Source organism: Mesorhizobium sp. AD1-1, assembly GCF_020164655.1.
Taxonomy (GTDB): domain Bacteria; phylum Pseudomonadota; class Alphaproteobacteria; order Rhizobiales; family Rhizobiaceae; genus Mesorhizobium; species Mesorhizobium ciceri.
Genome location: NZ_JAIUGP010000025.1, coordinates 1 through 53,114, shown reverse-complemented (window position 1 = coordinate 53,114; position 53,114 = coordinate 1). Strand labels below are relative to the sequence as shown.

The window sequence follows — 53,114 nt, the reverse complement described above, 5'->3', positions numbered from 1 at the left end:
CGCGGCGCGCCCGGCCTAAGGCCCCGGGCGCGCCGGAACTATTCCGCAGCAATCGCGGCTGCTTCGCATCCGTCCATCTCGCACTCAGCCGTGGCAAGGCTGCGCTGGCCAAGCAGCACCGTGGCCAGCGCGATCATGCCTGAAGCCACAGAGACCCAGAACCCGTTCTGGGCACCGAACGCATCGACCACCGCGCCGGCCGCGAACGAGCCGAGCGCCATGCCGATGCCGATGCCGGTCATGACCCAGGTAATGCCTTCGGTCAGCATCGCCTCCGGCACATGCCGCTCGATCAGGCCGAAGGCGGTGATGAAGGTCGGCGAGATCGCCACGCCGCTGATGAACACGGTCAGCGCCAGCAGTGGCACGGTGTCGGCGGTGAGCGGCAACAGCGTGCCGAGCGCGACGAGGGCGACCGCGATGGCCAACTGGCGTTGCAGCGGCGCCTTCAGGCTGAGCGCGCCGACGATGATGCCGAGCACGAACGATCCCAGCGCGTAAACGCCGATGACAAGGCTGGCGGCGCCGGGCTGGCCAAGCTCCTTGGTAATCGCCACGGTGCTGACTTCCGTCGTCGCGAAGGTCGCGCCGATGAAGATCAGGGCGAAGGTGATGATCTGAACCGGCCGCAGGCGGATCGCCGAGCCGCTTGAGCCATGGTCCACCGGCCGCACTTGCGGCTCCGTCGAGCGTTGCAGGATGAAGGCCGCTGATCCGAATGCGAGAAATAATGTGCTCACCAGAACGCCGGCTTCCGGGAACAGGGCAGCACTGAGACCGACCGATAGCGATGCCCCGGCGATATAGACCAGTTCATCGGCCGCGGACTCGAAGGCGAATGCGGTGTTCATCTGCGGCCGTCCGCGGAAAATCTCTGTCCAGCGCGCCCGCACCATCGCCGGCATGCTTGGCATGGCCGCGGCCAGTAGGGCCGACACGAACAGCGTCCACACCGGCCAGTCCTGGTTGGCCGCCGCTATCAGGACGGCGAAAGCCAGCACCGCGACGATGGTGGTGGGCACGACGATCCGTGTCTGGCCCAGGCGGTCCACCAGTCTGGATATCTGCGGCGCAACGAAAGCGTTGGCCAGCGCGTATGTTGCCGAGACGGCTCCGGCCAGCCAGTATTCGCCACGCGTCTGCGACAGCATCGCCACGATGCCGATGGGCGCCATGGCGATCGGCAGGCGCGCCATGAATCCGGCGGCCGCAAAGCCCTTGGCTCCGGGGGCACGAAAGATTTCCGAATAGGGATTTTGCATGGGTGGTTCCTCGACAAAGGACGATTCGGCAATTACATACGAAGCGTATGATTGTTAAATAGAGCATACGCCGCGTATGTCAATTGGCATACGTTACGTATGTGAATAGGGCCAGAAGCCATGCACAGACCCCGCAAGGAGATGATCGCCGAGACGCGCGCAAAGCTGATCGCGGCGGCCCGCCATGCCTTCGGCACAACAGGCTATGCGGAAGCCTCGATGGATGATTTCACCGCTTCGGCCGGGCTGACGCGCGGCGCGCTCTATCATCATTTCGGCGACAAGAAGGGGCTGCTGCAGGCGGTCATAGCCCAGATCGACGGCGAGATGGCGGCGCGCATCAATGAGGTCGCATCGAGAGCGCCGACCCGCTGGCAGCATTTCGTCGACGAGTGCTCGACCTATATCGAGATGGCGCTGGAGCCGGAAATCCAGCGCATCATGTTCCGGGATGGCCCGGCCGTGCTGGGGGATCCAGCGCAATGGCCGAATGCCAGTGCGTGCATCGTGTCAATGACCGACCATCTGACCGCGCTGCAGGAGGAGGGGGTCGTTGTCTCGAGCCTCGACCCCGAGACGGCCTCGCGACTGATCAACGGAGCGAGCAGCCAGGCAGCGCAACGGATCGCCAATTCGAGCGACCCCGAAGCGACGTCCAAGAAGGTGGTGACGGCGTTCAAGCAACTGCTCGAAGGCCTGCTCAAGAAGCCGGATCCGCAGTCGAATTGAAGTTCCCACCGGAGCTTCGTGCCGGCAGCTGTTCCCGATAGGAATTTTTTCTTGACGCCTGCCCTCAGCTAAGGTACATATTCGTCCATGGTGCTGATTTGCGCCGGTGACCCGCCGCACAGGCGGGTTTTTCGTTTGATGCTCCGTCAGACAATGCGCCGGCGAAAGGCTGCGAAAGAAAACCGTTGCCCAGAATTCGTCGCCCTGTGGTGCTAGGGCCGGCAATTGACAATCGTCGGGTTGAGTTCATCCTCTTCCACCATCTCTGAGGCGGAGATTCGGGGCACATGTGGGATTTCGAGATCGGCCGGTCGGTGTCCATCATGATGCGGACCTGGCCGTTCATCGTCTTTCGTATGATCGTCTATTTCGGCATCACGCTGGCCTACATCATGGCGACCGGCACCGGTGCCTCGGTCGGCTATGGTGTCGGCCATATCTCCACCGATCCCGACGGGCCCATGTCCTTTGCCCTGTGGGGCGGCGTGGTCGGGTTTGGCATCGTCTCGATCGCGGTCTACTGGATCCGCGAATACATCCTCTATATCGTCAAGGCCGGCCACATCGCCGTCATGGTTCATCTGATCGACGGCCGCGACATTCCCGGCGGTCAGGACCAGATCGCCTACGCCAGGGATGTCGTCACCCAGCGTTTTGCCGAGGCCAATATCCTTTTCGTCGTCGACCAACTCGTCAAGGGTGCCATCCGCGCCATCACCGGCCTGCTCGGCGGTATCGCCGCCTTCCTGCCGATACCGGGCCTGAGCGGCCTGGTCTCCTTCATCAACACGGTGATCCGCCTGTCGCTGACCTATGTCGACGAGATCATCCTCGGCTACAACATCCGCATCAATTCAGCCTCACCCTTCGAGACGGCGCGCCAAGGCGTCGTGCTCTATGCCCAGAACGGCAAGGTCATGGTCAAGAACGCCGTCTGGCTGGCGGTCATCATGTGGGGCGTGTCGTTCGTCATCTTTCTGATGATGCTGGCGCCTGCCGGCGCCATTCTGTTCCTGATGCCCGGCCAGCTCGCCGGCTGGGCCTTCGTGCTCGCCATCGTCTTCGCCTGGGCATTCAAGGCGGCCTTCATCGAGCCTTTCGCCATCGCTTGCCTGATGCAGGTCTATTTCAAGACCATCGCGGGCCAGGTGCCGGATCCGGCCTGGGACGCCCGGTTGGCCGAGGCGTCGTCGAAGTTCAGGGAGCTCAAGGACAAGGCGCTCGCCTCCTTCGGCGGTTCGCGCTGGGGTACGGCCGGCGCCACACCCTGATCGGCCGGGCAGGTGGTGTCTGGTGAGGCAGAAACGGTGTTGAGGCGCGCCACGGTGGACTTCAGCTGTGTCTCGCCTTGCCCGGAAAACGTCTCGCTCATGATCAGTTCCGGCAGCGGCAGCCGCCGTCCCCAACCATGCGTTTCAAGGTCCGGTTTGGAAGCGAACTCGGAAACACGGCCGACGCAGAGATAGGCGATTGGCGTTACGTGATCCGGAATGGCCAACAGCCGCTTCAGCGCCTCAGCCTCGATGATGCTCACCCAGCCGACGCCAACGCCCTCGGCACGCGAGGCCAGCCAGAAATTCTGCACTGCGCAGACGGTGCTGTAGAGATCCATCTCCGGATTGTGCCAGCGTCCCAGCGGCGAACCTTTCGAGCGCTGCCGGTCGCAAGTGATGCAGATGTTGAGCGCGCTTTCGCAGATGCCTTCCAGCTTGAGCTTGCGGTACAGCGCCTGTTTTTCCGCCTCGATCGCCGGCAGTTCCTGCTCGCGCGCGGCCAGGAACAGGTCGCGCACCCTTTCGCGTCGCTCGATGTCACGAATGACAATGAAATTCCATGGCTGCATGAAGCCGACCGATGGCGCGTGATGGGCGGCAAGCAGCAGCCGCGCCAGCACGTCGTCATCGATCGCGGTGGGCAGGAAATGGCTGCGCACGTCGCGCCGCGTGAACATGGCGCGATAGACCGCATCGCGCGCATTCTGGTCAAATCCATCGTCAATGGCAGCGGTCATATGTTCCGGCATCGCTTGTCCCCTTGCGATTGCAGATTCAAAACGGTCAGAGCGTACGTTGTGCGTCCAAATGGACGCACGTCGCTCTGATGTCATCCGCCTGACCATGCGGATGACGATGCCTGCCAGGCCGGTCTTCTGGCTTGGGATCAACCCGCGTCCGGTGCCTTCCCGTCATCGACAGTGGCATTTACCGGCGCGGTCCCCCTCACAGCGTTGGGCACGCCACGGAATTCAACCGTGTTCCCGATTCTCCCGCTTGCGGCGGGCACCAGGCAGTGCCAAGGACTTTACGCCGAAGCGCCGGCGAGGCCAATGCCTGCGGCGACACGAATGGACGCAGGCGCGATTTTCCCCAGTCATCGGCCGGCCGTGCATGGCCTTTGTCGATCCGGGTCACTAGATTAGGACGATGACCACCCGTCTCTACACGCATCCGATCTTCCTCGAGCATCTCACGCCGCCCGGACATCCCGAGCGGCCCGACCGCCTGCGTGCCATCGAGCGCGTGCTCGATGAGGAAGCCTTTGCCGGGCTCGATCGTATCCAGGCGCCGGAAGGCGACGAGGCCACCATCCTCTACGCGCATCCCGCCGATTTCGTCGCCCGCGTGCGCGCCGCCATTCCCGACGAGGGGATTGCCCGCATCGATGCCGACACCACTGCCAGTCCGAAGAGCTGGCAAGCGGCGATCACCGCGATCGGCGCCGCCAACGCCGCCGTCGATGATGTCTTTTCGGGCCGCGCCGACAACGTCTTCGTCGCCGCCCGGCCGCCCGGCCATCATGCCGAAAAGACCACGGCCATGGGCTTCTGCCTGTTCAACACGGCGGCGATCGCGGCGCGTTATGCGCAGAAGAAACACGGTGTCGAGCGCGTTGCCATCGTCGACTGGGACGTGCATCACGGCAATGGCACGCAGGATATTTTCTGGGACGATCCCTCGGTGCTCTATTGCTCGACACACCAGATGCCGCTTTATCCCGGCACCGGAGCGAAGACCGAAACGGGCGCCGGCAACATCGTCAACGCACCGCTGGCGCCGCAGACCGGCAGCGAAGTGTTTCGCGATGCCTTCCTGTCGCGCGTCCTGCCCGCGCTCGACAATTTCGCGCCCGACCTGATCATCATTTCGGCCGGGTTCGACGCGCACCACCGCGATCCGCTGGCCGAGATCAATCTGACCGAGGATGATTTCGATTGGGCGACCGGCCAGTTGATGCAGCGCGCGGCACGCCACAGCGGCAACCGGCTCGTAAGCCTGCTCGAGGGCGGCTACGATCTGCAGGGATTGGCATTTTCGGTCGCCGCCCATGTCGGGCGACTGATGAAAGGATGAATGATGGCTGGTGAGACCAACGAAGACGTCAAGGCGATGAGCTTCGAGCAGGCACTCGATGCGCTGGAGAAGATCGTCGATGATCTGGAGCGTGGCGACGTGCCGCTCGACCAGTCGATCAGGATCTATGAACGTGGCGAGGCGCTGAAGGCGCATTGCGACCGGCTGCTGAAGGCCGCCGAGGACAAGGTCGAGAAGATCAGGCTGTCGCGCGACGGCAAGCCGGTTGGAACGGAGCCCCTCGACGCGGATTGAGGCCGGTCCGAACGATGGCCTCGCCTCACCGGTTTTTGGACATGATCATGATCGAGGCTATAACTCGTTGCGATTGAAACAGCTCAAGGACAAGAGGAGATACGGAAGCGATGTGCAGAAACATCAAGACCCTGTTCAATTTTGATCCGCCGGCAACCAATGACGAGGTGCGCGACGCGGCCCTTCAGTTCGTCCGCAAGCTGAGCGGAACGACGCGACCCTCGAAGCAGAACCAGCACGCCTTCGATCATGCCGTCGACGCCATCGCGGCCTCGGCGCGCGAACTGCTCGATTCCCTGGAAACCCATCAGCATCCGCGCAATCGCGAAGAGGTGGCGGCCAAGCTGCGGGCAAAGGCGGCCATCCGCTTTGCCTGATGCGGCCAGGCGGCCTTCGACCACCGACAAGGAGAGTCCATGAGCTTCTTCCCCGGGAAAGACCCTGAGGTGGGCGATGCGTTCGCCAGCGATCAGATCGAATTGATGGTCATTCCGAACGCCAAGGACATCGGTGGTTTTCAGGTGCGCCGTGCCCTGCCAACGGCAAAAAGGCGGTTGGTCGGTCCGTTCATCTTCTTCGACCGCATGGGTCCCGCGATCCTGCGGGCCGGCCAGGCGCTGGACGTCCGTCCGCATCCGCATATCGGACTGTCGACGGTCACCTATCTGTTCGACGGCAAGATCCGGCACCGCGACTCCCTCGGCACCGAAATGGTCATTCAGCCCGGCGACGTGAATTTGATGACCGCCGGCCGCGGCATCGTCCATTCGGAGCGTACGCCGGAGGAACTGCGTGGCGCGCCGATGTCGGTATCCGGCCTGCAGACATGGCTGGCGCTGCCGGACGACAAGGAAGAGGTGGCTCCTGTGTTCGAGAACACAGGAGCGCTCAGGCTTCCCGAGATTGATGCCGAAGGCGTCAACGGGCGCCTCATCATCGGCGATTTCCAAGGATTACGGTCCCCGGTCAGGGCCGATTCGGAGACGCTCTACGCCGACCTGCGCCTGGCGCCCGGCGCCAGCGTGAAAATCCCTGCCGATGCGGAAGAGCGCGCCATTTACACGCTGGAAGGCGAGGTCTCGATTTCGGGCGATGTGTTCCCAGCCGAACGGCTGCTGGTCTTCCGTCCCGGTGACGAGATCGTCGTGTCGTCGCAGACCGGGGCGCATTTCATGCTGTTCGGCGGCGCCTCTCTTGGTTCGAAGCGTTACATCTGGTGGAATTTCGTCTCGTCGTCGAAAGAGCGTATCGAACAGGCGAAAGAGGAATGGAAGACAGGCCGCTTCGACATCGTTCCAGGAGACGAGGAAGAGTTCATTCCGCTGCCGGAAAGCTGATGCCTGTCGCCCAAAGTGGCCCGGTTTTGGGGAAACGACCTGCATAGAAGCAAAAGACCACAGTCTGATCCGCGTCACTGACACGCATTTACTTTCGCCGGCCGGCGGCCTATTTCGCCCATCAACCGAAAGCCTGAGCACCGTGAACGCAACGCCGCATACGCCGCTTCTCGACAAGGCCCGCATCCCGGCCGACCTGCGCATGCTTGCCGAGAGTGAGCTGCCGCAACTGGCGTCCGAGCTTCGCGCCGAACTGGTCGACGCGGTATCCCGCACGGGTGGTCATCTGGGCGCCGGCCTTGGCGTGGTCGAGCTGACGGTGGCGCTGCACTATGTCTTCAACACCCCGGACGACCGGCTGATCTGGGATGTCGGCCACCAGGCCTATCCGCACAAGATCCTGACCGGCCGCCGCGACCGTATCCGCACGCTGCGCCAGGAAGGCGGCCTATCCGGCTTCACCCGCCGCGCCGAGAGCGAGTACGATCCATTCGGCGCTGCCCACTCCTCGACATCGATATCGGCCGGCCTCGGCATGGCCGCGGCCCGCGATCTCTCCGGCGGCCGCAACAATGTCATCGCCGTCATCGGCGACGGCGCCATGTCTGCCGGCATGGCCTACGAGGCGATGAACAATGCCGGCGCGCTCGATGCACGGCTGATCGTCATTCTCAACGACAACGACATGTCGATCGCGCCGCCAACCGGCGCCATGAGCGCCTATCTGGCGCGGCTGGCCTCCGGCAAGGCCTATATCGGCCTGCGCGATTTCGGCAAAAAACTGACGTCTTATCTCGGCAAGCGTGCGGATCGTGCGATCACAAGGGCGGTCGAGCATGCACGCGGCTACGTCACCGGCGGCACGCTGTTCGAGGAACTCGGCTTCTATCACATCGGCCCGATCGACGGCCACAATCTGGAGCATCTGATCCCGGTCCTGAAAAATGTCCGAGACAATGGCGAAGGCCCGGTGCTCATCCATGTCGTCACCCAGAAGGGCAAGGGCTATGCGCCGGCGGAAGCCGCCGCCGACAAATATCACGGCGTCAACAAGTTCGACGTCATCACCGGCGCGCAGGCCAAGGCGCCGGCCAACGCACCGGCCTACACCAAGGTGTTCGCCGAAAGCCTGGTCCAGGAGGGCCGCGAGGACGACCGCATCGTCGCCGTCACCGCAGCCATGCCGAGCGGTACCGGCCTCGACCTGTTCGGCGAAGCGTTCCCGTCGAGGACCTTCGATGTCGGCATCGCCGAACAGCACGCGGTCACCTTCGCCGCCGGCCTCGCCACCGAAGGCTACAAGCCGTTCGCGGCCATCTATTCCACCTTCCTGCAGCGCGCCTACGACCAGGTCGTCCACGACGTCGCCATCCAGAAATTACCGGTGCGCTTTCCCATCGACCGCGCCGGCTTCGTCGGCGCCGATGGCGCCACCCATTGCGGCGCCTTCGACACCACCTTCCTGGCGACACTGCCGGGCTTCGTGGTGATGGCGGCGGCCGACGAGGCGGAGCTGCGCCACATGGTACGCACCGCGGCAAGCTATGATGACGGCCCGATCGCCTTTCGCTATCCGCGCGGCAATGGCGTTGGCGTCGACATGCCGGAGCGTGGCTCCGTGCTCGAAATCGGCAAGGGCCGCATCGTCAGGGAGGGCACCAAGGTAGCATTGCTGTCCTTCGGCACACGGCTGCAGGATTGCCTGATCGCCGCCGAGGAGCTAGGGGCTGCCGGGCTTTCCACCACGGTCGCCGACGCCCGTTTCGCCAAGCCGCTCGACGAGGATCTGATCCGGCGGCTGGCCCGCTCGCATGAGGTTCTGGTGACGGTGGAGGAGGGCGCCGTCGGCGGCTTCGCCAGCCATGTGCTGCAGTTCCTCGCCCATGAAGGCCTGCTGGAAAGCGGCCTGAAGGTGCGCCCGCTGGTGCTGCCCGACGTGTTTACCGACCACGCCAAGCCGGAAAAGATGTATGCCGATGCCGGGCTCGATGCTGCCGGCATCGTGCGCACCGTGTTCGTCGCGCTCGGGCATACGGTTCGCGCCCAGCGCGCCTGAATCAAAGTCTCAGTGACTTGAATCAGTTTGCCGGCCAACGTTCTTAACGCGTTGTTTACGCTGCCGTTTGGCGCTTTGCTTACCGTGTCTCTTGGCCGTTTTTCAACGGCGCCCTGCTAGATCGTGATCAGGCAGGGAGACAGCAACAATGAAAACGCTTCTGTGGGGCGCAGCGCTTTGCGGCGTCGTCGTCGCGCCGGCCACAGCCGAAACGCGCTATGATCGCAGCCTCGAAAAGGCGGCCATGGGCATCGTCGCCGGCAAGATGGGCGACATCCGCGGCGGCTTTTCCTTCAAGCAGGTGCCGCAACTGGTGGTTCTGCCGGCCCCCGTTCCCGCACCTGCGGTTGCCATCGAGCCTTCACGCGAGCAAGCGTCGGGAGGGCGTGCGGATGGGTTGTCTCCGGCCGTCGAGCGCCCGGTTTCGCGAAGCGTATTCTGAGCTAGAGACCAGCAAGCCCTGATCGGGATTGCCCGATCGTTTCATCGTGCTTTGCCGCTGTGCGGGTGATCTAAAGGCGTCGGCACTGCTACTCCGCCGCCACCAGCTCCGCTTGTTGCGCCGGTTTCTCGGGGCGCCAGGATTGCGCCGCGTGGCGGGCGCGGTCTGCCAGGGCGGCAAGGCGTCCGCGCAGGTTTCGTCCACCCACCACTGACGACAAGATCACCGAATGCGTCGCAAAGCGGCGCTTGAAATCCTCGCCGCCGCAGAGAAAATCGATCGTGGTCAAGCCCCTGTCGAACGACCACTGGATGTAATCCATCATCAAGACCATGCCCGGCGAGGCCCGTTCGAAGGCCGGATCATAGGTGGTGACGAAAGCCATCATCGTTCCATGCTGCTCGAAATTGATCGATATGGCGATGATCTCGTCTTCGCGTTCGAGCACGAAAATGCGCAGCAACCCAAGCCCGGCCAGAACCGAGATCAGTGCCGGCAGCGCGGGGGAACCTTCGTCGAACAGGTCCGAGACGCGGCCGTGTTTTGCGAGCCATAGCCGTTTCAGCGCGGCGACGCGTTCCAGCACCGGCTCGCGGGCTTCGTGCGCATCCATCAGGCGGAAACGCAGCGCGCCGCCTTCCTCCATGAATTTGTAACCACGGCGATAGTTTTGCCGGGTTTTCTTCGACTGGCTTTCAAACCATTGTGCGCCGCGTTGTCCGGCGCTGGAAACTCGGTAGCTGACCTCGCTGCGGTGGCTCGGCTGCAAAATGCTGCCCTGGCCTGGGGCGGCGGGACCAAGCAGGGTCCGGAATCGAGCATCGGGCAACAGCCGATTGAGATACGCAAGATCGAAGCCGCCATCGTCGAGGATATGTTGCCAGAGTTGCGGCAGGATCTGTGGCTCTGCATCGGGAGCAAGCAGGACATCTCCATAGTCGCAGTGATCCTTCGCCGCCCATTCCAGCATACGGATGCCCGAGCGCCAGAAGGTCGCGAGCGCAATGACCGCCTCGAGGCGCTCGCCGCTCCAGACCAGGCCGATCCTGAGGCCGCGGCGGTCCTGATGCGGTGTGGTGTGCCACCAGGCCGATATCCAGTCGGGATGCTGGAAAACGAGGCCGCCGGCGCGTTGCCAGAGCGCTGCCCAGGCGGGCGCGATTTCTGCCAGTCGCTCTGGCGAGGTTGCAATTTCGATCCGGTGCGCTTGCTGCATCCGGAACACGGCCGGTCCGTTCATGGCTTGCCCCCCTGCGGCGATTGCTGTGGCTCGGGCTTGTCGGCGCGGAAATGTCTGGCGATCTGCCGCCACATCCGCTGCAGCGGCATGACATAGAGGCCTGCGAGCGACTGGTAGTCGCGCACGTTGCGTTCGATCAAACCGAATTTGAAGTCCTCGTCGGGTCTCGGAACGCACAGAGTTCCGAAGAGCCGATCCCAAAACGAGAAGAGCAGCCCGAAGTTCTTGTCGTAATGGCGCGGGTCGGTGCTGTGGTGCAACTGATGCCAGTGTGGGCACAGGATCAGATTGTTCAACGGCCCAAACGAGATCTTGAAATGCGTGTGCCTGACGAAATCCATCATCAGGATGTTGCGTATGATGTAGACGTTGACGCCGAAGACCGTCAGTTCAACCAGGTTCAGCGACACCAGCGACCAGATGCCGAAGCAGATGCCGGGAATGACGCCGTCCCAGGCCCGGTTCATCAATTCGTCGAGCGGGTGGACGCGATCCTTGGTGATGCCGACCATCACCTCGGCCGAATGGTGCACCTTGTGCAGTTCCCAGAGCACCGGGTAGCGGTGCTGGGCGACATGATAGAGATAGTACGAAATGTCGTAGGCAAGCAGCATGGTGAGGGTGAAGATCGTCACCGTCACAGGCCCCGCCGGCCCCTCGATCAGAGGCGGCTGGATTGCCAGCAGCGTGGAGAGCAACCAGTTCGTCGCATAGCCGACGGCGCTGACGAAGACGACGCCGGCGGGCAGCATGAGGAATGGCATCAGCGCCTTCCGCGTCACCCAGAACAAAAGGTCGGCTTTCGCCGAAGGATGCGTGATGACCTCATGCGGGACCGCGAACTCGAAGAACTCTTTCCAGCTCTTTTTCTCGACCGTGCGCCAATAGGCGACCAGGGCACTGGCCAAAGCAGTCAGCAACAGAAGTCCGGTCGCCAGCAGGCCGGCGCCGGAAATCCGGTCAAGAACCTTGTAGACGATGTCGCTGGCCATTTCCAAAGTTGCCGCCTCTCCATCCGGGTTTTCCGGTCGTCGCGGTCATAACATTGAAGTCCTCAAGCAAATGCGATGAAAATTGGTTAAGAAATCATGAGGCTTTCTAGATTGTTGGTATTTACCCGCAGGCGGTGAGACCTCATGCTTCGGCGGTCATCCGTCTCAACCGGCGTAACGCATGGGTATTCATAAGGATGGTCGGCGGGACGGGACGCCTCACCATCGTCGCCGTGCAAGATGCTGAGCGTGATGATGGGAACGGCAGACGAAATGCTTCCATGTGGCGCTCTTGCCATCGTCGTCGGCTTTCGCCATGAAGGCCGATGAATTCGCCTCTGCCAGCCAGCGCACGCCAGCGGCTCGACGACCTGCTCGTCCAGCGCGGGCTGTTTGCCAGCCGCTCGCGTGCCCGCGACGCGGTCGAGCGCGGCACTGTGACCGTCGACGGCGTCATTGCGCGCAAGCCCGGCCAGAGCGTTTTGCCGCAATGTCACGTTGCCATCGATGATCCGGCGCAAGGCTATGTGTCGCGCGCGGCACTCAAGCTGATCGGCGGGCTCGATCATTTCGGCCTCGATCCTGCCGGCCGTGAAGCGCTCGACATCGGCGCCTCGACCGGCGGCTTCACCCAGGTGTTGCTCGAGCGCGGCGTGGCCCATGTCACCGCCGTCGATGTCGGGCATGGCCAGATGCATCCTGATATCGGCGGCGACCCGCGTGTGACGGTGATCGAAGGGCTGAACGCCCGCGACCTCGCCGTCACCGATCTCGGCGGGCGTATTCCGGATTTCATCGTCTCCGACGTCAGCTTCATCTCGCTGAAACTGGCGCTGCCGCCGGCCCTTGGTCTGGCCAAGGCTGGCGCAAAGGCCATGTTTCTGGTCAAGCCGCAATTCGAGGCCGGCAGGGAAGCGATCGGCAAGGGTGGTCTGTTGAAGGATCCCTTCGACGCCGCCCGTGTCGCCGGCCTGCTGCAGGATTGGCTGGACTCCGTTCCCGGCTGGCGCTCGCTGGGGCTGCATCTGTCGCCGATCGATGGCGGCGACGGCAATCGCGAATTCCTGCTCGGTGGGATCAAGGACCGATGAGCGCGCGCTTCAGCATCAGGAAACTTGGCGCCCAGGGCGACGGTGTCGCCGAGACCGAGACAGGCGATCTGTTCATTCCCTTCACACTGCCCGGTGAAACGGTCACCGCCGCGCGCGAAAGGGATCGCGCCATGCTGATGGCGGTGCTGGAAGCATCGCCGCTGCGCATCGATCCCGCCTGCCGCCACTTCACCGAATGCGGCGGTTGCGCGCTCCAGCATTTCGAAGCCGAAGCCTATCGCCAGTGGAAACGCGAAAAAGTGGCGCACATCCTGAAGGGCAAGGGCATCGATTGCGAGATCGGTGACCTGGTCGCCTGCGCACCGCAGACGCGCCGCCGTGTCGTGCTTGCCGCCCGGCGCACCGAGACAGGCATGCTGCTCGGCTTCCATCGCCATCTGTCGCCGGAGATCGTCGCCATATCGGAATGCCCGATCTCGCTGCCGGAGATCGTTGCCGCGCTCGATCGCTTGAAGGCGCTCGCCGAATTGGTCTGCGCAACCACCAAATCGTTCCGGCTGGCGGTCACCGTGACCGGTTCGGGGCTCGATGTCGCAGTTCACGAATCCGGCAAGCTCGGGGAGCACCAGCGCCGGATCGCGGCTAACTTCGTCATGGCGCAGGGCTTTGCCAGGCTGTCCATCGATGACGAAATCATCATCGAGCCGAAAAAGCCGGTGGTCATGTTCGGCAGCGTCGCTGTCGCCTTGCCGCCGGGCGCGTTCCTGCAGGCAACCGAGGCCGCCGAACAGGCGTTGGCCGACATCGTCGGCGGACATCTGAAGCGTGCCAAGAAGGTGGCGGATCTTTTCGCCGGTTGCGGTAGCTTTGCTCTGCGCCTAGCCGCGAAGTCGGAAGTCCATGCGGTGGAAGGCGATGCGGCAGCGCTTTCGGCGCTCGACCGTGGATCGCGCTTCGCCACCGGCTTGAAGCGGGTGACGGGCGAACGCCGCGACCTGTTCCGCCGGCCGCTGACGTTCAAGGAGTTGAATGCGTTCGACGGTGTGGTGTTCGACCCGCCGCGCGCCGGCGCCGAGGACCAGTCGAAGCAGATCGCCCGCTCGGATGTTCCCTACGTTGCTGCGGTATCCTGCAATCCGGTGACGCTGGCTCGCGACCTGCGCGTCCTCATCGACGGCGGCTACGCCTTGAAGAGCGTGACGCCAATCGACCAGTTCCTGTGGTCGCCGCATGTCGAAGCGGTGGCACTGCTGGAGAAGCCGAAGAAGCGGCGATAGCCTGGAGGCTTCGGCCCTACGAACTTGGCGACAGTCGTTTAGACGTGCCGCCGCGTTGGTTGATCGACACCCAGGTGTTTGGGTTCTGCTGCGACTGACGTTTCACGAAGTAATAGCCCGTCGCGTTCCAGGGCCTGATCTCATTGACCAGATTGTCCAGGACAAGATCGCCCTTGTCGGTTTTCACCGTCAGAATGGTGTGGCCTTCATTGTCCAGGTCGCGCACCACGGTCATCAGCAACGCCTGCCGGGGGAATCCCGCTGCCAGAAGAAGCTTGCGCTTGTAGAGCGCGTAGATCTTGCAGTCGCCCTTGCCGTCCACCGGATAGTCCCAGTGATCCGCCATCGTACCCCAGTGATCGAAATTGCTGACGGGTTTGATGGCGCTGTTCGCCTTGTGATTTATCCGCTTGAGGATGCGTAGGTTCTGCGCGGTCAGCTTGATATTCGCGGCCGGCAGAGCGGGCACCTTGCACTCCTTTGGCCGGCGATGGCAGAAATCGACCCAACCGTAGGGGACGCTGGTGCTTCCACCAACTGCGGCAGATTGCGTCGATCGCGACTTGAACAATGTCGACTGTGCCGCCGCCGGACTGGCTTGCAACGATGTCGCGCCAATCAACGAAACGAAGCCAAGCAGGAAAGAGGAGGTCAGGACGCCGGGGAAATGCCGCATTGCCAACACCACCGCAACCAGAGGGCCGGCACTGCGTTCGTGCGGAAACGGCAGCCCAGGCAGTTAAACACCTAACAATTTCCTAATGCCGATTGTGTTCACTTCAAGGTGCAGCCGGGAATTCAAACTGGAAAACGCAAGCATCAGCCGGCGCATTCGGTCTGACGCGACCATCAGGCGCCAGCGACGGACCTTTGTCATGCTTCCTGCACGCTGTCATATCCCGCCGTCTTTGCAGCCTTGGCAAATTACGATCAAAGGTTGCAAGCCAGCGCAATGAGCTGATTTCCCCAGATGCAGAGCATCTGCGAAATCCATTCCCTTCTTCGCGAGGTCGAGTGCGGACGACACCACCGCGCTGTCCGCGACCTCTACTGTTGGGAGCCCGCCAAATGTCCGCAGCGCGATGTCAGGCGCCGCATAACCGTAAGCGCCGGCGCAGCTCTCATGATGGCGCTCTCGGGTGCGCACGTCGCCTGGATTTTGCGAAAGATCGCTCGAACCGGGCTATTGCCGTCCTATGCACTTGGCATCGCGGCCATGACGTTTGTCACAGCTGCGCTGTATGTCTCCGGCCACGACGGGACCGTCGACTGCCTGAGTGCTTGGGTCAAATATGCGATCGGTGGCGTCATCGCCTTCCTGATTCTCTACACGACTTCGCGCCGGTCTATCGGCAAGGCATAACGGCCCGGCCAGCGGGGCCGTTCGCTCAGACCCGCGTGCCGCCCACCGTCATCTGGTTCATGCGCAGATGCGGCTGGCCGACGCCGACCGGCACGCCCTGTCCGGCCTTGCCGCACATGCCGATGCCGGTGTCGAGCTTCATGTCGTTGCCGATCATCGAGACGCGATGCATGGCGTCCGGACCGTTGCCTATCAGCATCGCGCCCTTGATCGGCTGCGTCACCTTGCCGTTCTCGATCATGTAGGCCTCGGTGCAGCCGAACACGAATTTGCCCGAGGTGATGTCGACCTGGCCGCCACCGAAGGAGACGGCATAGATGCCGTTCTTGACCGAGGCGATGATTTCGTCCGGCTCCATGTCGCCCGCCGTCATATAGGTGTTGGTCATGCGCGGCATCGGCTGGTGTGCGTAGCCTTCGCGGCGGCCGTTGCCGGTTGCCTTCATGCCCATCAGCCGAGCGTTCTGGCGATCCTGCATGTAGCCGACCAGCTTGCCGTCCTCGATCAGCACATTGCGGGCCGAAGGCGTGCCTTCGTCGTCGACTGTCAGCGAGCCGCGCCGCTCGGGCATCGTACCGTCGTCGACGACGGTCACCCCCTTGGCGGCGACCTGCTGGCCGAGCAGTCCGGCGAAGGCCGAGGTCTTCTTGCGGTTGAAATCGCCTTCCAGCCCATGGCCGACGGCCTCGTGCAGCATGACGCCCGGCCAGCCGCTGGACAAGACGATGTCGAAAGTGCCGGCCGGCGCCGGTATGGCCTCGAGATTGACCAGGGCTTGCCTGAGCGCCTCCTTGGCGGCGTGCTTCCAGCTGTCCTCGACCAGGAATTCGCCAAACGCCTTGCGGCCGCCCATGCCGTAGGAGCCGCTCTCCTGGCGGTCGCCATTGCCGACAACGACGGAGACGTTGACGCGGACCAGCGGGCGGATGTCGCGCACCACCTGGCCGTCGGCGCGCACGATCTCGACATGCTGCCAAGATGCGGCGAGCGATGCCGAAACCTGCCGCACGCGCGGATCCTCGGCGCGCAGCCAGGCGTCGATTTCCTGCAAGAGCTTTGCCTTGGCCTCGAAGGAGGGCGAGGGGATCGGGTTCTCTTCGCCATAGAGATGACGGTTGGTGCGGGCGGGTGCGGCGGCAAGCGTGCCGGAATAGCCGCCCTTGACGGTCGAAACGGCATCGGCCGCGCGCAGCAGCGAAGCTTCGGAGAGATCGCTGGAATGGGCATAGCCGCTGGCTTCGCCGGCAACCGCGCGCAGGCCAAACCCTTGGTCGGTGTTGAAGTTGGCGGTCTTCAGCCGGCCATTGTCGAACATCAGCGCTTCGCTCTCGCTGTATTCGAGGAACAGCTCGCCGTCATCGGCGCCGTTGATGGTTTCGGCGACGATCTGCTTGATGCGATCGTCTGAAATGTCGAATTGGCCGATCAGGCTGTTCATGGCGCGTCCGTTCACAGGAGGAATGGGTCTTTGCCACGATGTAGGCGCGAAGGTGCGCCGAGACAATCGCTCAGCCGCATTGTGAAGACAAAAGCGGTTTGCCAGCAGACCGTCGACGTCACTTCTGGTTGATGAAGCCGGTGATGTCGCCGGGCTTTCAGGGGAGGGCGGCGAAGCCGTCGGCAAAACCCTTGAGGTCGACCGGGATGCCGATGCCTTCTTCCGGGGTCTGGAAGACAATGAAGGTGGCCGACGTGCCGGTCTTCAGCGTGTCGAGAAGCGGCTTTTCGAGGATAACCTCGGCATAGCAGCCGTCCTGGAAACAGCGCACGAAATAGGCGCGACCGATGTCCTTGCCGTCGACATTGAGGCCAAGCCCGTTGGGCAAAAGCACGCCGAGCGGCGCCAGCACGCGCAGGATCTCCGCCTTGTTGTCGGCGGTGCGCAGCACGACGACCGACAGTCCCATCTCCGGACGGTCCTCGGCGACGACGTTCTGCATCATCACGCATTGTTCCGAGGTGGCACCGGCCGGCGTGTCGCAGATGATCGACCATGCGCCATGCGTCGAGCGAACGGTACCGCTCGGTTGCGCGGCGTTCGCCGTGCCGGACACGATCGCGGACAAGCCGATGCCAGACAGGGCGGCGAAAAAGATGACCTTCGCCCAGTTTCTCGAAAACCGAGAGTTTCTCGAAAGCCAGTAATTCATGACGGCTCCATTGCGAATCACGGCACTTTAAGCCGCGCCAAAGCCAAGTAAAGGACGAGACCGCACCAGGTCTGCCCCGAAAAAGCCAATACGGCGCTTTTCCCTGCCAATTTCGCCCGAATTGCGACGTTCGGCACGTGCGACCCGCGGGAATGCCGCTGTGGGTTCAATGTAGGCGATTCGGGGCTGCCGCGGCTGCCTCCAAAGGCACATCCGGGCTTGCGCGCAAAAATGCCGCACGGTTTCGTCCGCTCCTTTCTTGCGGAGGGAAAAAGAGTATGGTTTGAACCAGCTTGAAACTGTCGGGATTCCCGTCCCGGCATTGTTCGTTATTCTCGTGGGTACCACAGCGAGGAACTGGGAGACGATGAGGGCGATGAGAAATTTCCTGGCAAACGCCAAGGTTCCAGCAAGTGCCAAGTTTCTAAGTGCTTGTGCCGCTATCACGTTTTTCGCCGGCGCATCCGCCCATGCCGACCAGCCCAAGAACTGGGAGACAACCTTCCAGGCGCCGGCGACCGACATGATGCGGCAGATCGAGTGGTTCGGGAACTACACAATGTGGTTCATCGTCCCGATCACCATCCTGGTGCTGATTCTTCTCGCCTATTGCATCATCAGATTCCGCGCGAGCGCCAACCCGGTTCCATCCAAGACCAGCCACAACACGTGGATCGAGTTGATCTGGACGATCGGACCTGTCGTCATCCTGCTCCTCATCGCTATCCCCTCGTTCCAGCTGCTGACCGCGCAATATACGCCGCCGGAAGAAGCAAAGCTGACCGTCAAGGCGACCGGCAACCAGTGGAACTGGGACTACGAGTACCAGACCGACAACACGCTCTCTTTCAACTCCGCGATCCTCCAGGACGCCGAACGCGCCGCTGCCGGCAAGGAGGACCGCAAGGTCTACCCGCGCCTGCTGGCCGTCGACAACGAGCTGGTCGTGCCGGTCAACACCATGACCCGCGTGCTCGTCACCGCGACCGACGTGATCCACTCCTTCGCCATGCCGTCGTTCGGCATCAAGATCGACGCCGTTCCTGGTCGCACCAACGAGACCTGGTTCAAGGCGGAGAAGGAAGGTATTTTTTACGGCCAGTGCTCGCAGCTCTGCGGCAAGGACCATGCCTTCATGCCGATCGCCATCCGCGTCGTCTCCGATGCGCAGTTCAAGACCTGGCTGGCGGCAGCCAAGACCGATCTGCCCGGCGCCAACAAGACGCTGATGGCCGAGGTCGACGGCCAGAACAAGGTAGCGGCCGCCGGCAACTGATGCCGCGGGTTAGCAAGATTTAGGGAACGGAGCGGAACATGGCAGACGCTGCAGCTCACGACGGGCACGACCACAAGCCTTATCACGGCTGGGTGCGCTGGGTTTATTCGACCAACCACAAGGACATCGGCACGCTCTACCTGATCTTCGCGATCATGGCCGGCATCATCGGCGGCGCCTTGTCGGTCGCCATCCGCATGGAACTGCAGGAGCCTGGCATCCAGATCTTCAGCGGTCTGGCGCAGATGGTCTACGGCATGAACGGTGACGCCGCGATCGACGGCGGCAAGAGCATGTACAATGCCTTCGCCACCGCGCACGCCCTGATCATGATCTTCTTCATGGTCATGCCGGCGCTGATCGGCGGTTTTGCCAACTGGATGGTCCCGATCATGATCGGCGCGCCCGACATGGCGTTCCCGCGCATGAACAACATCTCCTTCTGGCTGCTGCCGCCGGCCTTCATCCTGCTGCTCACCTCGATGTTCATGCCGAGCGCTCCGGGTGCCTATGGCGTCGGGGGCGGCTGGACGCTTTATCCGCCGTTGTCGACCTCGGGCCAGCCCGGGCCGGCCATGGATCTGGCGATCCTGTCGATCCATATTGCCGGTGCCTCGTCGATCCTCGGCGCCATCAACTTCATCACCACCATCTTCAATATGCGCGCGCCTGGCATGACGCTGCACAAGATGCCGCTGTTTGCCTGGTCGGTGCTGATCACCGCCTTCCTGCTCCTGCTGTCGCTGCCGGTTCTGGCCGGCGGCATCACCATGCTGCTCACCGACCGCAATTTCGGCACCACCTTCTTTGCGCCCGATGGCGGCGGCGACCCGATCCTGTTCCAGCACCTGTTCTGGTTCTTCGGTCACCCTGAAGTGTACATCCTGATCCTGCCGGGCTTCGGCATCATCAGCCACGTCATCTCGACCTTCTCGAGGAAGCCGGTGTTCGGTTACCTCGGCATGGCCTACGCCATGGTGGCGATCGGCGCCGTCGGCTTCATCGTCTGGGCGCACCACATGTACACGACCGGCCTGTCGCTCGATACGCAGCGCTATTTCGTCTTCGCCACCATGGTCATCGCGGTGCCGACAGGCGTGAAGATCTTCTCCTGGATCGCGACGATGTGGGGCGGGTCGATCTCGTTCAAGACGCCGATGCTGTGGGCGCTGGGCTTCATCTTCCTGTTCACCATAGGCGGCGTCACCGGCGTCCAGCTGGCCAATGCCGGCCTCGACCGCTCGCTGCATGACACCTATTTCGTCATCGCCCACTTCCACTACGTGCTGTCGCTGGGCGCGGTGTTCGCCATCTTCGCCGGCTGGTACTACTGGTTCCCGAAGATGACCGGCTACATGTATTCGCCCGTCATCGCCAACACCCACTTCTGGGTCACCTTCGTCGGCGTGAACCTGATCTTCTTCCCGCAGCACTTCCTCGGTCTCGCCGGCATGCCGCGCCGCACCATCGACTACCCCGATGCGTTTGCCGGCTGGAACTATGTGTCGTCCATCGGCTCCTACATCTCGGCCGTCGGCGTCCTGATCTTCCTCTATGGCGTGTTCGAGGCCTTCCAGAAGAAGCGGATCGCCGGCGCCAACCCATGGGGCGAGGGCGCAACGACGCTCGAATGGCAGCTGCCTTCGCCGCCGCCCTTCCACCAGTGGGAACAGCTGCCGAAGATCAAGTAAGGCGGCTGCCCGCTCGAATACGAAACCGCCGGTCCGCCGGCGGTTTTGGCCAACGGATGATGGACTTAAGTACGCATGGCCCTTGTCGACGACCCATTGATTGACGAAGCGGGCTTTCGCATGTCGGAAGCGACGGCGGGCGATTTCTTCGCGCTGCTGAAGCCGCGCGTCATGTCGCTGGTGGTGTTCACCGCCTTTGTCGGCCTGGTCGCCGCCCCCGTGACCATCAACCCTCTGCTGGCGGTGATCGCCATCCTGGCTATTGCGATAGGTGCTGGCGCCTCCGGCGCGCTCAACATGTGGTACGATGCCGACATCGATGCCGTGATGACCAGGACCGCCAGCCGCCCGGTCCCGGCCGGTCGCATCCAGCCGCACGAAGCGCTGACCTTCGGGCTGGTGCTGTCGGTGCTGTCGGTGATGACGCTCGGCGTGCTGGTCAACTGGCTGGCGGCGACGCTGCTGGCCTTTACCATCTTCTTCTACGCCGTCGTCTACACGATGTGGCTGAAGCGCTGGACGCCGCAGAACATCGTCATCGGCGGGGCCGCCGGCGCCATTCCGCCCGTGATCGGCTGGGCCGCGGTGACCGGGACGGTCAGCCTCGAAAGCGTTGTCTTGTTCCTGATCATCTTCCTTTGGACGCCGCCGCATTTCTGGGCGCTGGCGCTGTTCAAGTCCGAGGACTATGCCAAGGCCGGCATTCCGATGATGCCCAACGTCGCCGGCCACGCTTCGACGCGCCGCCAGATCTTCGCCTATGCGCTGGTGCTGGCCCCGGTCGGCGTGCTGCCGTGGATGCTCGGCTATACCACGCCCTTCTATGGCGTGGCCGCCCTGTTGCTCGGGGTCGGTTTTGCCTGGTACGCGTGGAAAGTGCTTGGCATGGCCGACGATGACCGCGTCATGAAACCGGCCAAGGCCCTGTTCGCCTATTCGCTGCTTTATCTCTTCGCCATCTTCGCTGCCTATCTGGCCGACAGCGTTGTCGAACGCGCGCTTGCCATGGGTGGAGCATGACCATGATCGAGGAAAAGCTCGAGACCGTCACGTTGACCAAGCGTCAGAAGAAGGCGCAGCGCAGCCGTTCCATCGCCATCGGCGTGGCGCTGGCGCTGCTGGTGGTCATTTTCTACATCGCGACGATCGTGAAGTTCGGCCACAATCTGGGCACGATGTGATGAGCGTCGAGAAGTCCAGGAAAGCGGCGGGCAAGAACAGCAACGTCATCGTCGCGGCTGTCTGCCTCGCCTTCTTCACCGGCATGATCGGCATGGCCTATGCCGCGGTGCCGCTCTACAAGATGTTTTGCCAGGCGACCGGCTATGGCGGCACGACGCAACGTGCCGAGAAGCAGTATGCCGGCCGCGTGCTCGACCGCGAGATCACCGTCCGCTTCGATGCCAACGTCGCCGGCGTGCCATGGGAGTTCCAGCCGGTCCAGCGCTCGATGACGATGAAGATCGGCGAGACCGTGCAGGCGCACTACCAGGCGACCAACAAGTTCGATCGTTCCGTGACCGGCCGCGCCACCTTCAACGTGCAGCCTGAGCTGGCGGGACCCTATTTCAACAAGGTCGAGTGCTTCTGCTTCACCGACACGACGCTGAAGCCCGGCGAGACGCTGGACATGCCGGTCCTGTTCTACGTGGACCCCGACATCGTCGATGTGCCGGAGCTCAAGGACGTGAAGACGATCACGCTGTCCTACACGATGTTCCCGGTCGAGAAGACCAAGCCGGTCGCCTCCTCGGCGCCGGCCGATGGCAACAGCAAGACAATTTCGAATACCGAAGCAAATCTCGGGGGTTGATATGGCAGACGCGCACGCAAAACCACAGCATGACTATCATCTCGTCGACCCGAGCCCATGGCCTTTCCTAGGCTCGGTAGGGGCGCTCGTCATGGCCTTTGGCGGTGTCGCCCTGATGGAATATCTGAAGGGCGGGTCGTTCCCGGTCTTCGGCTTCAACATCGCCAATCCGTGGCTGTTCTTCATCGGCCTCGTGATCGTCCTCTACACCATGTTCGCCTGGTGGTCGGACACGATCAAGGAAGCGCATGAGGGTCATCATACGCGGGTCGTGTCGCTGCACCTGCGCTATGGCATGATCATGTTCATCGCCTCGGAGGTGATGTTCTTCGTTGCCTGGTTCTGGGCCTATTTCGATGCCAGCCTTTTTGCCGGTGAGGCACAGAACTACGCGCGCGCCACATTTACTGGTGGCGTCTGGCCGCCGAAGGGCATGGAGGTTCTCGATCCCTTCCATTTGCCGCTCTACAACACCGTCATCCTGCTGCTGTCGGGCACCACGGTGACCTGGGCGCACCATTCGCTTCTTCACGGCGACCGCAAGGGGCTGATCAACGGCCTGGTGCTGACCGTCGGCCTCGGCATGCTGTTCACCATGGTGCAGGCCTACGAGTACATGCACGCTCCGTTCGCTTTCAAGGATTCCATCTATGGCGCCACCTTCTTCATGGCGACCGGCTTCCACGGTTTCCACGTCATCATCGGCACCATCTTCCTGTTGGTCTGCCTGATCCGGGCGATGAAGGGTGATTTCACCCCCAAGCAGCATTTCGGCTTCGAGGCGGCCGCCTGGTACTGGCACTTCGTCGACGTGGTCTGGCTGTTCCTGTTCGCCTCGATCTACGTCTGGGGATCGGTCGGCGCGGTGATCGAGGGCCACTGATCCAGGCCTGAGGGATTTTCATTTCTGGAGGCGGCCGCGGCAACGTGGCCGCCTTCTTCTTTTTGGCGCAATGATCGCTGATCGATAGCCAATGCGACTGACAATCTTCCGGGCTATTTGCGCATTGATGATCGGGGCACTCCCGGCCTTTGCCGGCGAGAAGGTGGACCTGGTGCATGTTCACAAGGCCGAACGCCGGCTGGAACTGATCGGCGACGGCAAGGTCCTGCGAAACTACGGCATCGCGCTCGGCGGCGATCCCGTCGGGCACAAGCACCAGGAGGGCGATCAGCGCACGCCCGAGGGGAACTATGTCCTCGACTGGCGCAACCCGAACAGCATCGCGCACAGATCGATCCATATTTCGTACCCCAATGCCGACGATGAGGCCGCCGCCAAGGCGCGCAATGTCGGCGCGGGCGGCATGATCATGATCCACGGCCAGCCGAATGGTTATGGCTGGTGGGGCTGGCTGCTTCAATTGGTCGACTGGACCGACGGCTGCATTGCGGTTACGGACTCCGACATGGACGAAATCTGGGCGCTGGTGGCCGATGGCACACCGATCGAAATCGAGCGGTAAGCAATGAGCGACGACGCTCCCATGAGTGAAGACAGAGCGATCTGGCCGCCGATCGATCCGATCTCGGCCGGCCTGCATGGCCGCTGCCCGCGCTGCGGCGAGGGGCGGTTGTTCTCCGGCTTCCTCACTGTCGGCAAGCGCTGCGTCAATTGCGGCCTTGATTATTCCTACGCCGATGCCGGCGACGGGCCGGCGGTGTTCGTCATCCTGATCATAGGCTTCCTTATCGTCGGCCTGGCGCTCTGGGTTGAAGTCACGCTTAGCCCGCCGCTCTGGCTGCATCTGCTGGTCTGGATTCCGCTGGCTGTCGTGCTGTGCCTGGCGGCGCTGCGGCTGATCAAAGGCGTGCTAATGACGCTGCAATACCGCAACAAGGCGGCCGAAGGCCGGTTGGATCGCGGCGAATGAGCGAGGCAACCGTTAAAGCCGATGGCCGATCGCGGCCTAGGACGGCATTGCTGCTCGGCCTTGGCCTTGTGCTGTTCCTGATCCTGCTGGCGCTCGGCACTTGGCAGGTCCAGCGCCTGTATTGGAAGGAAGGCCTTCTGCAGACCATCGACCAGCGCACTCATTCAGCGCCGCGGCCGCTGGCCGAGGTCGAGAAAGAATTCGCAGCCACCGGGGACGTCGATTATACGCCCGTCACCGTCACCGGCACGTTCCTGCATCAGGGCGAACGGCATTTCTACGCAACCTGGGAGGGTGATGCCGGCTTCAATGTCTACACGCCGCTGGCGCTCGACGACGGCCGCTTCGTCCTGATCAATCGCGGCTTCGTGCCTTACGATCTGAAGGACGCCGCCAAGCGCGCCAAGGGACAGGTGACCGGCAGAGTGACGGTCACGGGGCTCGCTCGCAACCCCCTGCCAGCAAAGCCGTCGATGATGCTGCCCGACAACGATGTGGCGAAGAACATCTTCTACTGGAAGGACCGCGACGTCATGGCGGCGAGCGCGGGCCTGCCGGCTGGGTTCACGCTGGTGCCGATCTTCATCGACGCAGACAAGACGCCAAATCCAGGCGGATTGCCGGTTGGCGGCGTCACCATCATCGACCTGCCGAACAGCCATCTGCAATATGCCGTCACCTGGTACGGGCTTGCCGCAGCGCTCGCCGCCGTGCTCATCCTGCGGCTTCGTCGCCCCGCGAAAAAGGAATGAACGCGAGCGACGCCCCCTTTCTACCGATGCCCTTGACAGGGCAGGGGTGCGCACCTCATTTCGGCTTTGATCAACCGGCCCGGATTTAATGCTTCAGACAACCACCAAACCACCTCTGACGATCCGGCTCTGCCAGCCGCGCGGTTTTTGCGCCGGTGTCGACCGTGCCATCCAGATCGTCGTGCTGGCGCTGAAGAAATATGGCGCGCCGGTCTACGTCCGCCATGAAATCGTGCATAACCGCTACGTCGTCGAGGGGCTGCAAAGCCTTGGCGCCGTCTTCATCGAGGAACTCTCCGAGATCCCGGCCGAACATCGGCAGTCGCCCGTCGTGTTCTCGGCGCATGGCGTGCCGAAATCGGTGCCGGCGGATGCGAAGGCGCGCAATCTCTTCTATCTCGATGCCACTTGCCCGCTGGTGTCGAAGGTCCACAAGCAGGCGATGCGCCATCAGCGGCTCGGCCGTCATGTGCTGTTGATTGGTCACGCCGGACATCCCGAGGTGATCGGCACCATGGGCCAGCTCCCGGACGGAGCGGTGACCCTGATCGAAACCGAAGCCGATGCCGCAAAGCTCTCGCCCGTCGATCCGCAGGCGCTAGGCTTCGTTACCCAGACCACATTGTCGGTCGAGGACACCGCCGGCATCATCCGCGCCTTGCAGGATCGCTTTCCGGCGCTGCAGGCGCCAGCGGCGGAATCGATCTGCTATGCCACCACCAACCGCCAGGAAGCCGTCAAGGACACCGCGCCGGGCGCCGATCTCTATCTGATCGTCGGCGCGCCGAATTCATCCAATTCGCGACGACTTGTCGAAGTGGCGGAGCGTGCAGGCGCCACCATGTCGCTTCTCGTGCAGCGCGCCGCCGAGATTCCGTGGAATGACATCGGCAACATTTCGACGCTCGGCCTGTCGGCCGGCGCGTCGGCGCCCGAAATCATCGTCGACGAGATCATCGACGCGTTCCGGCAGCGCTTCGATGTCACGATCGATCTGGCCATCACGGCCACGGAAACGGAGGATTTTCCGGTCATGCGGGTACTGCGCGATGTCGAACTGACGCGGGCCGACATGGCCTTCGTCAATGGAGCCGCGTAAGGCACATGGCGGTCTACACTGACGTCGCGGAAGGCGAACTCGGCGCATTCCTGAAGCACTATCCGGTCGGCGATCTCCTGTCCTACAAGGGCATCGCCGAAGGCACCGAGAACTCGAACTTCCTGCTGCACACCTCGAGCGGCTCCTACATCCTGACGCTCTATGAGAAACGCGTCGAGAAGGCGGATCTGCCGTTTTTCCTCGGGCTGATGGGCCATCTCGCCTACAAGGGCGTGTCCTGCCCGCTGCCGGTGACCGCCCATGACGGCAGCGTCATCGGCACGCTCGCCGGCCGGCCGGCGGTCATCATCACCTTCCTGGAAGGGCTTTCGTTGCGGCGGCCCACAGCCACGCATTGTGCCGAGGTCGGCAAGGCGTTGGCGCAATTGCATCTGGCCGGCGCCGATTTTTCGATGACGCGTCCGAATGCCCTGGCCATCGACGGCTGGCGCAAGCTCTGGGACGCAGCGCGCGACCGCGCCGACGAGGTCGAGCCGGGCCTGGCGGCCGAGGTTGATGCCGACTTTGCCGATTTTGAGCGCAACTGGCCCAAAGACCTGCCGCAAGGCATCATTCATGCCGATCTTTTCCCGGACAACGTTTTCTTCCTCGGCGAAAAGCTCTCCGGCCTGATCGACTTCTATTTCGCCTGCGACGACCTCTATGCCTACGATGTCGCCACCTGCCTCAACGCCTGGTGCTTCGAGAAGGATTTTTCCTTCAACCTGACCAAGGGCAAGGCGCTGCTCGCCGGCTACCAGAGCGTCCGGCCCCTGAGCGACCAGGAAAAGGCTGCGCTGCCGATGCTGGCGCGCGGTTCGGCGTTGCGCTTCATGCTGACCCGGCTGTACGACTGGCTGACCGTCCCCGATGGCGGGCTGGTGATGAAACGCGATCCGACCGAATACATCAGAAGGATGCGGTTCCACCGGGCGATCAAATCTCCTTCGGAATATGGATTGGCCTGATATCATGAGCAAACAGGTTGAGATCTTCACCGACGGCGCTTGTTCGGGCAATCCCGGCCCTGGCGGCTGGGGCGCGATCCTGCGCTTCAACGGCACCACCAAGGAGCTTTCCGGCGGTGAGGCCGAGACGACCAACAACCGGATGGAACTGTTGGCTGCTATCTCGGCGCTGAACGCGCTGAAGGAACCGTGCACGGTCGAGCTTCACACCGACAGCAAATACGTCATGGACGGCATTTCCAAGTGGATCCACGGCTGGAAGAAGAACGGCTGGAAGACCGCCGACAAGAAGCCTGTCAAGAACGGTGAACTCTGGCAGGCGCTCGACGAGGCCAACAAGCGCCACAAGGTCACCTGGAACTGGGTCAAGGGCCATGACGGCCATGTCGAGAACGAGCGCGCCGACGAACTCGCGCGCGAAGGCATGGCGCCGTTCAAGAAAGGCCCGTTCAAGCCTGCAGCAGCGCCAAAGCCTGCTGCGCCGGCAATCGCGAAGGTGCGGCGCTCGACCCAGAGCTATTGAATTTCAGGAGCGGCGCGGCTCGGGTACGAAGAAGCGGATCAGCCAGCGGGCGGCGGCAACTACTACGATATCGGCGCGCATCCCGTTGTCTACGGCTGGCAGCCGATCGACAGGCCGACACAGCCGTAAGCGCTTATCGTATCAGCAGCGCCGTGCCCCAAAGCCCAAGTGCGAACACCGTGTGCGACACCAGGTTCAGCGCCCGGATCCGCATCGGGTTGGGCCGCTTCGAGGCGGCCCAGCCGGCGCCCATGCCGGGTGCCAGCAGGAACCAGCCGGCGCCGACGGTGACAATGCCGAGGATGAAGGCCGGCAGAAATGTCGGCGCGGCAAGCCAGCCCGCTCCGGCCAGCACCACCAGGATGATGCCGTAGATGATGCCGACAAAATAGTGAAAGGCCCAACCCAGCGCCTTTTCATGCGCGTATGGTGCTGTATCGCCGATATCGTCGTGAAAGACCTTGTCACGGAGATGCCAGACCCAGCGGCCGACCGGCCCCCAGTTCGGCCGTGGCTGGCCGAACGCCTTGTGCAGGAAGATGGCCCAGAGATCCATCAGCACGGTGGCGCCGACGCCGATCGCGATAGCGCGCCAGAAGATGTCAAACATCGCTAGGATCCCCCCAAAGCAACCCATGAACCACAAGCGCCATCGCCGTTGCGGCCGAAGGCGCACTGAAGTTCAGAGCTGTCCCAGAATATGGGCCGCGCCGGACTCGTCGACACCGGGCTTGGTCTCGACATTGAGCGCGGTGACCTTGCCGTCGTCGACGATCATCGAAAATCGCTTCGAACGCAGCCCCATGCCGCTGGCGGAAAGGTCATTGTCGAGGCCCACTGCCTTGGCGAAATCGCCACTGCCGTCGGCCAGGAACAGGATCTTGCCCTCGCCGCCGGTGAAGCGCGCCCAGGCGCCCATGACATGGACGTCATTGACCGAAACGACGGCGATGGTGTCGACGCCGCGCGCCAGGATGGCGTCATGGTTCTCGAGATAGCCGGGCAAGTGGTTGTTGCTGCAGGTCGGCGTGAAGGCGCCGGGAACTCCAAACAGAACGACCTTTTTGCCCGGGAAGATCTCGGCCCCGGTGATCGGCTTGGCGCCGTCGTCGGTCATCGTCTTGAAGGTCACGTCAGGCAGCTTGTCGCCAACGGAAATGGTCATGGATTCCTCGCTTGGGAAAATGGGGAAGGACGTGTCTTTGCGTAGCGAACCCAACGGCTTCCTGCAACCGTTGCGATGGGCTGGATCAAGGGAAAGGCAGAACCCCTTCGACAGCGCCCGCCGCACTCGTCAGCGTATAGTGAAGCCCGCCATCGGTCGGCGTCGTCGAGGGGCGGTCGAGGATCGGCACGGTGAAAATCAGCTTGCCGTCCTTTTCGCTGCGGGCCGGGGTGCCGAACATGTAATCCCGCTCGCCGGCAACGAAGAAATCCGCCGCCGCCGGATCGCCGGGAAAGCTCGCCTCGACAATCAGCGTCTCATGGTCGCCCGGCAGCACATTGATGCCGAAATCGGACCTCGCGGGCGCAGGCAGTGCCGTAAAACTCGCCTTCACCAGCGCCGCGTCCTCGGCATTGTCCGGATCGGAGGCGGGGTCGACGGTCAGCCGCGTCTGCACCGGAATGCAGATCGTTTCGCAGATGCCGAGAAAGATGTCGGCATCGATCACCGCCGGCTGGTTCGGCGTCGCCAGCGTGAATGTCACCGGCAGAGAGACCGGATAGTTGTAGCCCGCCCATTTGCCATAGCCGTCGTCATGGCGCTGCGGCGCCGGAAACGACAGAGCGGCGTCGGCGATGTTGGTGCTGGCCGAAATGTCGAGTTGCGGCGGCACGCCCGCGTCTCCCGGATCGCGCCAATATGTCTTCCAGCCGGGCTTGAGCGCTATGTCGAGAACGCCCTGTATGCGGCCGGCATCGTCGGCTTTGCCTGATGTAACCAGCCGGACCTTGCCGCCTTCGCTGTTGTACCACGCCGACGAAGAGGCGGCGGCGGGAAGAGCGGTGGCCGATCCGATGGCGGCGCCGAGCAGCAGGATTTTCAAGCTTCGCATGGCGGTGATTTGATCGTCCGTTCGTGGCCGCGCAATGATTTCATGGCCTTGCCGGTATCATATTTGCGTGACTTCGAGGGAGAAGAATGTTCGAGCCGCCGCCACAGGCTTTGGTCGAATCCAGCACGGCGCATCTTTTCGGCGCTTTGGAAACGCGTTACGCTCCCTTCATGGACTTGTTGCGCCACAAGAAGACGGTCGCCAGTCGCGGCTTTCTCGACGATCAGTTCCTGATTGCCATGCCCGGCATGAAGGACGACCGTTTCACGCGCTCGGTCATCTATGTCTGCGCCCATTCCGATGAAGGCGCCATGGGCCTGATCATCAACCAAACGCAGCAGATGCTGTTTCCGGACTTGCTCGTGCAACTGGGCATCATGAACGAGCAGGAGGCAATCCGCTTGCCGGCTCAGGCCCGCGATTTCGTCGTGCGCAATGGCGGCCCCGTGGATCGCAGCCGGGGCTTCGTCCTGCATTCGGGCGACTATCGGGTGGAATCGTCGCTGACCGTTTCCGACGACATCTGCCTGACGGCGACCGTCGACATATTGCGCGCCATATCGTCCGGCCGCGGGCCTCGTCATGCGCTGATGGCGCTCGGCTATTCCGGCTGGGGCGCCGGCCAGCTGGAGACCGAGATCGCAGAAAATGGCTGGCTGACCTGTCCGGCCAGTGCCGAGCTTCTGTTCGACACCGATATCGAGCGCAAATACGACCGGATCCTCGCCTCGATCGGTATCGACCTTGCGCATCTCAGCCTCGCTGCCGGACACGCCTGATCCGTTTACGCTTGCGTCAGCGGATACTGCTCTTTCAGCGTCTTCAGCACCTGGTCGCCCGGCATCGGCGCGCCGAACATGAAGCTCTGGACATATTCGCAGCCCATCTGGCGCAGTTCCAGCGCGTCGCTCTCGTCCGAAATGCCCTCGGCGACGACGGACAGGCCGAGTTCATGCGCCATGTTGACCATCGATTTCAGCAGCACCGCGCGCTTGGGCGTGTTGTCGTCGACGAAGCTCTTGTCGATCTTGATGGTGTCGAAGGGGAAACGCGTCAGATAGGCCAATGAGGAATAGCCGGTGCCGAAATCGTCCAGCGACAGGCCGATGCCGAGCTGCTTCAGCTTGGTCAGCACATGGGCGGTCTGCTCGGGATTGTCCATGACAAGCGATTCGGTGAGTTCGAGCCGGAAGCAGCGCGGCTTCAGATTGGCCCGAGCGATGACCGAGCGGACGTCGCTGACCAGGTCGCGGCGGATCAACTGGCGGCTGGACAGATTGACCGAGACCGACAGCGGCGCGTCGCCGATCTGCTTTTGCCAGCTGGCGAGGTCTTCCGCCGCTTGCTGCATGGCAAACAGGCCGAGCTGCACGATCAGGCCGCAGCTTTCGGCGACCGGGATGAAATCCGCCGGCGGGATCATGCCGCGGCGCGGGTGGTCCCAGCGCAGCAGCGCCTCGAAGCCGGCGACGCTGCCGTCCTCGAGCCGCACGATCGGCTGGTAGGCAAGCGTGAATTCGCGTCGCTCGATGGCGCGGCGCAGGTCGGATTCGAACTGCAGCCTGTCGGTGCCGACAGTGCGGAAAGCCGGACGGAACGGCTCGATCCTGTCGCCGCCGAAGCGCTTGGCCTGATGCATGGCAAGCTCGGCATCCTTGACCATGTCCTCGGCCGACATCTGTGGCGAATTCCAGGTGATCAATCCGATCGAGGCGGTCAGCACGATCTCGCGCTTGGCAAAGGTGATCGGATTGTTGATAGCATGCTTGATGGCATCCGCCACGGCGGCGATGCGGGCCGGGTCCTGTTCGGACAACAGCATCAGCGCGAACTGGTCGCCGGCAAAGCGCGACAGCGAGTCCTTCGGCTTGAGCAGCCGGTGCAGGCGACGCGCGATGGTCAAGAGGATGGTGTCGCCGGCCGAGATGCCGAGTCCGTCATTGACCTGCTTGAAACGGTCGATGTCGATGACGAAGACGGTCGGGCGCACCTTCTCTTCGGTGCGCGCGATCGAGATGATCGCTTCCAGCCGGTTCATCAAAAGTTCGCGGTTCGGCAGGCCGGTCAGGTTGTCGTGCACGGCATCGTGCAGCAGCCTTTCCTCGGACTTTTTCTGCTCCGTCACGTCGACCATGGTGCCGACGCAGCGGATGACCTCTCCATCGGATCCGATGACCGGGCGCGCGCGCAGCGAGAACCAGTGATAGTGGCCGTCAGCGCCGCGCAGTCGGAAGTTCTGCGACACGCGGCCGCGCCGGTGCTCGAGCACGACGTCGAGCGTCGTGCGGAACGTGTCGCGGTCGTCGGCATGCAGCACCGGCAGCCAGTTACGCGCCGCACCGCCGAGGCTGTTCGGTGCCAGCCCGAGTTGGATGCTGACATCGGGCTTGGTGACGACGCGGTCGCGCAGCACGTCCCAGTCCCATACCGTGTCGCCCGATCCGGCGACAGCAAGCGCCTGCCGCTCCAGATCGGAGAACAGGCCCTGATGCAGCGCGCCGCCGGCAAAGGCATGCTGCATGACAGTGAAGCCGATCAGCAGGATGATCAGGATCAGCCCGCCGCCCAGGGCCGGCTGGGCGATGTCGTTGTCGAGCATGCCGGTGATCGCCATCCACGATCCGCATAGCCACAACAGCACCATGACCCAACTGGGCACCAGCATGATCGCACGATCATAACCACGAATCCCGAGGAAGATGATCAGGCCAAGCCCCGTCAGTGCGGTGGCGGCGAAGGACAGTCTGGCGATGCCGGCGGCGACCGCCGGATCGACGATCGCAACGCCGGCGATCAGCACCAGCCCGAGGATCCAGACCAGTGCGCCATAACTGAAATGGCCGTGCCATCGGTTGAGGTTGAGATAGGCGAACAGGAACACCACGAAGGTTCCCGCCAGCGCCACCTCCGTTCCCGCCCGCCACATCTGCTCATTGCCGGGCGAGATCTCGATGACCTTGTTGAGGAAGCCGAAATCGACGCAGATATAGGCCAGTACCGCCCAGGCAAGCGCGGCGGTCGCGGGGAACATCGAGGTCCCCTTGACCACGAAAAGGATGGTCAGGAACAGCGCCAGCAGGCCCGCAATGCCGATGACGATGCCGCGAAACAGCGTGTAGGAATTGACCGAGTCCTTGTAGGATTCGGGATCCCAGAGGTAGACCTGCGGCAGCTTCGGCGAGGCCAGTTCGGCGATGAAGGTGATCACCGTGCCGGGGTTCAGCGTCACCCGGAAAACGTCGGCGTCGGGACTGGTCTGGCGGTCGAGCGCGAAGCCTTCGCTGGGCGTGATGGCAGCGATGCGGGTCGAGCCCAGATCCGGCCAGAAGATGCCGGAATTCACCAGGCGGAAATGCGGTGCGACGATCAGCCGGTCGAGCTGCTGGTCGGTGGTGTTGGCGAGCGCGAAGACAGCCCAGTCGCCGGTCGAACGGGCATCATTGGCCTCGACCTCGATGCGCCGAACGATGCCGTCCGGACCCGGCGCGGTCGACACCTGGAAATTCTCGCCCTGGTTGCGGTAGATCTCGACGGCGCCGGAAAGGTCGAGCGCGACGTCGTCGCGGGCGATCTTGATCGGCTCGACGGCGAAGGCCGACGATGCCGCCCACAGCGTCAGGAGTGTCGCGAGGACAATGGCGAACAGCGGCCCGTTGCGCAGGAATTTCGTCAAAATCAGTCCTTCGTTCCAACGCCCGGCGGATCGTCCGCGATCCGGGCGTAGAGGTAGTGGTCCTGCCAGATGCCGTTGATCCTGAGATAGGATCGCAGCAGTCCTTCGCGCCGAAATCCGGCTTTTTCAAGCACGCGGATCGACCTGATATTGTCGGGAATACAGGCCGCTTCGATCCGGTGCAACCTCAGCGTATCGAAGGCGAAGCGGGTCACCACCTTGACCGCGTCGGTCATCAGGCCGCGGCCGCCGAAGCGCTCGCCGATCCAGTAGCCGACATGGCCGCTTTGCGAGACACCATGGCGTATGTTGCCGAGCGTGATGCCGCCGGCAAGCTTGCCGCTGCTCCTCTCGAAAATGAAGAAGGCGATAGCGGTTCCCTGAGCATAATCCTCGCGGTAGCGGCTGATGCGCAGCCGCCATGCGTTGCGGTCGAGTTCATCGGGAGTCCAGCGTGGCTCCCATGGTTCGAGGAAAGCGCGGCTTTCCCCGCGCACCGCCGCCCACTCGCGATAGTCGTTGGTGAACGGCACGCGCAGCGTGACACGGTCGCCCTTCAGTGCCGGCAGGTCACGGCGAAAGAAAGGGAGCGCGAACATGGCGCTTTGAGGGGCTTAGACGGCGAGCTTGCGGGCCGCGGTCTGCGTGCCCGCGAGCGATTCGAGGATCGCCTCGTAGGGCGCCAGTGTGCCCACAGGCCCGACAGCGGTAAGCGTCGGCTTGGTCGAGAACAAACGCGACGATAGATCGGTCAGCCGCTCGATCGTCAGCGCCGCCAGCCGTTCCATCAGTTCCTCCTTGGCGATCGGCCGGCCGAACAGAAGCAGTTGCCGTGCGATCTGCGAAGCGCGGCTGGCCGGGCTTTCGGCTGACATGATCAGTCCGGCGCGATATTGGGCGCGCGCCCGGTCGAGTTCTTCCTGCAGGATCTTCTCACCGGCCTTCTGCAGTTCGTCGATGATGACAGGCACCAGTTCGGCGATGTCGCTCTGGCCGGTCGCTGCATGGACGCCGAAGACGCCGGTGTCGGAAAAGCCCCAATGGAAGGCATAGACCGAGTAACACAGGCCGCGCTTCTCGCGGACCTCCTGGAACAGGCGCGACGACATGCCGCCGCCGAGGATCATCGACAGCACCTGCGAGGCGTAGAAGTCGCGCACATGATAGGCCCGGCCTTCGAACCCCAGCACGATCTGCGCGTCCATCAGGTCGCGGTCCTCGCGAAAATCGCCGCCGACATATTGCGCATATTGCGGGATGGTGCTGTCGGCCTTGCTGCGGAAGCCGCCGAGCTGCTTTTCGACCTCGCGCACGAAATTGTCATGCTTGATGTCGCCGGCGGCGACAATCACCATGCGCTCGGCGCCATATTGCCGCTCTATGAAGTCGTGAAGTTGTTTCGAGGTGAAGGACTTGACCGTTTCGGGCGTGCCGAGAATGGAGCGCCCAATCGTCTGATGGCGATAGGCGGTTTCCGTGAAACGGTCGAAGACGATGTCGTCGGGCGTGTCGTGCGCGGCGCCGATCTCCTGCAGGATCACATGCTGTTCGCGTTCGAGTTCCTGCGGGTCGAATTCGGACTCCTGCAGGATGTCGGCAAGAATGTCGACGGCCAGCGGCACGTCGTCGGAGAGCACCCTGGCATAGTAGGAGGTGGTCTCGACGCTGGTGGCGGCGTTGATTTCGCCGCCGACGTCCTCGATCTCCGAGGCGATTTCGAAGGCGCTCCGCCTTTTCGTGCCCTTGAACGCCATGTGCTCGAGCAGATGGGCCATGCCATGCTCGTCGTCACGTTCATTGCGGGCACCCGACTTGACCCAGGCACCAAGGGCAACCGATTCGATGCTTTGAAGGGTTTCGGTGGCGACTGTCAGGCCGTTCGACAGACGGCTTACCTCAACACCCATATGGCTACTACTCCCTAACGCGCCGCCCGCGCGCGGCGGCCGACGTAATCTTCCACCATTTTCAGGTCGGATGGAAGTACCGTGTATTTTTCCTCCGATGTCATCAACCCACCTAGCCACGCGGGCAGTGCGGGCGACACGCCGCTGGCGGCTTCGACGGCGGCCGGGAATTTTGCCGGGTGCGCTGTACCCAGCACCACCATCGGCACGGCGCCTGACGCCTTGCCTGCGGCGACATGCACGGCTGCCGCAGTGTGCGGATCGAGCAGATAGTTGCTGGTCGCGAGCGTCGAGCGGATGGTGGCGGCGACCTCGTCCATATCAGCGCGGCCGGCGTCGAATTCGGACCGCATCCCGGCAATTTGGTGGGGTTCGATGGTGAAAGCACCGGACTGCTTCAGGCCGTCCATGTAGCGCCGCACGGTCGCGGCGTCACGGCCGGAGGCCTCGAACAGCAAGCGTTCGAAATTCGACGACACCTGGATATCCATCGACGGCGACGTGGTCGCAAAGACGCCCTTGGTGCGGTATTCGCCGGTCGAAAAAGTGCGCGCCAGGATGTCGTTGTCATTGGTGGCAATGACCAGCCGATCGATCGGCAAGCCCATCTTCTTGGCGGCATAGCCGGCAAAGATATCGCCGAAATTGCCGGTCGGCACGGTGAAGGAAACCGGCCTGTCCGGCGCGCCGAGCGACAGCGCCGAGGAGAAATAATAGACGATCTGGGCCATGATGCGGGCCCAATTGATCGAATTGACGCCCGAAAGCGCCACCCGGTCGCGAAAGCCGTGATCGTTGAACATGTCCTTGAGCAGGCCCTGGCAATCGTCGAAATTGCCTTCGATCGCCAGCGCATGGACGTTTGCAGCCGTCGACGTCGTCATTTGCCGCTGCTGCACCGGCGAGACGCGGCCATGCGGGAAAAGGATGAAGATGTCGGTCCGGCTGCGACCGGCAAAGGCATCGATGGCAGCCCCGCCGGTATCGCCCGAGGTGGCGCCGACGATGGTGGCGTGCTGGTCGCGTTCGGCAAGCACATGGTCCATCAGCCGGGCCAGAAGCTGCATCGCCACGTCCTTGAAGGCGAGCGTCGGCCCGTGGAAGAGTTCCAGGACGAAGGTGTTGGGGCCGGTCTGCACCAGCGGGCAGACGGCCTCGTGGCGGAAGGTGGCATAGGCTTCCCGCACCAGCCGCTCGAAGACGGGCGCCGGGATTTCGCCGCCAAGGAACGGCGACAGCACGCGGATGGCAAGGTCGGGATAGGCAAGGCCGCGCATGGCGCGGATCTCGGCGGCGGAAAACTGTGGCCACTCGCGCGGCACGTAGAGCCCGCCGTCGCGCGCCAGCCCAGCCAGCACTGCGTCGGAAAATCCAAGAACGGGGGCTTCCCCGCGGGTACTCACATAGTGCATGTCACAATTCCGTTACTGCCTGGCTTTTTCCGTCCACCGCAAGGTGGTTAATTCTGCGCTGGCTCAGTCGCATTTTTGCCGCGCGGTTGATATACGTCACCAGCTTTGCGAGAGGGAAGTGCAGTTTCATGGCGTTTCGTACATTCAGTGGTCGCTTTTTGGCGGGTCTTGCGCTCACCGGCTTTATGCTTGCCGCCGCCGGCTGCCAATCGGGCGACAATGGCATCCTGAACCTCGGCATCGGCAAGAAGGAGGACCCGACGGCGCCACCGCCGCCGCAGGATCCCAAGATCCTGGCCAGCCAGTTGCAGGCCTATTGTCCCAGGGTGACGGTGCGGGACGGCACGGCCTTCTTCAACACCTATTCCAGGGAAGCTCAGAAGCCCAAGCCCAGGATCAAGAAGACCGGCGATGCCGCGCAGGATGCCGCGGCCCAGGCCGAGGCTGACGCCGCAGCTGCAACGCCGCCCGACGATTCGGCCAATATCATCTACCAGGCGTCGGTCAGCGACGTGACACGCGACTGCAGCCGTGCCAACGGCCAGTTGACGATGAAGATTGCGGTCGCCGGCAAGATTGTCCCCGGACCGAAGTTTTCTCCAGGCACGATCACCATGCCGATCCGAACGGCGGTGATGCACGGCACCGAGGTCCTCTATTCGCAGCTCCACCAGTATCAGGTCCAGGTCACCGATCCTTCGGTTGCCACGCAGTTCGTCTTCACCGATTCCAATGTCGTCGTGCCCGAGCCGACGGCCCAGGATTATCAGGCCTTTGCCGGCTATGACGAAACCGCGCATCAGGCAACGGCCGACAAGTCGAAGAAGACCCGCCGCAAGAGGGCTGCCGCGACGAACTAGGTCTCGGCAGTTGCATGAGGCGTGCGTCGCGGCGCACGCTTCTCAGGCGTCCGACCACTCCGACAGCGCGGCGATCACGCTTTTCAGCTCTGCCCAGCGGCGGATCACCGTTTCGGCGCCGGCCTCGGTGAGCGCGTCGGCATGGCCGGGATAACTGTGTCCCGCGCCGGTGAAGCCGATCACCCGCATGCCCGCCGCCCTTGCGCCGTGGACGCCGTGCACGGAATCCTCGATAACGAAAGTGTTCGCCGGGTTGGCGCTGAGTTTCTCCGCCGCAAACAGGAACACGTCCGGCGCCGGTTTCGTTTTCCCGGTCGGTGTTTCCATCGCCGAAAAAATCCGGTCGGCGAAAAACGGCAGAAGATGCACCTTCTCCAGCATGAATTCGATCCTCTCGGAGCGTGAATTCGAGCAGACACAGCGCGGCACCGTTACCGCGGCAACGGCCTCGCGCGCGCCATCGATGGCGCGGACGTCACTGCGCAGTTTGCGGTCGACCAATTGTTCCTCCCTGTCGATAAGAGAGGCCTGGAAGGGAATGCGGGACTTTTCCTCGACCCGCAGCATGATGTCCTTGAAGGTCAGGCCGGCATAGCTCTCCGAAATCTCCTCAGCCGATATCTCGTATCCGGCCAGGGTCAAAAGCTCGGCGTCGACGCGGGCGGCGATGATCTCGGAATCGACGAGCACGCCGTCGCAATCGAAGATGACAAGGTCTGGCTGGGGCATGGTGATCCGGACAATGGGAGGGCGAAGTGGCCTCGGAAGGCTCAGGCGGCGCGGCATACACCAACAGGGCCGCCTTCGCAAATTCGCCACACCAGTCCTCGGCCTTCACGGAATATTTACGCTGATCGGTAACCATAACCAGGAGTAAACAGTAACGCGTGCCTTGGGTGTCAGAATGTCTGCCGTGCGTCTTCTCGACGAGCTTTCCCACGCTCCCCAGCAATCCGAATGGCTGGACACGATCCTCAAGGGCGACTGCGTTGCCGCGCTAGACCGGCTGCCCGAAAAATCGATCGACGTCATCTTCGCCGATCCGCCCTACAATCTGCAGCTCGACGGCGACCTGCACCGCCCTGATCAGTCGAAGGTCGACGCCGTTGACGACGATTGGGACCAGTTCGAGAGTTTCGAGGCCTATGACGCTTTCACGCGTGCCTGGCTGCTGGCGGCGCGCCGGGTGCTGAAGCCCAACGGCACCATCTGGGTCATCGGCTCCTATCACAACATCTTCCGTGTCGGCGCCAAGATGCAGGATCTTGGCTTCTGGATCCTCAACGACGTCGTCTGGCGCAAGACCAACCCGATGCCGAATTTCCGCGGCCGCCGCTTCCAGAACGCACATGAGACGATGATCTGGGCCACGCGCGATCAGAAGGGCAAGGGCTATACCTTCAATTACGAAGCGATGAAGGCGTCCAACGACGACATCCAGATGCGCTCCGACTGGCTGTTTCCGATCTGCACCGGCGGCGAGCGGCTGAAGAACGACAATGGCGACAAGCTGCACCCGACGCAGAAGCCGGAAGCGCTGCTTGCCCGCATCATGATGGCCTCGACCAAACCGGGCGACATCGTGCTCGATCCGTTCTTCGGCTCCGGCACCACGGGCGCGGTGGCCAAGCGCCTCGGCCGCCATTTCGTCGGCATCGAGCGCGAGCAGGCCTACATCGACGCCGCCAACGAGCGCATCGACGCAGTGCGGCCGCTGGAAGAGGCCGACTTGACCGTTCTCACGGGCAAGCGCGCCGAGCCGCGCGTTGCATTCGTCAGCCTGATCGACACCGGCCTGATGATGCCGGGTGCGACGCTCTACGATGCCAAGAAGCGCTGGGCGGCCAAGGTGCGGGCCGACGGCACGGTGGCGATCGGCGACAGCGCCGGTTCGATCCACAAGGTCGGCGCCGAAGTGCAGGGGCTGGATGCCTGCAACGGCTGGACCTTCTGGCATTATGAGCGCAGCGGTGGCCTGACCCCGATCGACGAGCTTCGCCGCATCGCGCGGCTCGGCATGGAGCGGGCAGGGGCCTGAGCCCCTGCCAATTGCTTCGAATGCCGTTGATTCAAAGGCTCAACGGATCGCGCGAAGCGATTCAAATCAGGCCTTGATTCCGAGACGTTCAAGGTCTGCTTGAAGCGTCCTTGCGTCGGTGAACAGCACCGATTGCCAGCCTGCCGCCTTGGCGCCGTCGACATTCTTCTGGCTGTCATCGATGAACAGCGTCGCGGCCGGTTCGAGGCCGAATGCGGCGACGTGGTGATCGTAGATGGCCCGGTCGGGCTTGATCTGGCGGATGTCAGCCGACACCGTCACGCCGCGCGGACGATTGAGAAAATCGAAGCGTTCGCGTGCCTCGGCCAGCGTGTCGCTGGCAAAATTGGTCAGCATGGTCACGTCGTGGCCGCTCTCGATCAGACCGACCATGATGGCGACGCTGTCCTCATAGGCATGCGGCACCATCTCGTGCCAGTGGCGGCGGAAACCGCGGATGTTTTCCGCGTGATCGGGGTGGTCCGCGATCAGCAGCGCCTCGGCCTCTGCCCAGGTCCGGCCGCGATCCTGCTCGATGTTCCAATCATGCGTGCAGACATTGTCGAAAAACCACTTTCTCTCTTCGGCATCCGGAATGAGGCGGCTGAACGGAATGTTGGGATCGTAGTGGATCAGCACGCGGCCGATGTCGAAAACGATGTGGCGTATTTCAGTCATGGGGCCTCTTTGCACTGTGTGGCGACGGCTTTTTCGTCGCGCCGGGTATCGCAGCCTCGATGGCCTTTTTCATGACAGTCGGCAGCGCCTCGCCGGAAATCTCGTGAGCGAGCGACCAGAAATGCCCGTCTGGCGCATCACCTTTGATTAGAGCGTGAAAGACTTCGAGTTCGAGAGCGAAATGCGTGAAGACATGCGCAATGCGGCCCGCATGCCGCCAGTCGGCGGGAAACGGCGCGGCCGCTTGCGTGGTTGCCCCATCGATGCGCGCGGTCCAGCCTGTCGTCGGCACCTCGGTCATGCCGCCGAGCAAGCCCTTCTCGGCCCGTTTGCGCAGAAGGATGGCGCCGTCGGCCCGCACGGCGATAAAGGCCGCGCCGTGCCGCTGCGGCTTGTCGGCCTTGGGCAGGCGCACCGGGAAGTGCTCGGGATCGCCTGAAACGACCGCGTCGCAGTCTTCGCGCAGCGGGCACAGCATGCAGCGTGGCCGGCGTGGCGTACAGATGGTGGCGCCGAGATCCATCATCGCCTGGGCGAAGTCGCCAGGCCTTATCCCGGGCACCATGCGCTCGACATGGGCGCGGATCTCGGGCTTGGCTTCGCTGAGCGGGGTTGTGATCGAAAACAGCCGGGAGATGACACGTTCGACATTGCCGTCGACAACCGCGGCGGGGCGATCGAAGGCAATCGCCGTGATGGCCGCCGACGTATAGGCGCCGATGCCGGGCAATTCTCTCAAACCCGTCTCCGTGTCGGGAAACCGGCCGCCACGCTCGGCCACAAGATCGGCACAAGCCTTGAGATTGCGGGCGCGGGAGTAGTAACCGAGCCCCGCCCAGGCCTTCATCACGTCCTCCGCCGGCGCCGCGGCCAGCGCCTCGACATCGGGCCATTTCTCGACGAAAATCCGGAAATAGGCCTTCACTGCTTCGACGGTGGTCTGCTGCAGCATGACCTCGGAGAGCCAGATGCGGTAGGGATCAGGCCGCACGCCGCGTGCATGCTCACCGGGCGTGATGCGCCACGGCAATTCACGGTGATGCACATCATACCAGCCGAGCAGGCGGGATGCGATATCGTCGCTGACACCGGATGCAGCTGTGCTGCTATCTCCAGATGCAGCTATGCTGCTATCTGCGGATGTGGCTTTGCCACTATCCCAGGATGCGGTCTTGCGGGTCTGGTCTGCTGGTGCCATTGATCTTGTATTGGCCTGGCCGGTATCTGCTGGGTCGTCGCTGGAGGACGTACATGGCAGGGAGAACGCCCTACGGCAATCCCGTCCCGGTCAGCGATCTCGCGACCAGGATCCTCGATCCGGTGCTGCGCAAGCGGGCCGGCATTTCGATCGGCCTCGTCCAGTCATGGGACGAGATCGCCGGCCCACGGCTGGCCAGCCACTCGCGCCCCGAAAAAATCCAGTGGCCGCGCCGTATGCATGAGGACGATCCGTTCGAGCCGGCCGTGCTGGTCATTGCCTGCGAAGGCATGGCGGCACTTCATCTGCAGCACGAGACGGGCGAGATCATCAACCGGGTCAACGCCTTCCTCGGCTTCACCGCCATCAACCGCATCCGGATCCTGCAGAAGCCGGTGACAGCCGACAAAGGAAAGCGCAGACCGGCCCTGAGACCGCTGACCGCGGCTGAGAAGACGAAATTGTCGGGGACTGTCGGCCTGGTCGATAATGAAGGACTGCGCGCCTCGCTGGAGAAACTTGGCGCGACCATTATTGGGGAGAGAAAATCATAGGCGTCTTGAAGAAAGTCATGGATTCGTCGTCTATATCTCGCATTCGTGATCGCCCTTGTCAGGTCTCGCGATTGGATTGGGGATCGAGATGCCTTAATTCGCGCCAACTCTCGCCTTTTCGTGTCTTTGCATTGCAAAATCCAACCCTTGTCAGGTGATTCGTATGAACCGTCCCCCGTTTGGCCAAAGCTTGTCTCGCAGAAACGTCCTGTCTTCGCTGGCCGCCATTCCGGCGGTGGCCCTGCTCGCGGCCTGCAGCGACTCTGGCGAGGAGGCGAAGGCCGCGAATGTGAAGCCCGCTGAGCCGGCCGCTCCCGCAAAGCCGGCCACGCCGGCCGCCGCCACCGCGCCGGAAGCCCAGGGCACCGTGGACATGACGGAACTGATGAAGCCGGGCGCGCTGCCCGACAAGCAGCTTGGCAAGGACGACGCCAAGGTCACCATCGTCGAATACGCCTCGATGACCTGCCCGCATTGCGCGCATTTCGCCGAGACCACCTTTCCGGACCTGAAGACCAAGTACATCGACACCGGCAAGGTTCGCTACATCCTGCGCGAATTCCCGTTCGACCCGAGCGCCGAAGCCGGTTTTATGCTGGCGCGCTGCGCCAAGGATAACTATTACCCCATGGTCGACGTCCTGTTCCGGCAGCAGGCGAACTGGGTTGGCGTCCAGAATACCAAGGATGCGCTGCTGCAAATCTCGAAGCTCGCCGGTTTTACACAGGAGTCCTTCGAGGCCTGCTTGACGGACCAGAAACTTCTGGACGATGTGAGATCGGTCCAGAAGCGCGGCGCCAATGAATTCAAGGTCGACTCGACACCGACCTTCTTCATCAACGGTAAGACCTACAAGGGGGCGATGTCGATTGAGGAAATGTCGGCCATCATCGACCCTCTGCTCTGACGTCCAGTCAGCCCTGAGGCGGCGGCGCTTCGGCGTGCGCGGCTTCTCGTCGTGCTGCGAATTCCTTTCGCAAAACCACGGAAATCCGCTTAGCGGGCGGCGCGAATGAAGTTTTCGCGCCTTCGCCTCCTTGGTTTCAAATCTTTCGTCGAGCCTGGCGAGTTCGTCATCGAACGCGGCCTGACCGGCATTGTCGGGCCCAATGGCTGCGGCAAGTCGAACCTTGTCGAGGCGTTGCGCTGGGTGATGGGCGAAAGCTCCTACAAGAATATGCGCGCGTCCGGCATGGACGACGTCATCTTCTCCGGCTCGGGCACGCGTCCGGCGCGCAACACCGCCGAAGTGACGCTCTTCCTCGACAACAGCGACCGCTCGGCGCCCGCTGCCTTCAACGATGCCGACGAACTGCAGGTGTCGCGCCGCATCGAGCGCGAGGCCGGCTCGCTTTACCGTATCAACGGCAAGGAGGCCCGCGCCAAGGACGTGCAGCTTCTGTTCGCCGACCAGTCGACCGGTGCGCGTTCGCCGTCGATGGTCGGCCAGGGCCGCATCGGCGAACTGATCCAGGCCAAGCCCCAGGCACGCCGCGCCCTGCTCGAAGAGGCGGCAGGCATTTCCGGCCTGCACACCCGCCGCCACGAGGCAGAACTGCGGCTGAAGGCGGCCGAACAGAACCTGGAACGGCTGGACGACGTCGTCGGCGAGCTGGAAAGCCAGATCGAAAGCCTGAAGCGCCAGGCGCGCCAGGCGTCCCGCTTCAAGAACCTGTCGGCCGATATCCGCAAGGCAGAAGCGACGCTCTTGCATTTGCGCTGGACACTGGCCAAGATCCAGGAAGGCGAGGCGCGTTCGGCGCTGGCGGTTGCTACGGCACTGGTCGGCGACCGCGCCGCGGCCCAGATGGCCGCCGCCAGGGAGCAAGGCATCGGCGCTCATAGGCTGCCGGACCTGCGCGACGCGGAAGCCGCCGCCGCTGCTGCCTTCCAACGCCTCTCGATTGCCAAGTCGCAGATCGAAGAGGAAGCCGGCCGCATCCGCGCTCGTCAGAGCGAACTCGAGCGCCGGTTGCAGCAGCTCGACGGCGATATCGCGCGTGAGGAGCGCATGGTCCGCGACAACGCGGACATTCTCGAGCGTCTGCGCGCCGAAGAGGCGGCACTCAATTCGGAAAATGCTGGTGCCGCCGAGCGCGAGGCCACCACCCGCGCGGCTTTCGAACAAGCGGCATCTACGCTTTCACAAAGCGAAGCCAAACTCGCCGCGCTGACTGCCGAGCGGGCCGAGGCTGCCGCCTCGCGCAACCAGATCGAACGGACGCTGCGCGATACCGCCGAGCGCCGCGACCGCTTCGCGCGTCAGCTTGCCGATGTCGACCGGGAATTGTCGGAGATACTCTCCAAGGTCGCTGGCCTGCCCGATCCGGCCGAGAAGCGCGTGCTGGTCGAACAGGCCATGGCGCTGCTGGAGGAGGCCGAGGCTGCCGTGTCCGAGGCCGAGCAGTCGGTCATCGATGCCCGCGCTGCCGAAAGCGCTGCCCGGCCACCGCTCCAGGATGCCAGGGCCGAGCTGGCACGGATCGAAACCGAAGCGCGCACGCTGGCAAAAATCCTCAATGCCGCCAGCGGCGATCTCTTCCCGGCCGTGCTGGAGCAGATCAGCGTCGATCGCGGTTTCGAAACGGCGCTGGGTGCAGCCCTTGGGGAAGACCTCGACGTGCCGCTCGACCGCAGCGCGCCGGTGCATTGGGGCGAAGGCGCGATCCAACCCGGCGACGCGGCTCTGCCGGAAGGCGTGAAGAGCCTGGCCAGCGTGGTCCACGCGCCGGCACAGCTCGCCCGCCGCCTGGCGCAGATCGGTATCGTCGATGCCGCCGGCGACGGCCGCCGGTTGCAGCCGCTGCTCGCGCCCGGCCAGCGGCTGGTCAGCCGTGAAGGCGCGCTGTGGCGTTGGGACGGCTTTACCGCCAGCGCCGATGCGCCGACCGCCGCGGCGCAACGGCTGGCGCAGAAGAACCGGCTGGCTGAGCTCGATGCCGAGGCGATACAGGCGACGCTCGTCCTGCGCCAGGCCGAGGAGGCGCTGCGAGAGGCCGAACAGGCGCTCCGCCTGGCAAGCGAGGCCGAGCGCAACACGCGCCAGGCCGGGCGTGACGCACAGCATCGGCTGGACGCTGCCCGCAATGCACTGGCCGAGGCCGAGAGGGCCGGCGGCGAATTGCAGAGCCGGCGCGCAGCACTCGATGAAGCGCGCGCCCGCATCGTCGACAGCCATGAGGAGATTTCGGCCGCCTTCGCCGAGGCGGAAATGCTGCTGCAGGACGCGCCCGATCTTGGCGATCTGCAATTGCAGCTCGAACAATCCTCGGCCAATGTCGCCCGCGACCGCGCCGCGCTTGCCGATGCGCGTGCGGTGCATGAGGGGCTGCGGCGCGAAGCCGAGGCGCGCGCGCGCCGGCTGGATGCCATTGGCGCCGAGCGCAGCAATTGGCTGGAGCGGGCCGAAAACGCCTCGACGCAGATCGCCTCGCTCGGTGAACGCAAGGCCGAGGCCGAGGCCGAACGCGAGCGGCTGGCCGATGCTCCCGATGAAATCGACGCCAAGCGGCGCGCGCTGCTGTCGCAACTCACCGAGGCCGAAACCTTGCGCAAGGCGGCGGCCGACCGTCTGCAGGAAGCGGAGAACCGGCAATCCGAACTGGACAAGGCCGCCACCGGCGCCATCCAGTTCCTGGCCGAGGCGCGCGAGAGCCGCGTTCGCGCCGAAGAGCGGCTGACCGCGGCCGACGAACGCCGGCTGGAGGTCGAGGCGCGCATCCAGGAAACGCTGAACACACCGCCGCATCTGGTTATTCGCCATACCGGTCTGGAGGCTGACAGCCCGATGCCTGAGATGCCCGAGATCGAGCGTCAGCTGGACCGGCTGAAGATCGAGCGCGAACGGCTGGGCGCCGTCAATCTGCGCGCAGAGGAAGAGCAGAAGGAGCTTTCCGACCGGCTGGAGGCGATCGTGTCGGAGCGCGAGGACATCATCGAGGCGATCCGCAAGCTCAGGCAGGCGATCCAGAGCCTCAACCGCGAAGGCCGCGAGCGGCTGCTTGCCGCCTTCGATGTCGTCAACGGCCATTTCCAGCGGCTGTTCTCGCATCTGTTCGGCGGCGGCACGGCGGAATTGCAGCTGATCGAATCCGACGATCCGCTCGAGGCCGGCCTCGAAATCCTGGCCCGCCCGCCCGGCAAGAAGCCGCAGACCATGACGCTGCTGTCGGGCGGCGAGCAGGCGTTGACGGCGATGTCGCTGATCTTCGCGGTGTTCCTGACCAATCCGGCGCCGATCTGCGTGCTCGACGAAGTCGACGCCCCGCTCGACGACCACAATGTCGAGCGCTTCTGCAACCTGATGGACGAAATGGCCGCCACCACCGAGACGCGCTTCGTCATCATCACCCACAATCCCATCACCATGGCGCGCATGAACCGGCTGTTCGGCGTCACCATGGCCGAACAGGGCGTCAGCCAATTGGTGTCGGTCGACCTGCAGGCGGCCGAGGCCATGCGCGAGGCAAGCTGACCCAGGTCGCGCTGGCTGGAATGGGCCGCACCGGAGCAATTTCAGGAAAAGGGTGCAAGCGGTTCTCGCCCGGCAAAAAATGTCAGGGCCGCGGACTGTGCCTGTGCGAATGATGTTTGGCCGGGGACCAGACGAAATAGAGCGAGCCCAGTTTCAGCACAGGCACCCTGCGATCCCGCTCGCGATCACGCAGTTCCCGGTAAGTCTTCACCTTCAGTGTGCCCCCCGGCAATCTGATTCGCAAAGCCATGATGCATAGAGCTTACGTGCTTTCTCCAGACGATGGAAGATTCATTTCAAGTTCCTCATCAGTATTCGAGCTCCTGGAGGGGCGATCAGGAATTGTACTGGGCCACCAGATGACGAAATATTTGCCAAACTGCCAGACCGGGACTTCGCCCTTGTGCTCCCGCCGCCGCAACTCATAACGTTGCTTGACCTTCAATACACCGCCCGGAAGCCTGATCTTGATCGTCATCGTCCCTCAATACTGATGGCGCACTTCCTGGGTGCCGCGCCCAAAATATCTGTCCGGCCAAGTTAGAAAAATCGCTCACTCTCGGATCGGATCGTTGCAATCCGATTTCGCTGAGTCAATGGAGCCGAGGGCGAACTCCTGTGGCTATCGGCGCCGTGCAGATAAGGCTTGAGAGCGGGCTCAACCTCTGCGCCGCAAGATCCAGTTCACACAGATCACGGCCACGAGGCCACATGCGATGCCGGCGCAATCGGCAAACCAGTCGAACACATCCAGATCGCGCCGTATCAGCGCCGTGCCCTGCAGGACCTCGATCGCCGCTCCAATCATGGCCAGGAAGACGATTAGTCTTGCTTTTCGATCGGGCCAGCCGAGCCCTCCAAGGAAAGTCATGACGGCAAAGGCGCTGGCGTGGTTCAGCTTGTCGGAACGGAAACCGATATCGATCCCGTACTCTTCGAGTTGGGGTATAGGCAGCAGTGCAAGGGCAAGAACAGCGGCAAGCGTGGCGAAAAAGGCGATCCGTTCGACGGCTGGATAAAATCTCATTCTGTTCCAATCTTTGCCTGGCCGCCGGGAAAGTCGAATCCGGCTCGGTATTGGCAGTTCAGGCTGAAACTCGGATCGACGGCGTTGTTCTTCTAAAGCCGCAATTTTTGCTTGAGCTTTTTCAGCCAGGTCTGTTCCGCCTCATCCTGATTTTGATGCGCCGGGACGTAGCGCGGCCGTATCTTTTTTTCCTTTGATGTAGAATGGCTTTTCGACTTCTCCAACCAGATTGACGAAAAGCCGGGATTTGTTGGTGGGTTGGCGGACTGTGACGCCGTGGACCGATTCAATCGAATTGATGAACAATACAAGAATGTTCTTGTCGTATTGAACTGTTTCGACGCATTCCAAATGGGTGTCGTCGACATAGGCATCATTGAAGAGTGTCGCTTTGGCTTCAGCGTGGCGTATTTGGACTGGAAACGACTAATTGTCAGGTCCCCGCCAACGGCATCATAATCTTCCGGCCTCATATAAAACAGGCCAGAAAATAGCTTGTCGCCATTGTCGATGTGGCTTGTCCGCACCGATCCGGCATTGGTCACCGGCGTGTTCCCGCTGAGCATCGCATCCATCAGTATGTCGCGCGTTGCATAGGTGTCACTAAACCTGGTGCCCGCTTTCATATTCTTGAGGCGTTCATAATTGGGGTAATAATCAGGGTAAAGCTTGTGAATATCGTCGTAGAACAGGTCGGCGACCTCGCCGAAAAATGCTTGCGATACATGGTAGGCGATAAAGTCGCGCCATATTTGCGGCACGGCTTCGTTCGACCGAACGCGGTGGGCCTCATAATCCCACCTGGTGTTGTTGCGGCGTGTATCGATTTCGAGCGTTTCCGGAGCGGGAAACGTGCCGGCCAATTCCTGGTAGAGATCGAGGGGAAGGGCGTCACGCAGGATGATGTGTGGAAACGGCTCCGATCGAACGTCGGCCTTGGTGGCTCGTTGAAAAACTGAAAGCGGCTTTGACATCGATGGTGTCCCAGATCGAGTTTGTCCGAATTTGGACAGCGAGGATCGTGTTCAAGCTGTTCGGGTTACCGCCTTTCAACGGATCCCTTTCTGCGTCTCGTTCAAAGATTGGAGCGTTGAAAAGGGCTCCGCATGGGCTTTTACCATTTCGCTCATTAGAATATCCGCGCCAGTCATGAGGGGCACCAGGGTTTCCGCAAATGTGTATGTTTTGATGCCGTAAAGCCACTTCAGGTAAAGAAGGGCAGCTGACGTGCCGGAGACGCAGCCAACGATGTTCATCCGGGATACGACAAGCTCTATCGGATATATGTGTGGCAGGTTAGCTGCCATGATCCTGGTGTTGGCGTCGGCCGTCACATTGCCAACTGCATCCAGCAATTCGGGGAAGAAGGGCTTGCTTATTCTGGGATGTTCCTTCCAGACGACGTCGTATCCCCTCTCGACGATCTGCTCCGCAATTCGTCTATAGATCGCCGCCTCTTGCGCGTACGACATTATGCGGTTTCGCGACAATGCCTGGCCGAGCAGCAGGATCCGTGGGTTGGCTGACGCACGGCAATGTTCATCGCCGCCGGAAAGCGCATCCCTGCAGGCTTCATCTATTACGTCGCGCATCAGCGAAGCGCCGACCTGAAATCTTGGTACGTTCTCCAGTGCATCGTGAATGGGGATTTCGTGAAGCAAAGAATAAAACTTCGTCACCCGTCTCAGATGGTGTCTTTCTATCCTGTCGGCCGCTTTCCTCAATCGGAACGCCGGTGAAATTGTAGAGAGTCCTGCAATCAAGACCGCGGTGATGCGTCGTCGAAACCTTGTGCCCGGCGGCCGTGACATGGTTGCCATCTCGAATGGAAGGTATGACGTCAAGCCATCCTCATACAAAACGATCTTGGCTTCAGGGTATGAATCCAGCAGTATTTTTTCCGACGGCCGGTTAACGAAGCAGGCCCAGATTTCAGCTACGGAACTCGCGTCGAGACCAATTGTGTCTCGGATCAGACGATGGATCCGGAAAATTTGCAGTTGCCCATATTTACGCTCGGACGTCAGAAGGTCGTACGCCCATATGATCCGTCTCCAGGTCCATACTTTAGACGCAAGTTCAGCAAGACCGGTCTTGAAATGCTCGGAAACGCCGGCCGTTTCATAAAGCAGGAGATAGTCCTCATGCTCCTGATCCGCCGGGGAGCTTCCATCCATTGTTGATTGGCGAAGTGAGGCAACCAGGCTGAGCAATTGCCAGCTGCCAAAGACGCAGCATATTCGAGCTGGCAATTTAAGATCTCCAGATCGGATGGAAATAACGCTGCATGTTCCGCGATCTCAACCGCAAAATTGCTTCATATCCGACAGGCCGTGTGGCTCGGGGCGTCCCACCCGCTTCGTAATACTGCCTATCGCGTCGGTAGGAAATATCTTTCAGATGGCGGGTCTAACGTCCAAGACAGGCTGGAGTTCCGCACAATAGGCAGGCGAATTCACTTCAACTGAGCGGCAGAGACCTGTCGAGATCCGGCAATAGCACCCGGTGCGGCAGACCGCTCATGCGGTCGTCTTGCTGCTTCGGGTCCCTCTCGGCACCAAGAGCACGAATTCTCCCGGTTTTCGGGAAGGTCGTTGCCCGGGAAAGCGGGTTTCGCTTCCCCCAGTCAAAAGTAAGCTCCAGCCATGAACCGGAGCTAGATGATGACAGAGGCAGAAACCAGAATGTTTCACACGCTTGATGTGCCAGCCGGTCCGGTGCGGCGGCCTGCAATCCCGGCCGACCTGACAAGGCAGGGCATGTGTGGGCGCATCTGCGCATCATGCCCGATACAAAGCCCGCACTGCTCCTCGAACGCCCTTGAGGCCGACGCTTCGGCGCAACGTCCCCGGTGAGCAGGCTAGAGCAATTCTAGGAAAAGTGTGAAGCGGTTTTCCGGCCAAAATTGCCTCAAAACAAGAGTTAGAGCAGCTCGCCGTTTCCGTGAAACGGTGAACTGCTCTAAGGGCGGCGCCAGAAAATGCGCCGCCCTGTCGGAGGGGTCGTCCGCGATCAGGCGGCGAGCCAGGCCCGTGTGAAATCCTGCTCATAGGCCTGGTGCATCTGGTAGCCCATCAAGGAAGGTTTCATATGGCAGAACAGCTTTCGCCAGTAAGGCTGAACGATGATGCCGGAATCCTGCAGCATGACCTGGAGTTCCTTCATTACCACACGGCGCTGCTCCGGATCGGCGATGGAATTGGCCTTGTGGACCTTGGCATCGAAGTCTGGATCGGCGAACCCCGTCTCGTTCCATGCCGAACCGGTCTGATAGGCAAGCGCATAGGTCTGGATGCCGAGCGGTCGGGCGTTCCAATTGGTCGTCGCGAAGGGATACTTCGTCCAGTCGTTCCAGAACGCCGATTCCGGGATGACGGTGCGTTTCACCTTGAAGCCGGCGTCGCGCATCTGCTGGGCGACGGCATCGGAGCTTTCCTTGCGGTAGTCGGCTTCGACCGAGATCAGATCGAACTCGAAATCGAGCTGGCCGGCTTCCTCGAGCAATGCCCTGGCCCGGGCCGGATCACGTTTGATCGGCGGCAGGTCGGCGTGTTCGGGATGCATCGGTCCGACATGATCGTTCTGCGCGACGATGCCCATGCCGTCGGCGCCCAGTTGCAGCACCGCTTCGTTGTCGACCGCAAGCTGTATGGCGTTGCGCACGCGCTTGTCGTCATAGGGTTTGGCGTTGACGTTGCAGCGCGAGACCAGGGTGGCGGCGGTGACGATCTCGCTTTTCTTCAGGCCCAACCTGTCGAGCATGGCGACGTCATAGGACTGCGTCTGTCCGTTCAGGTCGATCTCACCGGATTCGAAGGCGGAGACGGTGGCGGCCGAGTCGGTGCCGTAGTCGGTCCAGTCGATGCCGTCGAGGAACACCTCGCCGCCCCACCACGACCCGTCCGGCCGCTTGCGCACCGAGGCAGCAACGCCGACATCGAGTTTTTTAAGCTCGAATGGACCCGTGGAAACGGGGTTGGCCGACAGTGGCGCTGCCTTCGGATTGAACGTGCGGTGGACGATCAATGCCGGGTAGTCGGTCATCGCAGGAATGATGGTGATGTCGGGCTGCGACAGTTTCAGGACCACGGTGTGGTCGTCGCGAACCTCGATGGCACCAGTGCGCGCCGCCTTGGTGTCGGGATCGATCAGGGCGGTCATGCGCCCCGCCATCGAGTTGCCGGCGGCATCCTTCTCACACCAGCGCGTGATGTTGAAGGCGACATCCGTGGCGGTGAAATCGTCGCCGTTCGACCACTTCACCCCTGGGCGCACCTTGAGCACATATTCCGTGGCGTCCGCATTGATCTCCCAGCTCTGCAGCAGCACCGGCTCGAAGGTGAAATCCGGCTTCCAGCGCACCAGCGGTTCGAGAAACTGCATGGCGATGTTGCCCATCTGCGAAACCTTGAACTTGCGCGGGTCTTCCAGCTCCATCACCTGCATGGCAACACGCAGCACGCCGCCCTTTCTGGGTTGGGCGGCTTCCTCGGCCCGCGCCGGGACCGGTTGACCGATGAGCCCATAGGCAATCGCCGTGCTGGCGCCGAAGGCGCTGGCCAACGCCAGGAACTCGCGGCGGCCAAGCGCGCCGCTCTTCGCGCCTTTCGCAAATGTGCCGATCGCCGGATGAAGAGGTCTGGATGTCATATCGGTTCTCCCATTGTTGATTTTACGCCCAAATTCGGTGGAATGCCCTTGCCGCGTCGTTGCTGGGCGCTGTTTTCTACAAGACCCAGCCGATGGCGGCGGGGCCGCGACGGCGAGGGGAAGGCAAGATGAATCTTCTGACGGCGATGCGGGTGTTCGATCGGGTCTGCCTGCTGGGCAGCCTGTCGGCGACGGCGCGCGATCTCAACATGTCGACGACGGCCGTCAGCCGCACCATCAAGGAACTGGAAGACGACCTCGGCGTCCGGCTCATCAATCGCACCACAAGGCGCCTCAGCCTCACAGAGGCGGGCCGCGACTATGCTCCGCGTGCCCGCATCCTGCTCGACGACATTTCCGAACTGCAGGATTCGACGCGCGGCCTGCACAAGGAGACGCGCGGCCTGATCCGGGTTTCCTGCTCCAATGTTCTGGGCCACACGCGCATAACCAAGCTGGTGCCGAAATTCCTCGAAGAGAACCCGCTCACCACGATCGAGTTCGACCTCACCGCGCGTTATGTCGTCGGCATTGTCGAGGAAGGCTACGATGTCGCCATCCGCTTCGGCGGTCAGGCCGATTCCGCCTTGATTGCCCGCCGGCTTGGGGAAGTTCGCAACTATGTCTGCGCCACGCCCGATTATTGGGACACAAACGGCCGCCCGGTCCACCCGGATGAGCTGGCAAGCCATTCCTGCGTGCTGAGCAATTTCGCCAAGCGGCTTGGCACATGGCCTTTCATCGGACCAGACGGCCCTTTCGATGCGGCTGTCGGCGGGCGCATCTCGACCAACAGCGTCGAGGCCGCCTACCAGATGACCACCGCCGGTTTCGGCATCGGCAATCTGCCCAGCCTGCTGGTCGATGCTGCGATCAGCGACGGCCGGCTGGAAGTGCAGCTGGATGAGTTTCGCCCCGGCTCCAGCCCGATCTACGCACTCTATCCGCACCGCACCTATATTGCGGCCAAGGTGCGCGCGTTCGTCGATTTCCTGATCCGCGAACTGTCGGCCGACTTCACCGCCTGAAATGCTGCCCGATTGCCGGCCAACGCCGTCAGGGGGCGGGGGCGCCCCCCCCCCCCC

General features: G+C 62.6%; 52 protein-coding genes, 1 pseudogene and 1 riboswitch. Of the genes and pseudogenes, 30 read left to right on the top strand and 23 right to left on the bottom strand.

The annotated features are described in order from the left end of the window. Positions 1-38 precede the first annotated feature (38 nt). The gene (locus LB519_RS30195) at positions 39-1,262 is read right to left on the bottom strand and encodes an MFS transporter (RefSeq protein WP_224621858.1); all 1,224 of its coding nucleotides are present in this window, start codon (positions 1,260-1,262) and stop codon (positions 39-41) included. A gap of 120 nt (positions 1,263-1,382) precedes the next feature. Between LB519_RS30195 and LB519_RS30190 the strand changes: the two genes are divergently transcribed. Both LB519_RS30190 and LB519_RS30185 read left to right on the top strand, forming a co-directional pair. Continuing rightward, entirely contained in the window at positions 1,383-1,991 is a 609-nt protein-coding gene (locus LB519_RS30190) for a TetR/AcrR family transcriptional regulator (RefSeq protein WP_064995135.1), read from the top strand. Between the two features lie 287 nt (positions 1,992-2,278). Then, positions 2,279-3,262 carry a hypothetical protein gene (locus tag LB519_RS30185; RefSeq protein ID WP_063167669.1) on the top strand — a complete coding sequence of 328 codons (984 nt, stop codon included), beginning with the start codon at positions 2,279-2,281 and terminating at the stop codon, positions 3,260-3,262. A 122-nt stretch (positions 3,263-3,384) separates the two neighbouring features. Here the strand turns inward: LB519_RS30185 and bluB are convergent. After that, a pseudogene (bluB, locus tag LB519_RS30180) lies at positions 3,385-4,002 on the bottom strand (5,6-dimethylbenzimidazole synthase); the annotation flags it as partial. Between the two features lie 110 nt (positions 4,003-4,112). After that, a riboswitch (cobalamin riboswitch) is annotated at positions 4,113-4,293 on the bottom strand. Between the two features lie 121 nt (positions 4,294-4,414). On the opposite strand from bluB, the gene LB519_RS30175 reads away from it, so the two are divergent. The 6 genes from LB519_RS30175 (at position 4,415) to LB519_RS30150 (ending at position 9,431) form a co-directional block, all read left to right on the top strand. Further along, the gene (locus LB519_RS30175) at positions 4,415-5,341 is read left to right on the top strand and encodes a histone deacetylase family protein (RefSeq protein ID WP_063167671.1); all 927 of its coding nucleotides are present in this window, start codon (positions 4,415-4,417) and stop codon (positions 5,339-5,341) included. 3 nt (positions 5,342-5,344) lie between these two features. After that, positions 5,345-5,596 carry an exodeoxyribonuclease VII small subunit gene (locus tag LB519_RS30170; protein WP_013532792.1) on the top strand — a complete coding sequence of 84 codons (252 nt, stop codon included), beginning with the start codon at positions 5,345-5,347 and terminating at the stop codon, positions 5,594-5,596. A gap of 110 nt (positions 5,597-5,706) precedes the next feature. Further along, a complete protein-coding gene (locus tag LB519_RS30165; RefSeq protein ID WP_013532791.1) occupies positions 5,707-5,973 on the top strand; it encodes a DUF2277 domain-containing protein in 267 nt (88 codons plus the stop codon). 39 nt (positions 5,974-6,012) lie between these two features. After that, positions 6,013-6,933, top strand: a complete 921-nt coding sequence (locus tag LB519_RS30160; RefSeq protein ID WP_063167672.1) for a pirin family protein — start codon at positions 6,013-6,015, stop codon at positions 6,931-6,933. Between the two features lie 142 nt (positions 6,934-7,075). Continuing rightward, positions 7,076-8,989 (top strand): 1-deoxy-D-xylulose-5-phosphate synthase, encoded by a 1,914-nt coding sequence (gene dxs, locus LB519_RS30155; RefSeq protein WP_024503605.1) that lies wholly within the window; start codon positions 7,076-7,078, stop codon positions 8,987-8,989. Positions 8,990-9,137: 148 nt separating this feature from the next. After that, a complete protein-coding gene (locus LB519_RS30150; protein ID WP_027164153.1) occupies positions 9,138-9,431 on the top strand; it encodes a hypothetical protein in 294 nt (97 codons plus the stop codon). 88 nt (positions 9,432-9,519) lie between these two features. On the opposite strand, the gene LB519_RS30145 is transcribed toward LB519_RS30150, so the two are convergent. Continuing rightward, complete coding sequence (locus tag LB519_RS30145; protein WP_013532787.1) at positions 9,520-10,671, bottom strand: GNAT family N-acetyltransferase; 1,152 nt, start codon at positions 10,669-10,671, stop codon at positions 9,520-9,522. Continuing rightward, a complete protein-coding gene (locus LB519_RS30140) occupies positions 10,668-11,663 on the bottom strand; it encodes a sterol desaturase family protein (protein ID WP_032809851.1) in 996 nt (331 codons plus the stop codon). Before LB519_RS30140 ends, LB519_RS30145 begins: the two co-directional genes overlap by 4 nt. A 326-nt stretch (positions 11,664-11,989) precedes the next feature. Between LB519_RS30140 and LB519_RS30135 the strand changes: the two genes are divergently transcribed. Together LB519_RS30135 and LB519_RS30130 are read left to right on the top strand one after the other, a co-directional pair. Next, a complete protein-coding gene (locus tag LB519_RS30135) occupies positions 11,990-12,754 on the top strand; it encodes a TlyA family RNA methyltransferase (protein ID WP_013532785.1) in 765 nt (254 codons plus the stop codon). Continuing rightward, entirely contained in the window at positions 12,751-13,992 is a 1,242-nt protein-coding gene (locus LB519_RS30130) for a class I SAM-dependent RNA methyltransferase (RefSeq protein WP_224621856.1), read from the top strand. Before LB519_RS30135 ends, LB519_RS30130 begins: the two co-directional genes overlap by 4 nt. Before the next feature lie 16 nt (positions 13,993-14,008). Here LB519_RS30130 and LB519_RS30125 read toward each other — a convergent pair whose 3' ends face one another. Then, on the bottom strand, positions 14,009-14,668 hold the full coding sequence (locus tag LB519_RS30125; protein ID WP_064995142.1) for a transglutaminase-like cysteine peptidase: 660 nt from the start codon (positions 14,666-14,668) through the stop codon (positions 14,009-14,011). Positions 14,669-15,115: 447 nt separating this feature from the next. Here LB519_RS30125 and LB519_RS30120 point away from each other — a divergent pair, with 447 nt between their 5' ends. Further along, the gene (locus LB519_RS30120) at positions 15,116-15,355 is read left to right on the top strand and encodes a hypothetical protein (protein WP_224621855.1); all 240 of its coding nucleotides are present in this window, start codon (positions 15,116-15,118) and stop codon (positions 15,353-15,355) included. A 25-nt stretch (positions 15,356-15,380) separates the two neighbouring features. Here LB519_RS30120 and tldD read toward each other — a convergent pair whose 3' ends face one another. Next, a complete protein-coding gene (gene tldD, locus LB519_RS30115; RefSeq protein ID WP_027164150.1) occupies positions 15,381-16,793 on the bottom strand; it encodes a metalloprotease TldD in 1,413 nt (470 codons plus the stop codon). A 157-nt stretch (positions 16,794-16,950) separates the two neighbouring features. Beyond that, entirely contained in the window at positions 16,951-17,505 is a 555-nt protein-coding gene (locus tag LB519_RS30110) for an invasion associated locus B family protein (protein WP_013532781.1), read from the bottom strand. Positions 17,506-17,881: 376 nt separating this feature from the next. On the opposite strand from LB519_RS30110, the gene coxB reads away from it, so the two are divergent. The 12 genes from coxB to rnhA all read left to right on the top strand — a co-directional run bounded on the left by coxB (position 17,882) and on the right by rnhA (position 27,501). Beyond that, on the top strand, positions 17,882-18,781 hold the full coding sequence (gene coxB / locus LB519_RS30105; protein ID WP_013532780.1) for a cytochrome c oxidase subunit II: 900 nt from the start codon (positions 17,882-17,884) through the stop codon (positions 18,779-18,781). Positions 18,782-18,819: 38 nt separating this feature from the next. Next, on the top strand, positions 18,820-20,472 hold the full coding sequence (ctaD, locus tag LB519_RS30100; protein WP_013532779.1) for a cytochrome c oxidase subunit I: 1,653 nt from the start codon (positions 18,820-18,822) through the stop codon (positions 20,470-20,472). Between the two features lie 75 nt (positions 20,473-20,547). Then, entirely contained in the window at positions 20,548-21,492 is a 945-nt protein-coding gene (locus LB519_RS30095; protein ID WP_024503612.1) for a heme o synthase, read from the top strand. Between the two features lie 2 nt (positions 21,493-21,494). Then, positions 21,495-21,653 (top strand): hypothetical protein, encoded by a 159-nt coding sequence (locus LB519_RS30090; protein WP_224621859.1) that lies wholly within the window; start codon positions 21,495-21,497, stop codon positions 21,651-21,653. Continuing rightward, on the top strand, positions 21,653-22,285 hold the full coding sequence (locus LB519_RS30085) for a cytochrome c oxidase assembly protein (protein ID WP_224621854.1): 633 nt from the start codon (positions 21,653-21,655) through the stop codon (positions 22,283-22,285). The genes LB519_RS30090 and LB519_RS30085 overlap by 1 nt, the downstream gene beginning before the upstream one ends. A 1-nt stretch (position 22,286) precedes the next feature. After that, positions 22,287-23,168, top strand: coding sequence for a cytochrome c oxidase subunit 3 (locus tag LB519_RS30080; protein ID WP_013532775.1), 882 nt, complete (start codon positions 22,287-22,289; stop codon positions 23,166-23,168). Between the two features lie 91 nt (positions 23,169-23,259). After that, entirely contained in the window at positions 23,260-23,751 is a 492-nt protein-coding gene (locus LB519_RS30075) for a murein L,D-transpeptidase family protein (protein ID WP_224621853.1), read from the top strand. 21 nt (positions 23,752-23,772) lie between these two features. Further along, the gene (locus LB519_RS30070) at positions 23,773-24,159 is read left to right on the top strand and encodes a DUF983 domain-containing protein (RefSeq protein ID WP_224621852.1); all 387 of its coding nucleotides are present in this window, start codon (positions 23,773-23,775) and stop codon (positions 24,157-24,159) included. Then, the gene (locus LB519_RS30065; RefSeq protein WP_164753766.1) at positions 24,156-24,911 is read left to right on the top strand and encodes an SURF1 family protein; all 756 of its coding nucleotides are present in this window, start codon (positions 24,156-24,158) and stop codon (positions 24,909-24,911) included. Before LB519_RS30070 ends, LB519_RS30065 begins: the two co-directional genes overlap by 4 nt. An 88-nt stretch (positions 24,912-24,999) precedes the next feature. Then, the gene (gene ispH / locus LB519_RS30060) at positions 25,000-26,010 is read left to right on the top strand and encodes a 4-hydroxy-3-methylbut-2-enyl diphosphate reductase (RefSeq protein WP_013532771.1); all 1,011 of its coding nucleotides are present in this window, start codon (positions 25,000-25,002) and stop codon (positions 26,008-26,010) included. 5 nt (positions 26,011-26,015) lie between these two features. Next, a complete protein-coding gene (locus LB519_RS30055) occupies positions 26,016-26,978 on the top strand; it encodes a homoserine kinase (protein WP_024503619.1) in 963 nt (320 codons plus the stop codon). A 4-nt stretch (positions 26,979-26,982) separates the two neighbouring features. Then, positions 26,983-27,501 carry a ribonuclease HI gene (rnhA, locus tag LB519_RS30050; protein ID WP_027164143.1) on the top strand — a complete coding sequence of 173 codons (519 nt, stop codon included), beginning with the start codon at positions 26,983-26,985 and terminating at the stop codon, positions 27,499-27,501. A 133-nt stretch (positions 27,502-27,634) separates the two neighbouring features. Here the strand turns inward: rnhA and LB519_RS30045 are convergent, their stop codons facing one another. The 3 genes from LB519_RS30045 to LB519_RS30035 all read right to left on the bottom strand — a co-directional run bounded on the left by LB519_RS30045 (position 27,635) and on the right by LB519_RS30035 (position 29,558). Next, positions 27,635-28,111, bottom strand: coding sequence for a DUF2938 domain-containing protein (locus LB519_RS30045; protein WP_013532768.1), 477 nt, complete (start codon positions 28,109-28,111; stop codon positions 27,635-27,637). Positions 28,112-28,183: 72 nt separating this feature from the next. Next, positions 28,184-28,666: a peroxiredoxin gene (locus LB519_RS30040; protein WP_027164142.1), complete on the bottom strand. Its 483-nt coding sequence runs from the start codon at positions 28,664-28,666 to the stop codon at positions 28,184-28,186. Between the two features lie 85 nt (positions 28,667-28,751). Beyond that, positions 28,752-29,558, bottom strand: a complete 807-nt coding sequence (locus LB519_RS30035; RefSeq protein WP_027164141.1) for a protein-disulfide reductase DsbD domain-containing protein — start codon at positions 29,556-29,558, stop codon at positions 28,752-28,754. A gap of 170 nt (positions 29,559-29,728) precedes the next feature. On the opposite strand from LB519_RS30035, the gene LB519_RS30030 reads away from it, so the two are divergent. Further along, the gene (locus LB519_RS30030) at positions 29,729-30,337 is read left to right on the top strand and encodes a YqgE/AlgH family protein (RefSeq protein WP_013532765.1); all 609 of its coding nucleotides are present in this window, start codon (positions 29,729-29,731) and stop codon (positions 30,335-30,337) included. 5 nt (positions 30,338-30,342) lie between these two features. On the opposite strand, the gene LB519_RS30025 is transcribed toward LB519_RS30030, so the two are convergent. The 5 genes from LB519_RS30025 to LB519_RS31290 are packed head-to-tail and all read right to left on the bottom strand — an operon-like array spanning position 30,343 to position 36,680. Beyond that, positions 30,343-33,231, bottom strand: a complete 2,889-nt coding sequence (locus tag LB519_RS30025; RefSeq protein ID WP_013532764.1) for an EAL domain-containing protein — start codon at positions 33,229-33,231, stop codon at positions 30,343-30,345. A 2-nt stretch (positions 33,232-33,233) separates the two neighbouring features. Beyond that, on the bottom strand, positions 33,234-33,830 hold the full coding sequence (locus LB519_RS30020) for a GNAT family N-acetyltransferase (RefSeq protein ID WP_013532763.1): 597 nt from the start codon (positions 33,828-33,830) through the stop codon (positions 33,234-33,236). 15 nt (positions 33,831-33,845) lie between these two features. Then, complete coding sequence (locus tag LB519_RS30015) at positions 33,846-35,138, bottom strand: M16 family metallopeptidase (RefSeq protein ID WP_224621851.1); 1,293 nt, start codon at positions 35,136-35,138, stop codon at positions 33,846-33,848. A gap of 14 nt (positions 35,139-35,152) precedes the next feature. Then, positions 35,153-36,550, bottom strand: coding sequence for a threonine synthase (thrC, locus tag LB519_RS30010; RefSeq protein ID WP_027164140.1), 1,398 nt, complete (start codon positions 36,548-36,550; stop codon positions 35,153-35,155). Position 36,551: 1 nt separating this feature from the next. Next, entirely contained in the window at positions 36,552-36,680 is a 129-nt protein-coding gene (locus tag LB519_RS31290; RefSeq protein ID WP_255337193.1) for a hypothetical protein, read from the bottom strand. Between LB519_RS31290 and LB519_RS30005 the strand changes: the two genes are divergently transcribed. Beyond that, positions 36,679-37,410: a hypothetical protein gene (locus LB519_RS30005; RefSeq protein ID WP_024503623.1), complete on the top strand. Its 732-nt coding sequence runs from the start codon at positions 36,679-36,681 to the stop codon at positions 37,408-37,410. The two genes, LB519_RS31290 and LB519_RS30005, sit on opposite strands and share 2 nt — an antisense overlap. Positions 37,411-37,452: 42 nt before the next feature. On the opposite strand, the gene LB519_RS30000 is transcribed toward LB519_RS30005, so the two are convergent. Continuing rightward, positions 37,453-38,139, bottom strand: a complete 687-nt coding sequence (locus tag LB519_RS30000) for an HAD family hydrolase (protein WP_063171666.1) — start codon at positions 38,137-38,139, stop codon at positions 37,453-37,455. A gap of 175 nt (positions 38,140-38,314) precedes the next feature. Here LB519_RS30000 and LB519_RS29995 point away from each other — a divergent pair, with 175 nt between their 5' ends. Beyond that, complete coding sequence (locus LB519_RS29995; protein WP_127366019.1) at positions 38,315-39,448, top strand: site-specific DNA-methyltransferase; 1,134 nt, start codon at positions 38,315-38,317, stop codon at positions 39,446-39,448. A gap of 66 nt (positions 39,449-39,514) precedes the next feature. On the opposite strand, the gene LB519_RS29990 is transcribed toward LB519_RS29995, so the two are convergent. Next, positions 39,515-40,126: an HAD family hydrolase gene (locus tag LB519_RS29990; RefSeq protein ID WP_027164139.1), complete on the bottom strand. Its 612-nt coding sequence runs from the start codon at positions 40,124-40,126 to the stop codon at positions 39,515-39,517. Further along, positions 40,119-41,324 (bottom strand): A/G-specific adenine glycosylase, encoded by a 1,206-nt coding sequence (mutY, locus tag LB519_RS29985; RefSeq protein ID WP_224621850.1) that lies wholly within the window; start codon positions 41,322-41,324, stop codon positions 40,119-40,121. Before mutY ends, LB519_RS29990 begins: the two co-directional genes overlap by 8 nt. 53 nt (positions 41,325-41,377) lie before the next feature. Here mutY and LB519_RS29980 point away from each other — a divergent pair, with 53 nt between their 5' ends. The 3 genes from LB519_RS29980 to smc all read left to right on the top strand — a co-directional run bounded on the left by LB519_RS29980 (position 41,378) and on the right by smc (position 46,352). Then, positions 41,378-41,878 (top strand): DUF721 domain-containing protein, encoded by a 501-nt coding sequence (locus tag LB519_RS29980; RefSeq protein ID WP_013532755.1) that lies wholly within the window; start codon positions 41,378-41,380, stop codon positions 41,876-41,878. 163 nt (positions 41,879-42,041) lie between these two features. Continuing rightward, entirely contained in the window at positions 42,042-42,785 is a 744-nt protein-coding gene (locus LB519_RS29975; protein ID WP_013532754.1) for a DsbA family protein, read from the top strand. A gap of 105 nt (positions 42,786-42,890) precedes the next feature. Beyond that, positions 42,891-46,352, top strand: a complete 3,462-nt coding sequence (gene smc, locus LB519_RS29970) for a chromosome segregation protein SMC (protein WP_224621849.1) — start codon at positions 42,891-42,893, stop codon at positions 46,350-46,352. Between the two features lie 262 nt (positions 46,353-46,614). Here the strand turns inward: smc and LB519_RS29965 are convergent, their stop codons facing one another. The 5 genes from LB519_RS29965 to LB519_RS29945 form a co-directional block, all read right to left on the bottom strand. Next, positions 46,615-46,830: a hypothetical protein gene (locus LB519_RS29965; protein WP_081714302.1), complete on the bottom strand. Its 216-nt coding sequence runs from the start codon at positions 46,828-46,830 to the stop codon at positions 46,615-46,617. Positions 46,831-47,010: 180 nt separating this feature from the next. After that, the gene (locus tag LB519_RS29960; protein WP_224621848.1) at positions 47,011-47,379 is read right to left on the bottom strand and encodes a hypothetical protein; all 369 of its coding nucleotides are present in this window, start codon (positions 47,377-47,379) and stop codon (positions 47,011-47,013) included. A gap of 92 nt (positions 47,380-47,471) precedes the next feature. Further along, a complete protein-coding gene (locus LB519_RS29955; protein WP_224621847.1) occupies positions 47,472-48,353 on the bottom strand; it encodes a hypothetical protein in 882 nt (293 codons plus the stop codon). A gap of 75 nt (positions 48,354-48,428) precedes the next feature. Continuing rightward, on the bottom strand, positions 48,429-49,631 hold the full coding sequence (locus LB519_RS29950) for an alpha-2,8-polysialyltransferase family protein (protein ID WP_224621846.1): 1,203 nt from the start codon (positions 49,629-49,631) through the stop codon (positions 48,429-48,431). Positions 49,632-50,391: 760 nt separating this feature from the next. Then, positions 50,392-52,029 carry an ABC transporter substrate-binding protein gene (locus LB519_RS29945; protein WP_063171673.1) on the bottom strand — a complete coding sequence of 546 codons (1,638 nt, stop codon included), beginning with the start codon at positions 52,027-52,029 and terminating at the stop codon, positions 50,392-50,394. Positions 52,030-52,157: 128 nt separating this feature from the next. Here LB519_RS29945 and LB519_RS29940 point away from each other — a divergent pair, with 128 nt between their 5' ends. After that, positions 52,158-53,057: a LysR family transcriptional regulator gene (locus tag LB519_RS29940; RefSeq protein ID WP_224621845.1), complete on the top strand. Its 900-nt coding sequence runs from the start codon at positions 52,158-52,160 to the stop codon at positions 53,055-53,057. Positions 53,058-53,114: the final 57 nt, after the last annotated feature.

Excerpts from the sequence above, each read along its gene's own strand:
- LB519_RS30195 (WP_224621858.1), bottom strand. The coding sequence starts at position 1,262 with ATGCAAAATCCCTATTCGGAAATCTTTCGTGCCCCCGGAGCCAAGGGC.
- LB519_RS30190 (WP_064995135.1), top strand. The coding sequence starts at position 1,383 with ATGCACAGACCCCGCAAGGAGATGATCGCCGAGACGCGCGCAAAGCTG.
- LB519_RS30185 (WP_063167669.1), top strand. The coding sequence starts at position 2,279 with ATGTGGGATTTCGAGATCGGCCGGTCGGTGTCCATCATGATGCGGACC.
- LB519_RS30175 (WP_063167671.1), top strand. The coding sequence starts at position 4,415 with ATGACCACCCGTCTCTACACGCATCCGATCTTCCTCGAGCATCTCACG.
- LB519_RS30170 (WP_013532792.1), top strand. The coding sequence starts at position 5,345 with ATGGCTGGTGAGACCAACGAAGACGTCAAGGCGATGAGCTTCGAGCAG.
- LB519_RS30165 (WP_013532791.1), top strand. The coding sequence starts at position 5,707 with ATGTGCAGAAACATCAAGACCCTGTTCAATTTTGATCCGCCGGCAACC.
- LB519_RS30160 (WP_063167672.1), top strand. The coding sequence starts at position 6,013 with ATGAGCTTCTTCCCCGGGAAAGACCCTGAGGTGGGCGATGCGTTCGCC.
- LB519_RS30150 (WP_027164153.1), top strand. The coding sequence starts at position 9,138 with ATGAAAACGCTTCTGTGGGGCGCAGCGCTTTGCGGCGTCGTCGTCGCG.
- LB519_RS30145 (WP_013532787.1), bottom strand. The coding sequence starts at position 10,671 with ATGAACGGACCGGCCGTGTTCCGGATGCAGCAAGCGCACCGGATCGAA.
- LB519_RS30140 (WP_032809851.1), bottom strand. The coding sequence starts at position 11,663 with ATGGCCAGCGACATCGTCTACAAGGTTCTTGACCGGATTTCCGGCGCC.
- LB519_RS30135 (WP_013532785.1), top strand. The coding sequence starts at position 11,990 with ATGAATTCGCCTCTGCCAGCCAGCGCACGCCAGCGGCTCGACGACCTG.
- LB519_RS30130 (WP_224621856.1), top strand. The coding sequence starts at position 12,751 with ATGAGCGCGCGCTTCAGCATCAGGAAACTTGGCGCCCAGGGCGACGGT.
- LB519_RS30125 (WP_064995142.1), bottom strand. The coding sequence starts at position 14,668 with ATGCGGCATTTCCCCGGCGTCCTGACCTCCTCTTTCCTGCTTGGCTTC.
- LB519_RS30120 (WP_224621855.1), top strand. The coding sequence starts at position 15,116 with ATGATGGCGCTCTCGGGTGCGCACGTCGCCTGGATTTTGCGAAAGATC.
- tldD (WP_027164150.1), bottom strand. The coding sequence starts at position 16,793 with ATGAACAGCCTGATCGGCCAATTCGACATTTCAGACGATCGCATCAAG.
- LB519_RS30110 (WP_013532781.1), bottom strand. The coding sequence starts at position 17,505 with ATGAATTACTGGCTTTCGAGAAACTCTCGGTTTTCGAGAAACTGGGCG.
- coxB (WP_013532780.1), top strand. The coding sequence starts at position 17,882 with ATGAGAAATTTCCTGGCAAACGCCAAGGTTCCAGCAAGTGCCAAGTTT.
- ctaD (WP_013532779.1), top strand. The coding sequence starts at position 18,820 with ATGGCAGACGCTGCAGCTCACGACGGGCACGACCACAAGCCTTATCAC.
- LB519_RS30095 (WP_024503612.1), top strand. The coding sequence starts at position 20,548 with ATGGCCCTTGTCGACGACCCATTGATTGACGAAGCGGGCTTTCGCATG.
- LB519_RS30090 (WP_224621859.1), top strand. The coding sequence starts at position 21,495 with ATGATCGAGGAAAAGCTCGAGACCGTCACGTTGACCAAGCGTCAGAAG.
- LB519_RS30085 (WP_224621854.1), top strand. The coding sequence starts at position 21,653 with ATGAGCGTCGAGAAGTCCAGGAAAGCGGCGGGCAAGAACAGCAACGTC.
- LB519_RS30080 (WP_013532775.1), top strand. The coding sequence starts at position 22,287 with ATGGCAGACGCGCACGCAAAACCACAGCATGACTATCATCTCGTCGAC.
- LB519_RS30075 (WP_224621853.1), top strand. The coding sequence starts at position 23,260 with ATGCGACTGACAATCTTCCGGGCTATTTGCGCATTGATGATCGGGGCA.
- LB519_RS30070 (WP_224621852.1), top strand. The coding sequence starts at position 23,773 with ATGAGTGAAGACAGAGCGATCTGGCCGCCGATCGATCCGATCTCGGCC.
- LB519_RS30065 (WP_164753766.1), top strand. The coding sequence starts at position 24,156 with ATGAGCGAGGCAACCGTTAAAGCCGATGGCCGATCGCGGCCTAGGACG.
- ispH (WP_013532771.1), top strand. The coding sequence starts at position 25,000 with ATGCTTCAGACAACCACCAAACCACCTCTGACGATCCGGCTCTGCCAG.
- LB519_RS30055 (WP_024503619.1), top strand. The coding sequence starts at position 26,016 with ATGGCGGTCTACACTGACGTCGCGGAAGGCGAACTCGGCGCATTCCTG.
- rnhA (WP_027164143.1), top strand. The coding sequence starts at position 26,983 with ATGAGCAAACAGGTTGAGATCTTCACCGACGGCGCTTGTTCGGGCAAT.
- LB519_RS30045 (WP_013532768.1), bottom strand. The coding sequence starts at position 28,111 with ATGTTTGACATCTTCTGGCGCGCTATCGCGATCGGCGTCGGCGCCACC.
- LB519_RS30040 (WP_027164142.1), bottom strand. The coding sequence starts at position 28,666 with ATGACCATTTCCGTTGGCGACAAGCTGCCTGACGTGACCTTCAAGACG.
- LB519_RS30035 (WP_027164141.1), bottom strand. The coding sequence starts at position 29,558 with ATGCGAAGCTTGAAAATCCTGCTGCTCGGCGCCGCCATCGGATCGGCC.
- LB519_RS30030 (WP_013532765.1), top strand. The coding sequence starts at position 29,729 with ATGGACTTGTTGCGCCACAAGAAGACGGTCGCCAGTCGCGGCTTTCTC.
- LB519_RS30020 (WP_013532763.1), bottom strand. The coding sequence starts at position 33,830 with ATGTTCGCGCTCCCTTTCTTTCGCCGTGACCTGCCGGCACTGAAGGGC.
- LB519_RS30015 (WP_224621851.1), bottom strand. The coding sequence starts at position 35,138 with ATGGGTGTTGAGGTAAGCCGTCTGTCGAACGGCCTGACAGTCGCCACC.
- thrC (WP_027164140.1), bottom strand. The coding sequence starts at position 36,550 with ATGCACTATGTGAGTACCCGCGGGGAAGCCCCCGTTCTTGGATTTTCC.
- LB519_RS30005 (WP_024503623.1), top strand. The coding sequence starts at position 36,679 with ATGGCGTTTCGTACATTCAGTGGTCGCTTTTTGGCGGGTCTTGCGCTC.
- LB519_RS31290 (WP_255337193.1), bottom strand. The coding sequence starts at position 36,680 with ATGAAACTGCACTTCCCTCTCGCAAAGCTGGTGACGTATATCAACCGC.
- LB519_RS30000 (WP_063171666.1), bottom strand. The coding sequence starts at position 38,139 with ATGCCCCAGCCAGACCTTGTCATCTTCGATTGCGACGGCGTGCTCGTC.
- LB519_RS29995 (WP_127366019.1), top strand. The coding sequence starts at position 38,315 with ATGTCTGCCGTGCGTCTTCTCGACGAGCTTTCCCACGCTCCCCAGCAA.
- LB519_RS29990 (WP_027164139.1), bottom strand. The coding sequence starts at position 40,126 with ATGACTGAAATACGCCACATCGTTTTCGACATCGGCCGCGTGCTGATC.
- mutY (WP_224621850.1), bottom strand. The coding sequence starts at position 41,324 with ATGGCACCAGCAGACCAGACCCGCAAGACCGCATCCTGGGATAGTGGC.
- LB519_RS29980 (WP_013532755.1), top strand. The coding sequence starts at position 41,378 with ATGGCAGGGAGAACGCCCTACGGCAATCCCGTCCCGGTCAGCGATCTC.
- LB519_RS29975 (WP_013532754.1), top strand. The coding sequence starts at position 42,042 with ATGAACCGTCCCCCGTTTGGCCAAAGCTTGTCTCGCAGAAACGTCCTG.
- smc (WP_224621849.1), top strand. The coding sequence starts at position 42,891 with ATGAAGTTTTCGCGCCTTCGCCTCCTTGGTTTCAAATCTTTCGTCGAG.
- LB519_RS29965 (WP_081714302.1), bottom strand. The coding sequence starts at position 46,830 with ATGACGATCAAGATCAGGCTTCCGGGCGGTGTATTGAAGGTCAAGCAA.
- LB519_RS29960 (WP_224621848.1), bottom strand. The coding sequence starts at position 47,379 with ATGAGATTTTATCCAGCCGTCGAACGGATCGCCTTTTTCGCCACGCTT.
- LB519_RS29955 (WP_224621847.1), bottom strand. The coding sequence starts at position 48,353 with ATGTCAAAGCCGCTTTCAGTTTTTCAACGAGCCACCAAGGCCGACGTT.
- LB519_RS29945 (WP_063171673.1), bottom strand. The coding sequence starts at position 52,029 with ATGACATCCAGACCTCTTCATCCGGCGATCGGCACATTTGCGAAAGGC.
- LB519_RS29940 (WP_224621845.1), top strand. The coding sequence starts at position 52,158 with ATGAATCTTCTGACGGCGATGCGGGTGTTCGATCGGGTCTGCCTGCTG.